This window comes from Nostoc sp., from assembly GCF_036917465.1.
GTDB lineage: Bacteria > Cyanobacteriota > Cyanobacteriia > Cyanobacteriales > Nostocaceae > Nostoc.
The window spans coordinates 1-57,671 of sequence record NZ_JBALDL010000085.1 but is presented as its reverse complement, the minus strand read 5'-3'; the positions used below and the strand labels follow the sequence as shown (position 1 = coordinate 57,671).

Genomic DNA, 57,671 nt, shown 5'->3' with positions numbered 1-57,671 from the left:
GTGAATGCTGACGGCGAAAAATGCGTTGGCAAAACCTACACGAAGTGCGATCGCTGTTGGAATTACTCTACTCATGTAGGAGAATCAGCAGAACATCCCTTAATTTGCGATCGGTGTGTTGCAGCCTTAGCCGGAGAGTAAAAAGTCTTTGAGAGTGGCTTCATAGGCTTTTGATCCCCCCAACCCCCCTTAAAAAGGGGGGCAAAAGTCTCTTAAAGTCCCCCTTTTTAAGGGGGATTTAGGGGGATCTCCAACGATTTTGGGTTTGTAACAGAGATGTGTGTACACTGTAGCCTTAAAAAGGGGGGGACTGGAATCAAAGTCTCCCAATTTATCGGGAGATTTAGAGGGATCTAAAACTTTTGATACCGAAAAGAGGACTTGTTCATTCATCCTCTTAAGTTCCCAACATCTGCAAGTTATGCAGAGTGGCATAAAGTCCTCCTTGTTCGAGTAATTGATCGTGACTTCCCTGTTCGATTAATTCGCCACGCTTCAAAACAAAAATTCGGTCTACATTGCGAATTGTAGATAAGCGGTGAGCGATAATAATGGCGGTACGTCTGAGCAATAGCTGATTTAATGCCTCTTGAACTGAAGCTTCTGTGCCAACATCTAAACTAGCAGTAGCTTCATCTAGTACCAAAATTTGGGGATTGCGAATGGCAGCCCGCGCAAAGGCTAAAAGTTGCTTTTGACCACTAGAAATATTTGTCCCCCGTTCTCGAAGTTGAGTATCATAACCTTGGGGTAGTTCTTCTATAAACTGGGCAATATTGGTTTGCTCTGCTGCTTCTTGAATCTGTTCAATGGTATAGCCATCTCCTAAAGAAATGTTGCTTTTAACATCCCCAGCAAACAAAAAGCCTTCTTGTAAAATTACTGCCATGTAGCGCCGTAGTTCGGCTTGTGGCACTTCTCGAATATCTACGCCATCGATGAGAATACGTCCTTTGGTGGGTTCGTAGAGGCGGCACAAAAGCCGGATGATCGAAGTTTTACCCGCACCGGTGGGGCCGACTAATGCGACTTTTTCACCAGGACGAATGGTGAAATCTAAGTCTTTAATGACATAATCATCATTTTTGTAAGCAAACCAAACGCCATCAAAGCGAATCTCTCCTAGTTCTGGTGGAGAAGTGATATCTGGAGATTCTAAATTTGCAACGATCTCGTCAATGTAACCGAATTTAGCATCAAATATTGAGAAGCGGACGTTGGCGCGATCGCGGATTTCTATCGGTTCATCTAATATATCGCCTACACGCTCAATAGCAGTAAAACCCGCTTGAATTACCGTAAATTTTTCGGCAAAGTCCCTTAAAGGGTCAAATAGTTGCTGGGCATACAAGATAAATGCAGATAAAGTCCCAAAAGATAAACTTTTTCCTAAAAGTAACCAACCACCCATGCACAAAACAGCTGCGATCGCAATCAGCCCAATCCATTCTAAGGCTGCTGAAATAAATGAATCATAAAAAATGGTTTGATCCATTTGCTCAGTGTAACGGCTGTTGGTGGCGCGAAAGAGTTCGGCATTAAATTTTTCTCTGCGGAACAACTGCACAACATTAATACCAAGGACATTTTCTTGTAACTGTGAGTTCAATGTAGAAAGTTCTTCCCGCCCTTTGTAGTTGGCTTTGCGGTACTGTTGCTGAATGTAAACAATTAACCACGTAACTGGTAACAGCATAAATAGCAACAAGCAAGTGAGTTGCCATTGAATGGAGAACATTAAACCCAAAATCACCAGCATAGAAAACATATTGGACACAATGCCAATTGCCCCAGTAGAAAAGACATCGCCTAGCACTTCCACATCGCTGGTGATTCTGGTGATTAATTTACCTACGGGTGTGCGGTCAAAAAACCTTACTGCTAGGGATGTTACATGCTGAAATAAGTCTTGGCGAATTACGGCGGTGATTTGTTGCCCTAGTTTTTGTACTAAATAACCCTGGTAGCCTGTTAAAACCAATCGGATTGCGATCGCCACAAACAATAATCCCTCCAGGATATTTAGCCCTTGGGATAAGGGACGATTCCTGAGAAATTCGTAAGTGCTTGGTTCATGGCGAATTAGAGAAATAAGTTGGCCAATCAACAGAGGTTGGATGGCATTAGCTAGTGCGATCGGTACGAGTAGGGACATTGAGAGTGCCAATAGTTGCCCGTTACGACGGGCATAAGGCACTAAACGCAAAAACAATCGCCAGTCATTTTCACGCCGACGAGGTTGCGTATAAGATTTTTTGAGGAATTGGTAGATGCTCATAGTAAGAGCATTATATTAATGTTTATAAAAAAATACGCATGTTTAAAGTAGTGTTTGGCCTCCTACTCTGATATCATGCCTAAGATAAAAACCCCAAGACTACTATTAAGACCTAATACCAATTTTCTAGGAAGCTGCATATAATTCGATCCCCCCTAGCCCACGCCAGTCGCTCATGGGGGAAACCCCCAAGACCGCGCTGGCTCCCCTTAATAAGGGGGAAACCGGAAAAACATCTATTCAAGTCCCCCTTAAAAAGGGGGATTCAGGGGGATCAAGATATGTGCAACTTCACATTAAATTGGTATAAGAGACTGTTATAGCGGTTCTCGGTTGATTCATCGGTAGGGACACGGCACTGCCGTGTCCCTACACTTTGCGATTAATCTTGTATCGCATCTGAATGGGAACCGCCATATACCATTTCCCTAAAATCATGAGACATATAAATTTTAGGGAAATGGTGTTAATTACTGCCGAAAAATTTCTACTTTTTGTAACACCACTTCTTGATTCGGACGATCTCTAGTCGTAGGCACATTAGCAATCTTGCTAACTATATCTAGACCTTGGACAACTTCACCAAAAACACTGTGTTTGTTGTCAAGGTGAGGTGTTGGTGCTTCTGTAATGAACCATTGCGAACCATTTGTACCGCGTCCGGCATTAGCCATCGACAGGATACCTGCACCAGTGTGTCTCAATTCAGGATGAAACTCATCCTCAAATTGATATCCTGGGCCACCAGTACCCCATCGGCTGGCTGTATCTAGATAACGACTCAGGGGATCGCCACACTGAATCATAAAATCAGGGATGACTCGGTGAAAGCGAACTCCATCGTAAGCTGGAGTCCCCTTAACAGATTCACCAGTTTTAGGGTCTTTCCAGTCGATAGTTCCGGTTGCTAGACCAACAAAATTTTTGACGGTGTTGGGAGTTAGTTCTTCTTCCAAACGAACTACGATTTCACCCAAGGAAGTAATTAAACGAGCGTGCAGCTTGCCATTACCGGGAATATTAATTTCTGGAAAGTTCATTAGATATCCTACTTTAATAAGTGCCAGTATTTGACCTCTACAAGTCTATCAGCATTCAAGTTACCGCCTTTAGGCATGACAAAAAGACTGAAGGAAGGAAACTTGAGCCAACAAACATTTTACTCAGGTAAATTTATGGCTGGATTCCGGCTAAAGAATCCTCTAGGGACTAGCTTAAAGCCAACTCGGTGAACGGGCATTACAGGCCAATCTTCCGATCGCGGAATATGAGTTACGCCCATTGTGTACCACAGCACGATATCTTCACCCATCAAGGATTCATCGTCGGTAATATATTTTGGTAAACCTTGCCCTGGTTGAGTTTGGTTGGGATAATCGCCTCCAGCATAGAGTTCAGCAGGTTTATATTTTGTTACCCAAACGTGATGAGTTGCAAATTCTGCCCGTTGACGGATTTTCGAGCCTTCCACAGGGAAAAATATGGAGTTTCCATCAGGCATCAGCATATATCCAGGTGCAGCCCCTAGCAGATTTTTCTTGTCTGCATTCACAATCATCCATTCCCGACTGCTTTTCATATCCAAATCGCGCACAGCAGCCGTTTCTTTTGTGAGTGGGGTTTCTGTAATTGCGATCGCATTTCCTAATGGATTTTTCTCATCCATCGGCAAAGCTTTCACGTTCATTTCCATCACAGAATTAGCTTGACCATCGACATCGAAATCTAGGCGATAGTTGAAAAAGTGCTGGTGATTTACTCCAAAGATATTTTTAGCGATTAGCCGACCATTGGAATTATCCTCAGATTGCTTTTCTGCTGCCGTTCCCTGCGCCAGCACGATACCCGTTAGTTCATTTTGGACTTCCAAAGTCCCATCCTGGTGAAAGATCCAATTAAGGCTGTAATCATAGTTGTCAACAGCCGCAGTCATCGTCATAACTAATTCTCGACTGCGACGGACATCATTACGGCGAGTATTGTAATCATAGTGTTTCCACAGCATTCCGCGATCGCGTTCATAAATACCAACAACCCCTGGTATCTTATAAGGTTCTCCCTGCTCATTAGCAAATACAGCATCCAGCAACAAACCGTTTTCAGGAATTTCCTTACCTAACTCCATCGTATTTGCTAGCAAACCAAGGTTGTATTCCCCAACATCAAAGGCATTTCTGAATGACCAAGTGGGATTTGGATCGCCGTAAGGAACTACCATTTCCGATAGGCTAGCGCGGTATAAAACTGGTCTGACATTTTTCCCATCATCGTATGTCACTTGATACAATGCCAATCCACTACGGGGATGCATTAAATACCGAAACTTCCAACCTTGCCAGCTAATTTGATTGTCTTTAATTTCAAAACTTTTACCATTAGGTTGGAGAAGTTTTAATACTTTAGGCGCTGAAAGTAATTTGCCCAAAGATTTTATATCATAGTTCCAGTTTTCTTTAGAGAAAGGTACGTTTCCCTGATCAACAAAACTGACAACTTTACCTGTGTTCAAATTTACAGTTACTACCACTCCTTCAATGGGACTACCGTAATAATTCCAGTGTTGTCCCTGGTAGTAAGATAAACTGCGACAAAGACGATTACCTGCCACTTCTTCCTGTTTAGTCAAGATTCCTGGGGCCCATGAACTGATTTTGACTCGATCGAAATCGGTAATTCCCCGCCTTAGCATTGCTTTTTGCCATCGGGGATCGGCTTTAACTACCTGAGTTGCCAGTTCATATTCTGGATTGACGATCGCAGGTTGAACAGAGGGGATTTCTTTCCAGGAATTTAAGGTTTTGCTTTTTAGATCAACAATTCCCTCATAAGTTTTGTTTTGCGATCGCTCATAGATTACCAAAAAAGCTTTTCGCTCAAAAGCTTTACCCGGTGTAAATTTTAGAACTTCTTCTTTATCTGGTTCTTGTAAAGCAATGAGTGGAAAAACTGCCATTTCGCTCAAAGTTTTTTCTTTTTGGATGATCGAAACAGCTGTACTAATTTCTACCTCGGTTAGTGAAGTGAGAGGATGGGAAATCGAAGGCTGTTGAGCCGTCAATATTCCCATTAGTCCTAGTGAGATAGATATGAAAACAATTATGGCAATAGCTAGCCACAAAAAACGCTTTAGCCGCTTAGTCATCTTTTACATTTTTACAAAAGACGTATAGTTATCTATTTCTAAGCAATAGCTCAGAAACCGATAGATTAAGAAACTAACGCCAAATTAATTTGTTAACAGTATCCCCAATTATAAAATCCATCAGTCTAATCAATTGTTAGCTTTACATTCAAACTTGGGAACACTATATACAAGTATTCATAGGAAATTGGAGTCCACTGTCATGCAGCAAGCAAATTCAGGTGTAGCATACATCCTTTGGTGTTTGTGCTTCTTTGGTATCTGTGGTGGGCAAAGATTCTACACTGGACAGATTGGTAGTGGTTTGATATATTTTTTCACTATTGGTTTTTTTGGGATTGGTCAACTAATCGATTTGGCTCTCATTCCTGGTATGGTTGACAAGCGAAATATTTATCTGCGTGGGTTACATGGTAATGGAACCCCCAGTGTCAATCAATTAATTACATTGAACATTGGTGAGATTCCTCAACTTCAACAGTTACAATCGATACAACCACAAATTTCATCTACAGTTAGTCCAATGCAGAAGTTGCTCAAGGCTGCAAAGGAACATAATGGGCAACTTTCCATTGCTCAAGCGGCTATGTATACTGAGCTAGAATCAGAGCAGCTAAAAGAGTTGCTTCAAGAGGCAACGAAGATAGGGTACGCTGAGATCAATAACGATCGAGATACTGGAGCTATCCGTTATCATTTTGATGTGTAATACCAATTCAAATAGTTTTTGCGACACATAGATTATTCGTAAGGACACAAAAATGTTGTGCCTTTACCTATCTGTCGCATTCTTTTTTCAATTTGGAATAAGGTTTAGGAGTAAACGGGAGTAAATATTCATAATACTGTCATATTTAGGACTTACGCATCAAATATGAAATGTATAGGCAATTCATAAATTGCCCATACGGGAAATCAAGTTTATAATCCTTTGTTCATAACAGATTAATTATGATACCTCAGCAATTACGCAGAAACCAAACGGCGTAAAGATTCAGCACGACGTTTAGCGATAGGGTTATTTGGATCGAGCTTTAGTGCTTCTTCGTAGCTTTGTAACGCCTGAGTAGTTAATTTTTTCTTCTCATAAGCGTGTCCAATATTATTCAACCCTGTTACGTAATCTGGTTTAGATTTCAGAGCTTCTTTATACTGACGAATTGCGAGGTCATATTGCTCTTGGGTAAAATAAATATAACCCAGCCCATTGTAAATAGGCGCAATATTTTCTTCTTCTTCTTCTTCGGCAGCTTTCAGAGCTTTTTGAAACAGCGCGATCGCTTGGGAATACAGTTTTTTGTCTGAATAAATACTGGCTAACTCATAATATTCTTGAGTTGTACCCTTTTCTTTCTCTAACTTCTTTCGCAATTTTGCAAAGGAGCCTTCAATCTTGCGAGTTTTGAAAATCTGGCGAAAAACACTCACGGCTGCAATTGTGAGTATACCCACCAAAATTGAGAGATAAACAACGGCTAGACTGTTATCCATTGCTGCAAATACAAATATTAAAAGTTGCTTCTGTAATCTATTATCAGTCATTTGTCATTCACTAATGACCAATGACGAATGACTAATGACCAACTTATGGTAAACCCCAATATTGAGAGCGTTGCTGGAGCCAACCTTGCTCTAAGTAACGAGCGATCGCTACATTCACATTTCGCCTTAACTCATCGTACTGCAAGCCCTTGGGCATCACTACAGCTAAGGGTTCAGTTGATAGCTTAGTTGGCAGTAGCCGATATTGAGGATATTGTTGTACCCAACCGCTCAAAACGGTAGCATCTGCGGCAAAGGCTACGGCTGTATTACTTTCTATTTTCTCTCGTGCTTCTTGATATGAATTTACTCCTACCAACTCGGCATTTGGCACATAGTACCGAACTTTAGCAATAGTGCTGGAGTTGCTGAGGACGGCAATTTTTTGTTTTGCCAAATCATTCAACTGTTGCACAGAGGCATCTTTTGTAACTAATACAGTGCCATCCAAATAGTAGGGAACACTGAAACTAACTATCCGGCTGCGTGACTCGGTTGCTGTCACCCTAGCGATCGCAAAATCAACTTTCTTGTCTAAGACTACAGACAGGCGATCGCGATTCGCTACAGGTTTCAATTTAACAGCATCTGTTTTCCCAACCAAGTCAAGTGCTAATCGCTGTGCCAAGTCAATTTCTAAGCCTTGCAAATTGCCACTGGCATCTTTAAACCCCAAGGGACGCAAGTTATCTTTGACAGCAACAGTGAGATAGCCGCGCTGCTGAATTTCTGGCATTTTGGCGGCAGATGCAGTAAATCCTGTCCCCACTATGGAAAAGCAACATATCCAAAAAATAATGGCGGATAATACCAGATGTAACCGAGTAATTACTTGCCATCTGTTACATCTGTTATGCATCCGTGTCCACCTTTATCCTTTAGCTTGAACTGCTAGTTCAGCAACTTTGCCAAAGCTAGCTGGATCGAGGACTGCTAATTGTGCCAACATCTTGCGATTTAGTTGGATATCAGCTCTTTTCAAGTTACCGATCAACTGGCTATAGCTCAAGCCGTGTTGTCTTGAAGCAGCGTTGATGCGGGTAATCCAGAGGCGACGAAAATCGCGCTTTTTCTTTTTGCGATCGCGGTAGGCACTGCGTAGTGCCTTCATTACTTGTTGGTTGGCAGTTCTAAACAGAGTTGAGTGAGAACCGCGAAAACCTTTAGCTAGTTTGAGAATTTTATTGCGGCGCTTCCGAGCTACATTACCGCGTTTTACCCGTGTCATAACTTATTTCCTGAAGGACTTACAAATATGGGAGCATTAAGCGCACGTTGAGTTCATCGCGTTCATGTACAAGGGCGGTCTTGGACATGCTACGCTTTTTGTCGGAAGATTTGTGTTCTAAAAGGTGGCTTTTGCCAGCTTTCCGACGGACGATTTTGCCGGTGCCGGTGGCACGGAATCGCTTCGCTGCTGCTTTACGAGTCTTGAGTTTAGGCATGGTATAGCTTTAATTCGACACGATCCATTATTATACTAATAAAATTACTGGAATGGAAATTAAATAACGGATTTAATCAAACGCGCTCGCTGCAAAGTTCTAAAACGCGACTTGGCAGCAAATTTGGGGAGTGATCGCGTTTGATTATATCAGTGCCAAAAATCGCTATGCCCAGTCTGAGATGTCAAAAGCATGATTTAAGGAGATGGCGAAAAACCAAAGGCAGTAATAATTTAACTTTTACCAGTGGCGCTAATTTTAGAATTTAAAGCTGATTTCTTTCAAATCGAATCTAGCTGAAGGCGCTAAATATACACCTACTCATTACTTAGCAGCCTCTATTTGTTGCATTTGCGCTTCAGCACGTCGGATATCTTCTTCTATCTAGTTCAGCAAATACTTCTTCACCATCAATTCCTTCACCACGTTCGAGTTCTTCAATACCAACTTGGATTTTAGCTTTCAATTCTGCTAGACGCTGATCTCGAATGCGTTGGCGTAGCCCGCCGCAGGCATCGCGTTCTTCTAGCAATCTCAATGCTTCACCCATCACTTCACTAACTGAGTGATATTTCCCACTACTAACCCTATCCTTAACCAACTGCTCCAGTTCTGGGGTCAAAGATATATTCACAACTTATCACCTCATTCCATTTACCCTATATCCTAACCCAAAGGCGTTAGAGCAACGTTAAAATAATTCGTAATTGATAATAATTACGAATTACAAATTACGAATTAATTCGCGGCTGTTTGGGCTTCTTGATAAACTATTTCTTGAAACTGGATCATATCTTTTTGCGGATCGGCGTGGCTAACTTTCACCACTATCTGTTCGCCCAAGTTCACAGAACGTTTGAAAACCATTGGTAACTGCAAGCCCAAATCTTCGATCAAAATTAGGGCTAAATTGCTGTCTTCCCGCAGCCACATTAAGACTGTTACCTCCCAAGTTTCCTCTGGATGGCGGCGTAAATACTCTAAAGCATAATATCTATTAGTTTGCCGTTCTACCATCGTCACCTCTTGGGTGATGCTGGTGACAGTCATCATCACTTCTTTAAGTTGATCTGCGGAAAATGGCAGAACTTCACCGCGCAAATGGGCTTTCAATTGGAAGTGGGTAAGCAAATCACTGTAACGACGGATGGGAGAGGTTGCTTGAGTGTAGGTATCCAAACCCAAACCAGCATGGCGCAAAGGCGTAATGCTCATTTCACTCTTGGGCATACAACGACGCATGGCGCAGGCGCGAACGAATCCAGCCGGAAGTAGCAGCAATTCCTCATCTGGAGGTAATTCCGGTTGGGGTTGACCGCGAAAAGGCAAAGGTATGTTATGAGTTTTACCATAACGAGCCGCAACTTCACCGGCTACAATCATCATTTCTGCGACTACTTGCCGTGATGGGGAATCGTCCAAAATGTCAATGTGGATCTCTTCACCTTTGACTTTGATCGTTGCTTCGGGCATTGTGATACTAATTGCTCCTTGAGCATAACGCCAAGTTTTGCGTTTTTGCGCCCAAGTTGCGATCGCAGCAATTTCTGGTTCTGCCTGTACCCGTAATTGCAGCATTTCATCTACATCTTCGTAGGTGAGGCGATAAGTCGGCTTAATAGAACTGGTATGAATGCTGTAATCTTCTACTCCCCCAGTTGTATCTAAAACAATTCCGAAACTGAGGGCGCAACAAACCCTTCCCTGGATTAGACTCATTGGCCCAGTTGCCAATACCTCTGGGAACATGGGAATCATCCCCGTAGGTAAGTAGACTGTACTACCCCGCTTTCTGGCTTCTAAATCTAATTCACCTTCCGGCACTAACCATCTAGTCGGATCGGCAATATGCACCCACAGGCGCTCCCGTCCATCGGGCATGACTTCCCAACTTAGACCATCGTCGATCTCTGTGGTAGTTTCATCATCAATGGTGTAGACCTTTAGGTGAGTCAGATCGAGGCGGTTTGTATCTGAGTCAATCGGCGGGAAATCCAAACGCTGTTGCGCCACTTCTAATACCTTATTAGGAAATTGAATCGGAATTGAAGAACGACGCAGGAACAAGTTTTCATAAGGACTCCAACAACCTAAATCTACTAATAGTTGAAAGGCTCCTTGGGGCGTTGTGGGTCGTCCCAACATGGTCATCGTTTCTAATACTGGAGCGCTTGGCGGATAAGCGCGAGCTAAGGAGTCATAATTAACTCCCGTCCGCACTGTATCAGCAAGCAACGCTGCGTATTTTTCTAGACCTTCTAGGCGTTGGCGATCGTGGCGCTGCCACTCTACTGCTTCACCTTTGAGTGCCTGCTCTACACGAGTTAAAAATTCCTGCTGTCCTTTAGCTTTTAATGCCTCTACTTCCATCTGGTGTTTGCGTTCTGCCACCTGAGCAGCAGTCCGAGGCTCATAAGCGTCTCCTTTTTGCTTGAAATAGAGTTTGTCGTCTGATAACAAGCAATGGGCAGCGTAGCAATGAGGCGCGGCTGATTCCGAAAACAGCAGATTCGCCATCAGGTCTGGGGTGACTGTTTCCCCATCTTCAACCAGTAATTCCCAAGCTATCTCTAGGCTAGATGGGTCTAGATAAGGGTTGACTTGCTCCAAAAAACTGGCAATCTCAGATGGTTTGTAGGTCTGTCCGGTAACTGTATAAGTTATTTGTCTAGGCGCGAGGCTGTGGGACTGACCACGGTCATCTACCACAAACCAGCGGGTTTTACCGTCTGGGCGTTCTACGATGGCCAAACGGCGATCGCCTTGAACCCTAAATTCAACTAGCGTCCCCTTCTCCACAACTCTCGCACTTTAATTTTGGTGAACAGTTTAAATAGTTTCAAGTTAGGAGTTAGGAGTTAGGAGTTTTGATTCTTAACTCCTGTACAGACGCGTAGACGCTCGAAGAGCGGCTTCTCGTAAGAGTATAATCACGTCTCTCCTGTACAGACGCGATTAATCGCGTCTCTCCTCCTTTTAGCCTTCCGCATTGATAAATGGCAACAAAGCCACAATCCGCGAACGTTTAATTGCTAATGTCAACTCTCGCTGTTGCTGAGACGTTAGTCCAGTAATCCGACGTGGGAGTATTTTACCCCGCTCGGTGACAAACTTACGTAATAAATCAACATCTTTATAATCGATTGGATCTCCTGGCTTGATGGGAGAAAGGCGACGACGGAAATAACTCATCTCTACTTAATTTCCTTGTGAACAGTATGTTTGTTGCAGTGGGTGCAGAACTTTTTCAGTTCTAGCCGGTTAGTGGTGTTGCGGCGATTCTTAGTGCTGGTATAACGGGAAACACCAGCAGAACGCTTATCTGAATTTGTCCGACACTCGGTACACTCTAGTGTCACAATAATGCGGGCACCTTTACTCTTAGCCATAATCTTACAAACAGTGGAGCCTGAAGAGATTTAACACAAATGACTATCTTCTCACATTCCGCCGCATATTTTCAACTAATCTTTTAATTTTTATATCAAGCGAGTAGCCACGACGCGACGAAACGATGAAAGTTCCACAATAGCGATCGTGTAAAGTCTGCCGCATCTGGGTATCAGAGAGGGCAGTCGCACAATCAATTGCTAGGGGAAGTACTAGCAGTATAGCAGTGGGATTGGCTCTAATATTGCTCAGGGCAATTGACACTAAAAGCGCACCCAAGCCAACGATCGCTTCTCGCTTCACCAATGAAGGCAAATCTGGGATTCTGCCCACTACTTCCCCATCTTCTACTTCCAACACCTTTAAATCGAATGTCCAACGCCCTAAACTTTGCCCTTTATTGTTATATGGCACTAGCACCCGTAAAATCAGCCAAAATATCACAAAAACAAGGATTTGCAAAAATTGAATCCCAATATCGCCGCCTCCTAGTAGGGAACTGACTAACCAGACACCAAGGAAATCAAGTCCTAATGCCATACCTCGCCGCCCAATTTCAGCTTTGGGATAGTGTTTTTGGGGAAGTCGTTCGATAGTCATACAAAATAGGTATTTTTATTTAGGGGTTGGGGAATAATGATTGCTCCTGTTTTTTATATTAAGGTGATGAATTGGGTTTGGCGTTTAAACTCTGTTGCACATAAAAGTTCCCTAATCAGGGCGCTGATGTTGCCCAACCCACAAGAGTCTGTTTTTCAGAAGTATTGTATTGTAGGAGAAACTATTTGGAAGTTGTATCTATGACACATCTGTTTACTAAAAGAGCTATTAGGATGATGGCGACTATTGTTTTAGTGTTAGCGATCGCTATAAGCACTCACAATATAGCTGATGCTGCTGAATTCAACTTTAGCTGGAAGGGAGATACTGATTATTCAGCTAAAGGTTCATTTAACTACGATACAACAACCGCTCCCAGTGTCATTTCGGAAACAGGTTTGGGAACTACGAAGAACTTGCAGTCTCTCTCAATTTCCTTCTTCGATCCATTTAGTACTCTCATAAATAGTTTCACTCCAGTACTTAGTGGTGTATCTAATTACAGCTTTTTGAGATTTAACTTTGATAGCACTAAAGAGCAAATCTTTGGCCTATTTGATGTAGGCAAAGATGATGAACTTGCTGGCGACACATGGCTTAATAATAATCTTGCACTTATAGAAGAAGGTTTTAGTGATGAGGTTCTAGCTAAAGAATTTGGTTTTAACAATAGAAATGCAGCAGGGACAAAGCAAATACTAGATTTAAGTAACAATTCCGTTCAGGTATCCAAAGTCCCCGAAGGAAGCATAATTATCGGTTTACTAGCAGTATGTAGTTTGGGATTTACCGCTTATAAAAATCTAGACAAAGCTAACCAAGAGTATATCAAGCTTAGACAGAGAAAATAAAATACAGTGCTGATGTAAAAAGATGCTTTTATCCATAAAAACCAAATTAAAGCTTACCAAAAGTCAAGAATTAATTATGATTAAACACGCTGGTATTGCGAGGTTTACCTACTTGGCAAAATTTATATAAAGATGGATTCAAGCCTAACAAATACCTCTTAAAGAAGTTCTTCAATAATCACGTTAAGCCAGAGTTAGAGTGGATTAAAGAGAAAGGAATTTGTCAGAAAATAACTCAATATGCTTTTTATAATCTAGGTAGCGCTTTTCAAAGATTCTTCAAAGGATTGGGCAAGTACCCCAACTTTAAGAAGAAAGGTAGAAATGACTCTTTCACGATTGACAATGGTGGCAAACCCATACCTGTGGGCGGCAAATCTGTAAAGCTACCCACTATTGGTTGGGTTAAGACTTACGAAGCATTAACCCACACTAATTGTAAAAGGATTACTATCTCTCGAAGTGCTGATAGTTGGTTTATCGCTTTTAGCTATGAGCAAGATTGTCAACCTTCTAATAAACCTCATCTTATTGTTGGTGTTGACTTAGGGGTGAAACAACTTGCTACTTTGAGTACCGGAGTTACGTTTACTAACCCGAAGCACTATAGACAGAATTTAGCGAAACTACAAAGATTATCTCGTACCCTACCCAGGAAAGTTAAAGGCTCTAATAATAGACGTAAGGCTAAGATTAAACTTGCCCGACATCATATAAAGATAGCGAACCTGAGAAAAGATAGTCTTCACAAAATGACTACTTACTTATGCAAAAACCACGCAAAAGTAGTCATAGAGGATCTTAATGTCTCAGGCATGATGCAACTTCATATTTAAACGTCAACTTGATTATAAGTCTAAGAAGTTTGGATGTGAAATAATCATCGCTGATAGATGGTATCCATCCAGCAAGACTTGTTCTAATTGTGGCAACGTTCAGGATATGCCTTTGTCTGAAAGGACTTACAACTGCAATAGTTGTGGTCATTGTATGGATAGGGATTTGAACGCCGCCACTAATTTATCACGTTTGGCTTAAGCGTGAAAACTTGCTGAGGGATAGCCGCTCCCATGCCCCCGTTGAAGTAAGAAGTAAAGTCTAGTTTTGTCTAGGTTTTATATAGCAGTAGACTCAGTGTTACTTTACAGGGATGAAGTAAAAAGTCGGAGGCGATCGCTATGGTATCAGTCAGCGATGCACAAGCAATTATTTTAAATTTAGTCCAACCGTTGGATTGTCAACGGGATACAGAACTTGTAGATTTATTGGCAGCCGATAGCCGGATTTTAGCAACGCCTGTCACTAGTCCATTGGATTTTCCCCATTGGGATAATTCGGCAATGGATGGTTACGCAGTTCGTTACGAAGATGTGCAGCACTCTAGCGCCGAACAACCCGCCGTTTTAGAAATTGTTGAAGATATTCCGGCTGGGTATCAGCCCAAATCTACGATTCAACCAGGGGAAGCCGCGCGGATTTTCACGGGTGCGGTGATTCCAGCAGGTGCGGATACTGTAGTTATGCAAGAGAGGACACGCCGCGAGGAAAACCGCGTGTATATTTTGGCTGCACCAAAACCACAAGAATTTGTCAGACATCAAGCATCTTTTTACCAAGCTGGAACACAACTATTACCAGCCGGAATTAAGTTAAATGCCTCAGAAATTGCTGTATTAGCGGTAGCACAGTGTCCAAAATTAAGTGTTTACCGCCGTCCGCGTGTGGCAATTTTTTCGACTGGTGATGAATTGGTGAGTATCGATCAACCGTTGCAACCAGGACAAATTGTGGATTCTAATCAGTATGCGCTGGCAGCTTTGGTAAAGGAAAGTGGCGCAGAACCATTACTGTTAGGGATTGTGAAGGACGATCCAGTTAGTTTGGAGAAAGTTATTGCTCATGCTGTTGCGATCGCTGATATAGTTCTCTCTTCTGGTGGTGTCTCAGTGGGAGATTATGACTATGTTGAAAAAATTTTACAGTCCCTAAGCGCAAAAATCCACATTCGCTCTGTGGAAATGAGGCCAGGGAAACCCCTCACTGTCGCCACTTTCCCCAGTACAGACGTGATTAATCGTGTCTCTACCCACTCAGCGCTATACTTTGGTTTACCAGGAAACCCTGCGGCTGTGTTGGTGACATTTTGGCGGTTTGTGCTACCAGCGATTAAGAAAATTTCGGGAATTACTGAAGGTTGGGAGCCAATATTTTTGAAAGTGCGATCGCATGATGAATTGCGATCGGATGGTAAGCGGGAAACTTACCTTTGGGGTAAATTACATTTAATTGATGGAGTTTACGAATTTCACAAAGCTGGTGGTAGTAATAGTTCCGGCAATTTAATTAATTTAGCTCAAACCGATGCCTTAGCTGTTCTCCCAGTGGGTAAAATATTAATTTCGTCACAAGAAGAGGTGCAAGTTTTACAGCTTAGTAATGGGTAATTGGGAGCAGGGAGCAGGGAGCAGGGGGAAGAATAAAAATTACCTCTTTCCCTTATGCAAAAGCAGCACCCGGCCCCTCTACCTCTTTTCAATTCCCAATTCCCAATTCCCAATCTCAAAATATCTGCTCAAAAGCCTCAATCAAGTTGTTAACTTCTTCGAGGGTGTTGTAATGCACCATACTCACCCGGACTATTCCACCTTGCGACGCTAACCCCAGGTATTCAATGAGCCGTTTAGCATAAAAGTCTCCGTAGCGAATCCCAATGTGATGTTGGTCAATTTTTGCCGGAATGGTTGAGCTATTGATTCCATCTACTACAAAAGATATAGTCGGTACACGGCATTGACGGTCAGCTTTTGATTGACCAATGACTCGCACATTAGGCTTGCTGTTGAGGTAATTTAGGAGGCGATCGCTAATTTTTTCTTCATGTATGCTCATTAAATCAAACGCCTGCACCATCTGATTTCTCAAATCAGGTGCAGTTTGATCGCCATAATGGAGTTGTGCTAACTCACTTAAATAATCACATAAACCTAACATTCCATAACTTAATTCAAAATTGACATTACCTAACTGAAATTTATAAGGTATGTCTGTCTGCTCAATAAAATAATGATTAAGTCCAGGTAATCTTAATAAATGTTCTTCTTTGCCATAAAGTAAGGCATGGTGTGGCCCGTAAACTTTGTAACAACTCAAAGTATAAAAATCAACATCCAAATCTTGGACATCAACTAATCTATGTGGTGCATAAGCTACACCATCTACACAAATCATCGCGTTGCGATCGTGTACAAATGCAGCAATTTCTTTGATCGGGTTGATGGTTCCCAGAAGATTAGAAGCATGAGTCAATGTTACTAATTTGGTGCGATGACTCATCAATACTTCTAAATCTGCTAAATCAAGTTCTAAGGTATCTGGACGAATTTGCCACACTTTAACCTTAATTCCTTGTTTTTCCAAAGCAACCCAAGCGCCAATATTGGCTTCATGGTCACAATTAGTAACAATAATCTCATCACCATGTGTAAAAGTTTTACCTAGACAAATTGACAGAACTTTTAACATCATTGTCGTAGATGGGCCCATAACTACTTCTTTAGAAGAATTAGCGTTAATCAAAGTAGACATTCCCCTCGTTGCTAAAGCCAATCGTTCTCCTGCAAGTTCAGAAACGGCATAAGAAGCTCCCAATTGGACATCAGAACTCAGGAGAAATTCGCTAATTCTATCTACTACCTTTTTCAAGGTTTGCGATCCGCCAGCATTATCAAAAAAAGTCCATTCACCAGCGAGGGCGGGAAAATATTGACGAACTTTATCAAGATTCAAAAGCATAGTATAAGTTTTGTAGAGAATGTTCTTTACCCTAACCTACCTTTTGGTAAGTCGCACAGAGAGCATCTTTGGTGTTTACAGCTTGTTGTGACAGGGTTTCTGCTTTACAACAATCTCTCTAGAGGTGTATATTTGGGAACCCGAAGAGTATCTTACTGACATATCTAATTTCCAACAAGAGTTAATGTCTTGATTCTTCACAATTCTCGCCAATTTATTTGATAAGTTTAAGGTAGAGTCAAATAAATTATTGTTTTGATTCTTTATTCCTTGATTGAAAAGAAAGGAACGACCTATGAACACTACGATTAAATACGACATCGAAGTTATCAAGAAAGAAGCACTTCAACTTGTTAAAAAGAGACTTGTTAACCGTCAGCAGGCAATTTATACCCTGTGTAAATATATTCCTCATCGTGAGTGGGTTAATTTTGAACTTGAGCTAGAAAAAAATGAATTTCTCCTCAGAGATAGAATTATCGACCTTCTCAATCACGAATCTTGGGAAGATGATTGAGGCTACATATCATATATAAGCAGTAACAGATGAGCAATATGTTAATAAAATCAAAGTTACAAATTCATTTTTCAGCATTTAAAACCCTCGACTTAAATCGGGGGTTTTCAACAAGAGATTATTAAAGTAATATCAAGTTCGGATCGTAACTTTCATTCAGTAGCTCGAAATCATCCGGTAATTTAACCCCTAATGAGTTGCTTCTTTTGCTTCCTTCAACTTTCTATCTGTGTCAGATAATACCTTTGTAGATGGGCTACAGCCTTGTACTTTATGACAATTAATTACTGAATAAGTAAGCCAGTGAGAATAACTAAAACTATATTAACTAATGTAATAAATATTGAAATTAGTTCGTAGAGACGCTACGCGAACACTACAAAGATTTAATTACTTACGCCGACTTACTTATGTCTCGGAATACAGCCGTTTAAATTATGCTGGCGGTAGATTTTTTATTTGTTCGCAGCTCATTGCTCTTATTCTACTTGTATTTTTCCGTACATATACTATTCGTGCAAGAGGTCTGACTGTCGTATAAATATATATAACCTAATGTAAATATATGAGCAAAAAGCATAATTAGTTCTAATCATCATAATTCCCATCGATAAACCGTATATTATGAGTAAAGCAATAAAATAATCAGCTTCAAAAGGCAGATTTTGAAGTAATCAAGCAATATCGTTTGATATTTAGCTAATTTTGCTGCAGTTATTTGAATAATCTTCTTAAAGCTTGCTAATTCGAGTATTTACCAAGCTGGAAGCTATTAAAAAGTGAAAAGGAGTGAATGTGATCAACGCTATACAGATTAACGAAAACTTGACAACTACAGGACAAGTCATACCAAAACAGCTTGAGCAAGCTATCCAAGAAGGTTTTAAATCCATCCTAAATCTGCGATCGCCTGATGAACTAGGATTTTCCAAGGATGAGCAAAAAGTAGCGGAAGCATTGGGGTTGCATTATACGAATGTTCCACTCAAGGTGGATTTAAAAAATTTCAATGAGGAGGCGATTACTAAAATCCTCACGACACTCGAAGAAATTCCTAAACCAGCAGTTGTGCATTGTGCAGCCGGGATGCGTTCGACTGGAATTGCACTCTTAAGTATCGCTATCCAGGAAGGATTAACAGCAGAGGAAACCTTAGCAAGAGCTAAGAATCTGGGGTTTGGATTCTTTGAACATGCTGGCATTAGTCCCCGACTGAAGCAATTATTTGTGGACTATGTTAACAAATATGCAAAAGTAGTTGTGCCTACTGGCTGAAACAGGTTTACTCAGTGTGAATTTGAAAAACCTCTCCCTGCCTTGAACTGTCGTTCAAGTCTGTCCCTCTCCGACTCGGAGAGGGATGGTTTTGCATAATAAAACCAGAGAGAGGTTTCTTTTAGTCAGGTATAATTTTGGTTCAAGGGTATGAGGGTGCGATCACTTTTTTTGGATTAATGAATATTTGCTATAAAAGTTTCTCGATAATCCCTTTCAAAGATGGTAAATCTTTCAAATCTGTCAGGGCTAAACCTTTTAAAGCTGTCTCTGCCTGCTTGCGGTAAGTTCGGAACTTTGATTTAAGAAGTTCTTCTTCCTCTAGTTTTGCTCCACTTGCAAGTAGAGAGTTGACAGTAGCTAAAATTGCAAGGGTAATGCTTACAGCAATAACTGCTGCTGCAATATCAATGACTCCAGTTGGTGGTAGGAAGGATTTAACCCACAAAAACAATGTTGTTGTAGCTGCTTCACTTGCAAACGCCGGAAGTAAAGCAAAAGCTGCTTTTGATGAAAGAATTTCGCCAGTATACAGATAAGATAAAGAGACGATCGCAGCAGCTTGTGTAGCTGTTATGTAAGCTGCACTGCCAGGAATAAATGCTTGAACAGCAACTGCAACTAATGCTGTTGCTATGATACCTACTGCATAAGATTTTTTCTCACCCATGTGACGAGCGAGTAGTAGATCCTTTCCCTTTAAGCCTAAGAAATTTTCTATATCCTCCCGAAGCCAATATACACCACGAATATCTAGTGGAGTGCCAGGGAGAGTATCAGCATCATAGCCAAATGCACACACTGGATAAATTTTTTCTATCTTAAGCACCTCTTTCCACTGAGTAATAACCTTTTCTAAAGCCAAAGGAGAATGCTTATCCCACTCATCAATTTTATTCAAAACAACAAATACAGATTCACAGTGTGCTAGAAGATCGTCTAAATATCTTTTCTGGGACGCATCTGCGGCTCCGGTTACAACTAAAATACCTACATCAATATGTTTAAGAAATTCTCGTGTAATATCACTATTCTCAGAACGGACATCATCAAGTCCTGGTGAATCGATTAGCCTAACTCTATCATCAAGTCGCAATATTTTTAATTTTGTGGTTACACCAGCTTCAGCACCCACTTCTGCTATGGCTTTTTTGCGACTTTTTTTGAGTAAAGCATTAATTAATGAGCTTTTACCAGAACTAACCTTTCCAATGACAGCTATATTCAGAGTTTTAGAAAAATCTTGGACTTTTTCCTCAAATTGAGTATCTACATTTTCCCAAAACTCTTTCTCATCTGAACTATTCGGCGCTGGATTAACCATTGAATATTTTTCCAATAACTATATAATTACAGCCAATTATGTAATTTATATTGCTTTAGAAATCACGGTGGATATACTTAAATAACAAAACTTACAACTTTGTGGCGTAATTTCCATTTACTAGCCCTAAATATTCAGGGAGACATACAACTAACATAGTATTGCAAAGGTTTCACATCATTAAATTACTCTGATGGCAACGGGGAATATCCATGAGTAAACCAAACTTTCATTCTATCAGCAAGGCAGAATTACGCGCCTATGTCATTGCACATCAAGATGATCAAGAGGCTTTTTACGCACTTGCCGATCGTTTGACGGCAAAACCTCCCTCTGCGACTTATCCCGCCTCTATGACTCCAGAGGAAATTCACAAGGCATATTAGACATTATTCAACAGAAATAGAGTAGGCGCAGCCCCTCGTAGACATCGCCAGACTGTGAAAAAACAGCATAAATTTTTAACACCCTTGCTCCCAGATATAACGAAGGTGATACACTACATCCATGCTAGGGGTGCCTACATAAACCAGGCTGAGATCACACCCTTAACACCTGAGTCTGGGTAATACCAGCGGAGGGAAGCTGTTTATAGAGGAATCACAATATGCGGACAGAATGGGTTGCTAAACGGCGTGGGCAGGTTAATGTATCACAAATGCACTACGCCCGCCAAGGTGTCATCACCGAAGAAATGCACTACGTCGCCCAACGAGAAAATCTCCCTACCGATCTCATTCGTGACGAAGTGGCGCGGGGGCGAATGATTATCCCCGCTAATATTAATCACACTAATCTAGAGCCGATGGCTATTGGCATCGCCTCTAAATGTAAGGTAAATGCTAATATCGGCGCTTCCCCCAACTCTTCTAATCTTCAAGAAGAAATTGATAAGCTGAATCTAGCGGTGAAGTACGGTGCTGATACCCTGATGGATTTATCCACAGGTGGCGGTAATTTGGATGAAATTCGTACCGCAATCATCAAGGCTTCACCTATTCCCATTGGTACGGTACCTGTTTACCAAGCTTTAGAAAGTGTCCACGGCACAATTGAGAATCTGACTGCTGATGATTTTCTCCATATCATCGAAAAACACGCCCAGCAAGGGGTAGATTATCAAACTATCCACGCTGGAATTTTGATTGAGCATTTGCCTTTGGTGAGAAATCGGCTCACCGGTATTGTCTCTCGCGGCGGCGGTATTTTGGCGCGGTGGATGCTGCATCACCACAAACAAAACCCGCTTTATACACACTTCCAAGATATTATTGAGATTTTCAAAAAGTACGATGTCTCCTTCAGTTTAGGAGATTCCCTCCGTCCTGGTTGTACCCATGATGCCTCAGATGAAGCACAATTAGCTGAATTGAAAACACTGGGACAGCTAACTCGCAAAGCCTGGGAAGATGATGTCCAGGTGATGGTGGAAGGGCCGGGACACGTGCCAATGGATCAAATTGAGTTCAATGTCCGTAAGCAGATGGAAGAGTGTTCTGAAGCACCTTTCTATGTTTTGGGGCCATTGGTGACAGACATTGCTCCTGGTTATGACCATATTACTTCAGCCATTGGAGCAGCGATGGCTGGATGGTACGGTACTGCAATGCTGTGCTATGTAACACCCAAAGAACATTTGGGTCTACCAAATGCCGAAGATGTCAGAAATGGATTGATTGCCTATAAAATAGCGGCTCATGCGGCTGATATTGCTAGACATCGCCCTGGTGCAAGGGATAGAGATGATGAACTTTCTAAGGCGCGTTACAACTTCGATTGGAACCGTCAGTTTGAATTATCACTCGATCCAGAAAGAGCTAAGGAATATCACGATGAAACTTTACCAGCAGATATTTATAAAACTGCTGAGTTTTGTTCGATGTGTGGCCCTAAGTTCTGCCCAATGCAAACTAAGGTTGATGCTGATGCGCTGACAGAATTAGAGAAGTTCTTGGCGAAAGAGCCTGTGAGTCAAAGCTAACAGATTGTCTTCTGCCGTTACAATAGTTTTTCATGCAAAACTATACGCGCTCTGGGGCAATTCATGAATTGCCCCTACCTAAAAACCAGGGTTTCGGCTATTGTTTGCGAACTGCCGAGTAAAAAGACTCAACTGCCAAGTAAAAAGGCTCAACTGCCGAGTAAAAAGGCTCAACTGTCGAGTAAAAAGGCTCAACTGCCAAGTAAAAAGGCTCAACTGCCAAGTAAAAAGGCTCAACTGCCAAGTAAAAAGGCTCAACTGTCGAGTAAAAAGGCTCAACTGCCGAGTAAAAAGGCTCAACTGCCGAGTTCAGAGGTGGTAATGAATACAAAACTCACCTTGATAGCGCTAGGGGTTGGATGGGTATTTTTCAAGGTAGGTTGAATTATGCGATCGCAAATACATGAAACAAAAAATGCTCTGCCGATTGTGATTCTCAAAAGTTGTTTTGCAGGATTATTTACAGGACTCCATCTCAGAGATTTACAGAGTTCCGTCCGATATAATTAGTAATTAGCTGTATATTCAATCCAAATATTGTGAGTGTGAGATTTCTTTTTCCCAGTGATTACTTCAATCCGAAGAAAGCCGATTCAGCATACTTGGAGCAAGTTGCTTGTATGCAAAATGCTGGGTTTGCAACTTCTGTTATTTCTTTGGAGTCGCTAGGATCTGGTTCATCAAAGATTATTCCAGTCCCAACTCTTGATTCAAAAGTGGTTTATCGGGGTTGGATGCTCTCGCCTTCCGATTATGAGTTCTTGGTTAGTGTTGTAGAGAATACAGGGGCAAGTGTTTTAACTTCTAAGGCTGAGTATCTAGCTACGCACTATCTGACAAACTGGTATCCCCTGATTACTGATTTAACTCCAGAGACTAAATTTTATTCTGTCGATGATGATTTAGAGAATGAGTTGAATCGACTTGGCTGGAATGGATTTTTTATCAAAGATTATGTTAAGTCTCTCAAAACCTCAGTTGGTTCGATAATTGATAAACCTTCAGAAATCAAAACAGTGGTTGCCCAAATGCAGAAATTTCGGGGCAGTATTGAGGGAGGTATTTGTGTCCGGCGGATTGAAGATTTTGTGCCTGAAACCGAAAAGCGTTACTTTGTCGTATATGGTAAACCTTTTGCCGCTTTACCAGAGGAAGAAATTCCAGAGATTGTTTCTGAGTGTGCCAAGCGGATTAGAAGTCAGTTTTTCTCTGTGGATGTAATAGAGCGTAAAGATGGTAGTAAGCGGATTGTAGAAATTGGTGATGGACAGGTATCAGATATTGTTGGATGGACGGCTGAACATTTTACTCAACTGTGGGTACTGTGATGATTAAACCTTTGCGCTCCTATCCTGCGGAAGGCGAAGCGCATCTGCGTTTAAATTTAAACTCTCAATTCGCCACGAAATTTACGCAAAAAAAAGGTTGGGTTTTGCGATCGCTCACCCAGTCTACAATTATCCTTAAGCCAATACGCTTGGTTCATAATCCAATTTCAATGGTCAAGCTGCGAATCTTTCCTGTATCTGCGTTAGCTTTATCTGCAACTTCAAGTGTCCAGGTTCCTTGGGGACTTTTACCTTTAAAGGCAGCAAGTTTTGGGGTGTTTACCTCGTCATAAGTTGTTTTGATATTATCTGTAGCTCCGCCTTGGCGATCGTGCAGAATGATGGGAAGTACGCCTATTTGCACTGGCGGAAGGAGGGTAACGACAAGATCGCCAATGTAAGTATGCTCAATGTCTACATTAACTTTGATGGACTTCATCAGACTGGTATTAGCGATCGCCAACGACAATGTTGATGTTTGTAAGTCGTTAATGGGGATATCTTGCACTGCCTTGAATATAGTAATGGGCGATGTTTGCGCCGGCTTGGCCAATTCTACAGCTTTGAGAGCATTCATTCGACCATAACCGTAGAAAGGGCTGCGACCATTGGCATCATATTTACCTCCAGCTTGATCGATGCGATCGCAAGAGCGTTTTATAATATCTCGTACTTCGTCCCAACGCAGATTGGGATTTCTGGCAATAATCAAGGCTGCTACCCCAGCCGCACCTGGACACGAGCTAGACGTTCCCCCGAATTCGTTCGTGTAATTACCTCCAGCATCACCCAGACTCACATTAACCGAATTATAACCAACGACACCAGAACGATCGGTTGTCCAAATTCCTGGGGTTTGAGAACTATCACCATTGTTACTAGGGAAGGCACACCACACCGCCTGACCAAAGTCGCTGTAAGCGCTTCTCGTGCCAAAGTCGTTACAAGCTGCCACTGCAATTACCTTTTGGTAGCTGGCGTAGCCGTCGTTATCCACGCTTTCGTTACCATTGCCAGCCGCGAATAAAATTACACAGCCCTTGCCGTTGCGTCCTTTATTGATTGCAAAGTCCATAGCAAGCCGTGTGGAATCAGGCAGAGGTACTTTTTGCTTGTGTACAGGATCGTCTGGCTCAAACCAAGTACCATCTGCTGGGCCCCAACTACAAGAAATGACATCAGCGCCATTTTGAGCCGCCCAAATAAAAGCATCTGCTTCATCCTGTGACCCCAATGACGAAGCTAAACGAATCGGCATTAGTTTTGCACCCGGTGCTACACCAGATGCACCAAATTTCCCGTTTCCGCAAGCTACTCCGGCACAAGATGTCCCGTGATTATTGTCGTTTCCGGGTCTGGGATTGTCACTTTTACGTGTGACATCACGCGGGGCAACAATCTTTCCAGAGGAACGGAATTCTTCATGTTCGAGATCCACACCGTCGTCAATAATTGCAATGATTGCCCCTGTGCCATCGCTTAATTTCCAAGCCGCCTCAACGTTGGCATGAGCGTTAATTACTTTACCATTGATTGTTGTTTGCTTTAAGTGCCATTGCTGCGGGAAAACCTGACGTTGGCGTGATTCACGGACTAATTCAGGATGGCACAGTTCAACTGATTCTTCATTCAGAAGTCTCTCGGCGATGTCAAATATGGCTATACCAGTATTTGCAGGTGCATTGACAAAATAAGCATTACGTGCATACTCAAGTTGACGTTTAATTGTTAAACCGTAACGTTTTAATAACTCTTCGCAAACCCTTGATTCTTCTTCGTTATCGAATTTAACGAAGAGGTTTTCGGTATAAATTATCGGTTGACTGGACACTGGATCGATGAGGACACGTCCGGCAAATTGGACTTCAGATTCTTGATTGAGAATTTCACGGGCGCGATCGCGCAGAGCGACACCTTGATTCGGAGTTTTCGCACGCAAAATTTCTACACCCGCTTGCCGAAACCGCGTTGTTAACTCGAATTGATTGAGGATGCTACGAGCCGTGGGTGACACAGGCGCGACTTCAAACGGTCTTGCACCGACAATACTACTGCGGCTTTCGGTACGCACTACGACGTGTTCGTCACTGATAGCAAGTTCATACTGTGTACCGTTTTGTCCACCATAGCGAACCTGAACCATATTTTAATCTCCTAAATGTTTTGAAAATGGGGAATTGGGAATTGCGACTTACTTTTAAAGCTGGCTACATGGTACATGCAGATTGCACTTAGGTTTACTTTATAGATGCTTTTTATTTCATGTGTTATATGTGTATTACGATCTTAAAAAGATACAGCTTAAATAGGATTTAATCTCTCTAAAGTTCATACAAACCTTCGATTCGTCTTTCCAGAAAAGAGAGGATTCAAAGTTAGGTTGCTTTAAGAATCTTCACTATCATTAGGGGCATATAGCTTGCATTCCGAGCAAAATTTGTATTCCATACCACTGAAAAACGCTATAACATCATTAGAACTTAAGAAAGATGTTTTATTTTCCGGCTGAGTATTTTCTCCAGGTGTACTCTTTACCCCTGATTTCTGAAGTGAGATTTCAAAACGACTATTTTTCTGAGTATCCTGAACAAATTCGTGTTGGTAGCGATTTCACTGCTGTATCCTATACTCGTAAGTCTGGGTACTATGCAATACATTATAATCAGCCCAAGACGGTGGCACCAGGAGCAATTTTACAACTTAACGATGGTGTGACGGGCTACGCCTACGCAGTTTTTTCAGGCGAACCCAATCAATCAGAGCAGAATAAACTGAGTCCGATTTACACAGTGCAACCCAATGGTTCTTTAGCAGTACCAACTGGACTGGTTTTTATCCGCTTTGCTGAAGGCGTTGATGTGGAATCTCAGCGCGAGGTAATTAATCGAGCGGGTTACGAAGTAGTACAAATCCTTGACTATGCACCTCATGGCGCTTGGTTGCGTGTCCGATCTGGTAATATTGCTGATGCGATCGCTAAGATTCCTCAGCTAGAAGCAATACCTAAAGTTGAGAATATCGAACCTCAGATGCTTATGGAAAGAGGTTTGAGACTAGAACGTTGATAATTCGTAATTATATAAAAAAGATGTTTAAGAACAGCAATAACTCTGAAGATAGTATTCTTTACAGACATGGCGACGTTTTGATTGGGCATATTGCTAGCTTACCTGTCGGTGCTAAGAAGGGTGTAGGTGCTACTCTGGCTCATGGTGAAGTTACAGGACATAGCCATCGCATTCAGCAATCTGATGCTGTTCAGTTGTGGGTACATGGTAGTGAGCTTTTTCTTGAGGTTAAAGAACCAAGTGCTACTTTAATTCATGAAGAACATCGAGCGATTGAATTACCCCAAGGGCTTTACCGCGTCTGGAAACAACGCGAATATCGACCTGATGCTTATGTGGAGGTGATAGATTAATGCTCAAAATTATGTCGAATGGACGTGTGCCGAATAAACAAGTTTTGCAGCGCCCAAACCAAAGTCACGAGCCTGTATCAGCTGAAAATGCTCGAAAGCTTATCCTTGAGCATCGTGCTTGGGATGGGATGCGCGTTTTAGGGCATCTCGATTTAAGCGGTGTATTGGATCTTTACAATCTCCCTGAAAATCTCACCTGTGAAAGTCTTGATATCAGCGACTGTGTAAACCTCACAACTCTTCCCAAAGGACTCCGCGTTACGTCTTGGATTGAGTTGGCCGGAAGTGGAATTACTAGTATATCTGCGGGACATGGTTTTGTTTGGCGCTGGCGAGGTGTGCAGGTGACAGATAAGATTGCCTTTGAATCCCAGTCTTTAACTGGACAAGATATTCTTAATGTGGAGAATGTTGAATTGCGGCGCGTGCTGATTGAACGTCTGGGATACGAGACATTTTTACAGCAAGTGGGAGGATTGATCCGCGATCGCGATCGTGACGCTGGTGGAGAACGTCAACTAGTCTACATCCCTTTTGAAGATGATGAGCCGTTTATGGTTTTGAAAGTCACCTGTCCATCCACAGGACATATTCATATCTTGCGCGTTCCCCCTGACATACAGACTTGCCATCAAGCAGCCGCTTGGATTGCAGGCTTTAATAACCCAGATGATTATAACCCTGCGATCGAGGCTTAATAGAGATGTGGGACTTCCGCGATACCGTAGATCCCGTTAATGTTCATTTAACATTAAGAGGCGAGAAATATCAACTAAACCTCCATGTAGACTGACAACATTTGAAACCTCAGAATACATACTTCCGACTTTACCTGATTGATGGGTAAATAAATTATGACAACCCACAATTATTAGTAATTCTTGAGCGCGAGAAAATGCAACATTTACCCGTTCTGGTTTTTTAGCAAATCCCACATCTCCTTTACTATTATTGCGAACCATGCTAACAATAACAACAGGTCGTTCCATACCTTGAAATCTGTCTACTGTACCTGTACGAATCTCTAATGAAGGGAAAAGTTCAGATTGCAAACGTTCATCAATTTTTCTTAATTGAGCGCCATAAAATGTAATTACAGCAATTTCCTTTTTTGGTTCACCATTAGCAACTTTCTCAGCCCAAGTAGTCTCAAACTGCTGACACAGACTTTCAATTGCATCAATTTCAAGAGTATTAAAGTAAGAAGTTCCGTTTCTTTGCTCTAAAAACTGATTTTCAATAGGCGTTTTTACCCAAATAAGATGCTGAGATTCTTGGATAATTTCGCTTCCTAAATGATGTGCGCGTTTGGTATCCGGTTCCAAAATTCCAGATTCTAGTTTACCATCATAAAACTGATTGATTGCTCCCATAATAAATGGATGCATTCGATATTGTGTAGTTAGCATTTGTTTAATGCTTTCATCAGCCGATTCAAACTGACTTTTAAATAGCGATTCTTCTAAAAATTGTAATTCGTCTCGTGTATTGCCCATTGTCTGAGCAACTTCTTCAACAGTGCTAGTATCAAGCATGGGTGGTAATTGCCGATGATCGCCTACCATGACTAATTTTTTGCCTTTCAAAGCTGGAATTAGTAACTCTGGTGGAGTACACTTACTAACTTCATCAATTATGACGACATCAAAAGATTTAAATTCTTCAGAAAATCCTCTATTTGCAGCTTGAACACAGGTTATACCAACGACGTTAGCATTATCTAAATAAATGCGTCTTAAATCGTCGCTATCGCCTTCTGTTGGTTGTCTTAATTTTCCAATCCAATCTTGTACAAAATTCTGATATTTGTTGAGATAAATTTCGTCTTTTTCGAGTTCCTTCTGCCAAAATTCAAACTGAATATTTATTCCACGCAATAACTCTATATTAGACAAGTCAGCAGCAAAATTTTCTGGCTTAAACTTATCCGGCATTATTTGCCATTCTGTCAACCACCAATTCCTTTCTTTTATTAAATTATCTGATGGCTGAGGTTGTAATTTCTCTTCTATTTCGCGTAAGCTAATTTGTGATTTTTGAAGCTGCTGTAGAGCAGTTTTAGTTTCCTCTTGTAACTTTGATAGATGCTCGTGTAGAGAATTTCTAATTATCTCTAGCACAGCAATAGGCTGTAATGATGAAATTAACGTTTCAAGCTGACTAATAGAAGTTACCCAATAATTAACTTGATTTGAAAATTCTTGTGGCTGCTCCCAAATCTTTGATTGTGTTGCAAGATATTGCTCAGTTATAATACGTAATTGAGCAGGTATATTTTGTTGATTAAGTTCTTGTAAGTTATTAATAACTTTTCCAAGTTGCAAATTAGCCTCTTGCTGTGCTTTTTCTACCTCAGCTTGAGTAATAGATATTTGCTGTTGGCTAACTTCATTTTTTTGAAGTTCATTTAATTGTCGTTGTAGATACTGTAGCTGTTGTTCAGTTTCGGTTTTGACTTTTAAAACGCATTGACGCGCATTTGCAAGGATTGTATCTAGCAATTCTTGGGTAATGCGGGTGAGAGTAGAGTCGATGTTATTCCATTCCCATGATGCGCCATAGGTTTTTTGCATTCTAATTAAGAAAACCTGGGTATTCTCAACCAGTAATTTTCGCTGTTTGGGGTTGAGTAGCTGATAATTGCTAAACTGTTGATAGGTTTCTTGCCATTGGGTGCGGTCACTCTTTGATAGTACCATTGGAATCTGACTAAAATTTTCTTGCAAGAAATAGCTAAAATTATGCTGTTTACCCCGTCTATCGGTAAAACCTCCGTCTATTTCATAAGCGATCGCTTTTGTCAATAGCTCCCATTCCGGTAGATTAATTTTGTAAGTTTTTGGTACTATTTGTAATTTTAATGTATTAGCAAACATCAACAAACCTAGCGGTAAGTCAACTAAGTTTTCTGTTAGTGGTAAACCTGATTGCTGACAATCTTTTAAAGTTTGATACAGATGAGAAGGGGCTGTAGATTTCCATTCTTTTACGGCTAAGATAATATAATCAATTTCCCGTTGGCGGTTTTCCCATATCTGGATTGTTTGCTGTATGTTTTGCAGTTTGGCAAGATATTTCTGATAATCTGGTTGTACTTGATTTAATAATGCAAATTTCTGTTTGACATCCTCCACTGATGCTGCAATTTCTAAGATGGCATTACTCGCTTCTTGAGCATGAGTCAAAGCAGTTTTAAATCCAGAAATTTCTGTTGTTACAGTTTCACGCAACCAAACCGCTAAACCAAAAGCACCAAGTGCTGGACGCACTAACCCAAGTTCGTCAGTATATTTTATAGTTTGACGAACATTTGCTAAAAATTCTTCTACTAAACTATTCCCTTCTGTGTATGGCTTCAGAAGTGGTAAGAAATCTGTAACTTCTGGAGTTTCCCAGTTAATATTTTGTACAGTATTTAGTATATTTTCTAACCCTGTAACTAGAGATTCAACATTGTTCTGTTTTTCTAGAATTTCGTTATAAGATTGTTCTTGGTTTTTAAAATTAGTTTCTATCTTTAACTTATTTTTATTGAATTTTACTTGTTGCTGATTGAATTCTTCTTCGGCTTGAAAGTAGGGTGCAAATCTTTGTGATGATAATAGTAATCGACTAAAGATTTGAACATTTTCGAGCCGTTGTCTAATATTATTTTCGCAGTCAGTTGCTGTATTTTCTAGCCATCTGCCAATCACTTGGTCTTCTAAAAAGGGCTGTCCTTCTTCGCCAACTTTTTCGGCTCTACCTTTTCGTACAGCGCGAATTACTGGGTTATGAACTAATCGACTCAGAGCATTATCTACTGCTAAATTGGCTTGAGATGCGATTAAGGTACGTCCACCGCGAAGGGCAATTTGATAGCAAATCTCGGCAATTACGGTAGTTTTACCAGTACCTGGTGGCCCTTGGATGAGAACAAGATCCTTCGCGGCAAGTACCTTTTCTACTGCTGCTTTTTGGCCAGGATTAGCAGAAGATAATAATAAATCTTGTGGTTGAAGTTCAACAGTTGTTTTTATTTGTCTAGCCTGAGAAGCATCGAATAAAAAGTTACCCAAATAAGGGTTTTGAGTGTAACCATTATTCAAATCATCTAAAGCTTTTTTCTTACGTTGAATCTGCTGAATATCACCAACTGCCTCAAAACATAAAAAACCTGTATCTGGCAACTTATAACGCTCTGTTGCCATGAATTCAGCTAAATCGCGTTCTAGTCTGAGGCTGATAATACCACGGTTGATATCAACTTCTTCAACAGTTCCTAATTGACGACCGCTAATCCAATTTTTGCCAACAGGAGCGGTTTCAAAAAGTTTTAAATCTTCGTTTTTTGTCCGTCTTGCTCGTTCCCAAAAATTGTCTACATCGAGGGAATTTTGATAAAAGCCGTCAAGGGTGGCTGAGGTTACATCAATTTCAAAACTAATTCGCCTTTTGAAGTTATAATTATGGCTTACGTAACGCACACAAAATTGACGAGCTTTAGCAATTTTTTCCTCAATTTGCAAAAATGCTTTCCAAGCTTTAAGCTGATCTTCTGTAGGCACATTTTCGCCACAAACTGGCGCGGCGGCGATACGTTTTAATGTCGCCTGGGGAATATCGAGATGATGCTGATGATTAGCGAGTAGACGCAAGCGACAAGGTATAGCATAGCTGTCGGCGTGTCCTCGTGAGGGTTGTAACAACTGAGCCGAAAGTATTTTTAAGCTGTCGCGGCCATCTTTTTGGACAGCTGCTCTAAATCCTAATGTTTTTCTGAGCTTGTCAAGTCTTGCGGGTAATGGAAAATCATCGGAGTCTGTGGCTATTGTCAAATCCCAGATTTCCTCTCTCGCCTCTTTTCCCGCGCCTTTGCGACGCACGTAAAATAGAGAAGGCTTTTTACCGACACATTCATACATTAACTCATTGGCGCGATCGCGGCGCTCTCTAAAATCGGGATATGATTTCAGGGCGCTTTCACCTTCAAGATGGCGGATGAAACTATCAATTGCTGAAGCTATAAATGTATAGCCCCAATCTTCAGAGTTTGTTTTAGTTTTCGAGGATTTTGCTGTTAGTTTACTTACTGCTACACGAATTCGTTCTACATCGGATTCTGGAATTGCACTGGTATGGCTTTTGACTGCGATTTTAAGTTTTTCACAAATTACTAATAGCTTTTTGCTATCTAAATTTAATTCTTTTGCTAGTTCGTAGACTCTGAGTTTGCCGTTGTTCATCCAGTTAACAATTAAGAGTTTAGATTTAAACGCAGAGGGGCGCAAAGGTAAGCGCAGAGGAGCGCAAAGTATTATTTTAGTACAATTTGCTATGAGTTAAATTTGGTAAGACTCTGCGTTTAAATACGTTACGAGTTTAAGTAGTATTTATGAAATTACTATAGTTTATAGTGTTGGTAAACTTCACTCGCAGCGCGATGCAGCAAGGAATGTCGCCAAACTAAAGATTTCAAATCATCAGCATAACCGCCGCCAATGACGCAAGCGACGGGATAACCGCTACTCATACAAGTACTTAAAACCTGCATTTCGCGGCGGAAAATGCCAGCATCGGTTAAGGCTAATTTGCCCAAGCGATCGCCTATGTGAGGGTCAACACCTGCATCATAAAATACTAAGTCTGGCTTGACTTTAGACAATAAATCGGCTAGATAATTTGCCAAGGTTTGTAAATAAGCGTCATCTTCCATTCCTATCGGCAAAGGGACATCCAAATCGCTGTTTTGTTTTGTACCGGGAAAATTGACTTCGCAGTGCATGGAGAAAGTAAAAACGCTGTCGTCGTCTTGAAAGATAAAAGCTGTACCGTCTCCTTGATGGACATCCAAATCGACAATTAGGATTTTTTGGACGAGTCCGAATTTTTGTAAGACGCGACAAGCGATCGCTAAATCGTTGAAAATACAAAAACCAGAACCATAACTAGGAAAGGCATGATGAGTTCCACCAGCTGTATTACAAGCTAAACCATGACTTAGCGCTAGTTTTGCAGTGAGTATCGTACCACCTACCGCTACACAAGTACGATTCGCTAATGCTGGACTCCAAGGCAAACCAATGCGTCGCTGTGCTTTGGCATCTAGGGTTCCCTCACAGTAAGCTTGAACGTAGCTTGGAGTGTGGACTAACTCTATCAATTCTAGCGGGGGACGTTCGGGGGCGTGAAATTGTTCTTGATTAGCTACACCATCAGCTAACAGTAATTCATAGAGTTGTCGGAACTTAGACATCGGGAAACGATGTCCTTCAGGCAATGGGGCAACGTAATCTGGGTGGTAAATAATTGGCAAGTTCATGTTTTAATTGTGAAGCCAAATACACCTAGAGATCAATACGCATACCTCTGCGTTTAAAAACGCTACGATTCTTACGCAAAGCTGTACTAAGGAAGATGTTTTGTCGGGAGGGGAGGGAGACGGCGTTTATACCGTCCTTGCAAATTCTTGGTGAGCAGCACACAGGCGAATATAGCGGTTGAAAGTAGCACTACACTAGCTCCAGAGGCAATATCGAGGTAGTAGCTGAGGTAGATGCCTACAAAGGAAATCGCAGATCCTAAAATCCCGGAGACGATCATTATATAACCAAAGCGATCGCTCACTAATCGCGCAACTGATGCCGGAATCACCACTGCTGAAATAATCAGAGTCACCCCCAAGACGTTCAGTGTCGCCACCAGTAAAGTCGCCAACATCAAAGCAAATAAAGTATCCATTGCAAAAATGGGTACGCCATGAACCTGAGCAACTTCCCGATCAAAACACCAAAATAACAACGGGCGATAGAACAAGAAAACCAGACTGAGTAAGACAATCGTCACACCCGTCACCACCCACAAATCATTAGGGGAAACCCCCAACACATTACCAAACAAAGCGGCTTCAAAGTTTTGGCTAAACTTGCGATAGCTACTAATTACAGCTACTCCTAAAGCAAAGCTAGCAGTTGTCACAATTCCAATAGCTGCATCCGAGTAGATTTTACGTCCTGTCAAATATTGAATCAGCAGAGCAGCTGCAAAACCCCAAATCCCAGAGCCAATGTAGAAATTCAAGCCCAGTACATAACTCAGCACGGCTCCCCCTAAAATTGCATGAGATAAACCGTGGGCAATGTAACTCATTCTGCGAGTTGTAATATAAACTCCCATAATGCCGCATAATAGCCCCGCCATCATGCCTACTAAAATGGCACGGCTAAAAAATTCGTAGCGAAAGGGAGCTAGTAAAAAATCCATATACAGTATTTATATTAAGCAGACTTAGACGAGTTGGAGCGGCGCAATACTTCCGGCAAGTTATCTTGCATTTGATGACGTAGGGAAGTACCACCGCTAGCGATCAAAATTCGGTCTTCTTCGTGGAAAACTACCATTTCTCCACCAAAAGTCTGTTCAAGATTTGCGGGAGTGAAGACATCGATCGGTTGACCTTGACAAACTAAACCGCGATTGAAACATACTACCCAAGGTAGATGTGTTGCTACCGAGTTGAGGTCATGGGTAGAGAGGATAATTGTTAAGCCTTGCTGATTCAAATCAGCCAATAGGTGCAATAGTTCGTGTTGAACGTGTAAGTCGGAACTACTGGTAGGTTCATCTAGAAGAACTATTTCTGGTTCTCCTACTAAAGCACGAGCAATGAAAACCCTTTGCTGTTGCCCACCAGAGAGATTACCGATGGGTTGATGGGCAACATGGGCAACTCCAACCCGCTCTAGGAGTTCGCCGGCAATTTGGCGATCGCGCCACGAAGACCAAGGTAACATCTTCTGCTTTTGGTAACGTCCCATCATCACTACTTCCAAAGCCGTAACTGGAAAAGTCCAATCCACCGTTTCCACCTGCGGCACATAACCCACCGCCTTTGGTGCTACTCCTGGTTTTAAGCGCTTTCCTCGAAACCAAATTTCTCCACCCCAAGGCTGAACTAGCCCTAAAATCGCTCTGATTAAAGTGCTTTTACCACTGCCAGAAGGCCCCACCAACCCAGTCAATTGACCAGGGTAAAGCGTCAAATTAACCTCGCTAAACACTGGCTGGGTTTCATAACCACAGGTTAAATTTTTAACTTCAAGTATTGGTTGCATATACAGCAGATTTCAAGTTGGGTGTTGTATATAGGCTAAGTCTATTGCGCCAGATATCAAGGGTGTTTTAAGCTAAAAAACATCTAATTTGCATAATCCAATTAAATATAACTCTTGTGGAATAGGCATCCTGCCATTGGTGTCAAGTTAAGCTTTAAGCTTTATCCCACAGCCGTTTTACCCCCCTTAATCCCCCCTTATAAAGGGGGGAAACAGGAAATCCGGTTCCCTCCCCTTTATATCGGGGAGGGTTAGGGTGGGGTAACGCGGATCATGATGGGAAGCGAACTCAATACCCAGTTTTTACAAGGGTTTCACATTAAGTTGACACCAATGGCATCCTGCCCGCCCAGCTTATGCAAGTTTATTTGTGGAACAGCTTATTTCTGAATTCTGCTGTATTTATTTTGTTGATCCTACTTGATTGCTGTTGGCCCAACAACATTTCCAGTCTGCAAGTTCTTCACTAAATTAGGATTTCCTCCCAAGTTAGAGGCGATAATCCGCATATTGTTAGCCATCATACCAATATAAGTATGCTCAGGATTAGTATTGTCCATCGCATTAGCTGAACCTTTGCCTGGTAACTCATCATCAGCAGTGTTGGCTGTTTTTACCTTCGCTTCGCGGGCAATTTGTTCTTCTACCTTGCTGGGGTAAACCTCAGAACCAAAAATTGCTGGAACGCCGACTTTGCGAATTTGGTCAATTAGCTTGGCAACATCTTGAGCGGATGGTTCTTTGAAATCTGAAGGTTGAATCGCACCAATTACTTGAAAACCATATTGTCTAGCCCAATACGCCCAAGAATCATGGTAGGTCAAAAGTTTACGGTTTTGGGCGGGAATACTGGCGACGATTTCGCGTGTTGCTTTGTCTAGAGCATCCAGACGTTGTAAATAATTTTTGAGATTGGTAGCGTAGTAGTCTTTGCCAGCAGGATCTAAGGTGGTTAACTGTTGGGCAGCTAGTTTGGCGTAATTCTCAGCATACTTGGGGTTTACCCACAGATGAGGATTGGGATCGCCCTTTTCTTTGGGAAAACTGAAGTCAAAAAGCCATTGGTCTTGAGTAATAGTGTTACTACCTAATTCAAAGATTTTAGTTTCTTTGGGCTTTGAGGCATTAGCTAGTTTTTCTGTCGGGGATTCTAAATGTAATCCGTTGGCAATAATCAAATTAGCTTTGGATAGTATATCGGCATCGCTAGGACGAGGCTCAAAGGTATGAGAGTCAGTTCCTTCTGGAATAATACCCTTAACTTCTAAGCGATCGCCTGCAATGTTACTCACAATATTAGTTAAAGGTGCGACTGTTGTCACAACTAAAGGCTTATTTTGTGCCTTTTGTTCTCCTGCTTGAACCGGAGTGCTGGTTACTTCAGGGTTGGAAGACACCGTTTTATTTGGAGACGGACTGCAAGCTACTACCATGAAGCTAAGTACAAATAGCAATCCTGCGAGGGTCTTCATTATACTCAAGCCTTCTATATTCAAGGGTCAAGCTTGAATTAAACCTTTTCTCGATATCAAAATGCAATGCCCCATCAGGGCATTTTCGGTCAATTGGTAGATTTTTTACCTATAATCCTCCTTTATTAAAAGGATTTGTAATATCACGTCCGCTTAATGAACTGAATTTTCCCCTTCCCATTACGGGAAGGGGGTTCGGTTTTTCGTGGGCTTTTTCACATAAGGGACTTCCAACAAATAAATTACCCAATCTTGTAGGGTGGGCATCTTAGCATCATTATCCGCGTTACCCCACCCTAACCCTCCCCTTGTAAAGGGGAGGGAACCGGATTTCTTGTTTCCCCCCTTTATAAGGGGGGTAAAACGGCTGTGGGACAAAGCTTTAAGCTTAAGTTTACACCAATGGCAAGATGCCCACCCCATAAGAAGTAGTTGAGTATTTTTTTATTTGGAAGTCTCTAACTTAAATTAAGGGTGGGTTAATCTTTGCAGGTCGATGCATTGGCATTGCAGGTCGATGTATTGGCATTGCAGGTCGATGCATTGGCATTGCAGGTCGATGCATTGGCATTACAGGTCGATGCATTGGCATTGCAGGTCGATGCATTGGCATTGCAGGTCGATGCATTGGCATTACAGGTCGATGCATTGGCATTGCAGGTCGATGTATTGGCATTGTTAGGTCAAGATGTAAGGCAGCTTTAGATACTTGTGTCTAAAGCTGTACGCTTGCAGGGAGGAGATTAAGAAATGGGATTCAAAATTAGATTGCTAATGCTCGTTTTTCTAATGGTAGTTCAAAGCGATCGCCTGGTTTTGGCTCAAGCACCTGCGTTGAAAGATTATTCTTCTCTAGCAACGAACGAAATTCTTCAGCAGTTCCTTTAGTCTGAATGAATTTCATCAGCAATCCTTCAAACGCGACATCACCACCAGCCGCAGTAGGTAATATTATTTGAGGCTGTAACGACTTTACAACTTCCAAGGCACTATTTTGTCCTTTAATGATCGACCCAAGCAAAGGTAGTGTCATATCAATAAACGGTGTAATAACTACATCGATTGGTGCAGCTTGCTGAAGCTGTGGAGAATGATAACCGTGAGGTTCGTAGTATACAGTTAGACCACTCTCCAATTCTTTGAGAAGATAACTATTTTCTACCAAAGTCGGGCCAATGGGCGAACCGGGAAAAGCTTTGATTTCAACTTGATTATTTAAAGTGAAAGTTTCACCATGAGCTAATACTGTAACTTGGGTATAACCTAACTGCTGTACTACCTTGGCAGCATTGGGAGAGGCTACAACTTTGATGTTGTGGTCGAGTATCTGAAGCGTTGGTGGGTGAGCGTGGTCTTCTAAACCTTGAGACAGCAGAATCAAATCAATATTATCTGGTATTGGGTGATTTTGCGATCGCGAACCTTTAAATAACCAATCCAAATTACTGAAAATCAACGAACCAACCAGCCAAGGGTCAATTAGGATTCGTTTTCCGCCAATTTCTAACAGCCAAGAGTTACTGTCTAACCAAGTTAAAAACATAAATTTTTTGAAGATAACGCCTATTTTCATTATCAATCGTGTCAGCTTTATTGCAGGCATTAAGATTACGACTCAATATTGCGTAGGTTTTGAATATTCGTAGGTTGGGTTGAGGCAATGCGTTACCCAACAAACCCCGAAAAATGTTGGGTTTCGTTCCTCAACCCAACACATTTTTATTTTTTAGGCAAAACTTACGCAGTATTGGGTTACGACTGCGTTTTCACTACAGAGTAATCAGACTGGTAATTATAGCTGCAATAATCTAGGTATTGCATCCTGTCAGGCTTACTCTGCTTGTTATAGTATTTTGTTCAGACCCTTTGCTGTCAGAGAATATTACTATATTGAAGAAAGACTTTATTAATCTTCATAATGACTATAACTACACAGCAGCTTGCAACCCAAGACGCTTTTGAAAAATTCTTTTGGACTTGGCAGGGCTACAAAATCCAGTACACTGTCATGGGTACAGGACGGCCTTTGGTACTAGTTCACGGCTTCGGTGCTTCCATTGGACACTGGCGCAAAAATATCCCAGTTTTAGCTAATGCTGGCTACCAAGTATTTGCCATAGACCTTTTAGGTTTTGGTGGTTCTGATAAAGCGCCCATTGATTACAGGGTGGAAGTTTGGGTAGAACTGCTGAAAGATTTCTGCACAGCGCATATACACGAACCTGCTGTATTTATTGGCAATTCCATTGGCGCACTTGTGAGCTTAGTAGTACTGGTAGAACATCCAGAAATTGCTGCTGGTGGTATTTTGATTAACTCTGCGGGTGGCTTGAGTCATCGTCCCCACGAATTGAACCCGCCGCTACGGATGGTGATGGGAGCTTTTAATCGGTTTGTGCGATCGCCAATTACAGGTAAATTTGTCTATAACCGCATCCGTCAAAAAGCCCAAATTCGCCGCACTCTCTACCAAGTTTACCGGAACCGTGAAGCCGTCACCGATGAATTAGTCGATTTACTTTATACTCCCTCTTGTGACCCAGGAGCGCAACAAGTCTTCGCCTCCATTCTCACAGCCCCTCCTGGCCCAAGCCCAGAGGAACTTTTGCCCAAAGTAGAACGTCCTCTATTAGTAATTTGGGGTGCTGATGATCCCTGGACACCAATTACCGGGGCAAAGATTTACGAAAAGGCACGTGAAAATGGCAAAGAAATCGAAATTATTCCTATTCCTAATGCCGGTCATTGTCCCCACGATGAGGTTCCAGATGTTGTTAATGCCAAGATTATTGATTGGCTAACACAAAGTTAACAATTTAAATGAGTAATGAGTAATGAGTAAATACCCATTACTTATTACTTATTACTTCAAAATTAAAGACAGTTGGAGTCGGGGAGTTAAACCCCAACTCAACTTTGTAAGAATACTACGTATAGACGTAGGGGTCTTAAACCCTTGATTTGGCGATCAAACTCATCTGGTGTGTGTAATGGAGCTTGATGTGCATAATGGAAATAAAAGCCTAATTCCCTTAAATCACCATCCAAATTTTTCCGAACAAGGCTATCAAGTTCTCAAAGAACTAGGACGCAACCGAGAAGGAGGACGTATTACTTATCTAGCAAATGTCCTCAACTCTAAGCAACAGGTGGTGATTAAAGAGTTTTGTTTTGCTCATGCAGATGCTGATTTGTCAGGTGTGAAAGCTTATGAGCGCGAAATCAAAATTTTGCAGCAACTAAATCATTATCGCATCCCTCGTTATTTAGATTCGTTTGAAATACCAGGGGCTTTTTATCTGGTACAGGAATATATAAATGCCCCATCTTTAGGCTTAACAAGCAGCTTTAATCCAGAAGAAATTAAGCAAATTGCTCTGTCACTTTTAGAAATTTTAATTTATCTACAAAAGCAAATTTCACCAATTATTCATCGGGATATTAAACCAGAGAATATTTTGGTTGATGAGCAACTAAATGCTTATTTGGTTGATTTTGGGTTGGCTAGAATACAAGATGCGAAAATAGCTCTGAGCAGTTTTGTAGCAGGAACTCCAGGTTTTATGCCACCAGAGGAACATTTTGGTCATTCGCTGACTGAGGCATCAGATTTATATAGTTTAGGAGCAACATTGATTTGCTTACTTACTAATACTCGTTCTGTTGAGATTGGAAAATTAATTGATGATAATTATCGCTTTAATTTCCAGCAATTAGTTCCTCAAATAAGTCCGCATTTTCACTCGTGGTTAATGAAAATGGTAGAACCTAATCGAAAACGCCGCTATGCCAATGCAGCTGTTGCTTTAAAAGCGCTGAAGTCAATTGAGGTTGTTGGTAGCGCCACTAGAATAAATGATTTAATCAGAAAAATCAAGCCTAGAAAACAAGCTGTTGTACTGGGTTTAGTTACTATCATTACACTGGCTGCAATGGGAGCAACCTGGATGATTTATCAGCCTGATGGTGCAATCAATAAAATTAGCACTACGGTTCGGATAAAATCCCCTCGCCTGTGGCAACAACCTTAATTTGATGCCGAATCAACAAATGTGAACCCCGAATCAACAAATGCGAACCCCAAATCAACAAATGCGAACCCCAAATCAACAAATGTGAACCCCGAATCAACAAATGCGAACCCCAAATCAACAAATGCGAACCCCAAATCAACAAATGCGAACCCCAAATCAACAAATGCGAACCCCGAATCAACAAATGCGAACCCCGAATCAACAAATGCGAACTTAAAAAGAGGGAACCGGAATCAAAGTCCCCCTTTTTAAGGGGGATTTAGGGGGATCTAAACGTTTTTTTACCGAGAAGAGGACTTTTCAAACATCCTCTCAAGGAATTAAAAATTTAGAATAATAATTTTTAGTTAAAAAAAGGTCAAGTAGAGAAACAACAGCCCACATTTTCAATCTCGAAATTCTGAGTTAAATATTTTAACTCCGTTGCCAAATTTTAATCGTCTTATCTAAACTCCCGCTAACCAACATCTCGCCGGAAGCTGTGAAGGCTAATGCTGTAACTATGTTTCCATGACCTGTAAATGTACCCAATAATTCCCCAGTTTGTAAATGCCATAATTTGATGGTTTTATCAGCACTACCACTAGCGATAATTTCTCCATTGGGACTTAATGCGATCGCATATACTCTATCTCTATGTCCTTTGAGAGTATGAAGTAATTCTCCAGTCTCCAATTGCCAAATTTTAATTGTATGATCCCAGCTACCACTGACGAGCATTTTACCATCTGCACTCATTGCTAAGGAACGAACAATGTGAGAATGACCCATAAGGGTATGCAGAGGTTCTGCGTCCTTTAAACTTTTGATCCCCGTCTGGGGGAAAGTGCGCCAGACTTTGATTTTACGGTAGCTACCTGTAACCAGAGTTTCCCCGTCTCGACTCAAAACTAGGGAATGAGCAGCTGTATCATCTAAAGAGAGTGCGATCGCAACTTGACGATGCATCAAATCCCAAAACAGAATTTTTCTGTCATCTCCACCCGTCGCTAACATTCTGCCATCTGGAGTAAAAGCAGCACAACGCACTACGCCATTATGTTTGTGCAAAATATCTATCAAGTCTAAAGCACCTACATGCCAAAGCTTAATTGTGGAATCTGCACCGCAACTTACTAAAGTCTGTCCATCTGCACTAAAAGCTAGAGAATTCACTTCATCTACTAGCCCAGACATCACCCAAGGATACTCTGATAATGTATCTATTAATTCGCCTTTGCTTAAATCCCAGAGTTTCGTTTCGCCCCGGCTACCACTTGCCAGTATGGGTAAAACTTTACCATTCTTACACAAGGAACTGAAAGCTAGGCAATTAATGCCTCTGTTGTGTCCTTGCAAAGTTTGCCAGCATTCCCAGTCACCGACTATATCCTTGAGGCAATGCTCTGATGGTAGAGTTTGTATTGTATCTGCGATCGCTATCTCGTTAATGACTGGTGACGGATCTTTTTTACCAATCAGTGATTCTAAATACCAACTTAGCCCCCCGGCATACAACAAGCTACTCGGAGTAACATCCAGTTTTGGTTCAGTAATTTCAAGTAAATTTGTCGGTAAAAAGCCTGTTATTATGCTTTGTTTCTCGTAACCTAAATTACCTGTAGATGGATAAAACAAACACAGAAAAACTAATACTTGGTGATTTCTCAAATCTTCTTGAGTAACAGACCATCTAATTTTGTCTTTTTTAATACCATTAAAACTTTCTCCATCAGCAACGTAAACTTGAACACTTAGCTGAGGATTGTCTTTGAGTACATAAGAGAATTTGCTTTCGCCACACAAATTTCCCTCATCATCTAAAATCATATTTTGTAAGGTATCTTGTGACACCTTTTCGACCAATTTGCCCAAGCGTTCAGCCATTACCCGCTCAACAATATACTCCCGCAAAAGATAATCTTGGGCAAGTTGTTGAAAGTATTTCGGAAAAGGTATCGTCCAGTCGGGAGGTTCAGGATATTCAGGTGGCGTAGGCGGTGGGTTTTTAGCGAGAACTTCTGCTTGTTGGCGAGAAAGTTCTTGGAGTCTGGCCAATGGTTCGCCCCAAAAAGCCATCATTTCAGTGTGACAACCCTTGACTTGACTTTCTAGTAAAGATAAGTCATAAGTTTTAGGTTTCTTCACACGTTGAAGGAAGTCAGTTTGTTGAGCTTTAAGTAAGCTAATCCAATCCATCTGCATTCCTACGGCAAACTATTGCATACCTACGGTAAGCTATACCAATGCAATTACTCAAGTTTATAACCTTAGTTAATTAAAAATTCAGTAATGTTAGTAGTCTAATAAAACACAGCTATTGGGATATATTTCCGGGAAAGATAGAGATGGATAGTACTTAGACATTTCATGAACTGATGCAGTTGAAGTATATAGAATTAAATGATGTCAGTCAATTCTAACGGAGATGGAGAAAAAGATACTGTTTCCAAGGAAACACTTCTAGCTGCAAAGGAAAGTTTAATGTAAGAGAGATTTTAAAGGTTGCGACAACGTTAAGTCAACCAATACCTCTATTAGACTGACTTAGTAAGGATGATTTTCAGGTATATCATCTGAAATTGCTATAAATGGTGAAGATTAGCTAATTTTAACCTTTGCGTTTTGGTTGTCTGGGTATAGTACTTACATCAGAGGAGTCACCAAAAGTATCTCTTGCCTCAATCTGTTTAATTTTCATTTGCAAATTCAAGTCATCACTACTAACAATCGTTTCTAGATTCGCTAATCTCCGTTCTAACAGTTCTATTTGCTGCTGTTGCAAATAGTTAGTTTTTGATTTTTGCTCATCAGAACGCCAAACAGCGACTGTACCAACTGCTGCACCACCAATAGCAACTAAAGGAAGAATAGCACCGCTTCTAGTAACGGCTGATAGGGGGACGCAAACTCCGAGAATGGCGACTGTAATCACCCAGATTCTTGTGGTGGCGGATAATCTGACATCTTGGTATTGTTCTAGATTTTGTTGAGATTTTTTAGCCATAAGTAAATCCCTTGCAAAGTTATTTGCTACATTGGCACAATTGCTTACGAAAATACTTCCTACAATTGGATTAAGTATAATTACTCTACTTCAAGATGAAAGTTCGTGCCTTTTTCCGAGTCGCTAAATAAATACTGCCAATCCTTTGATAAAATCCTTTGAGCGCAAGTAGTTAGGTTTATTATGACAAGTGCATCTTACATTTTTCTGGCTGGAGCAAGTCGCGGTGTTGGTCGAGAAATTGCTCAATACCTCACAGCGCAACAGCTAAAGGTTAAAGCACTCCTGAGAACACCAGCAGTTGCTACTGAACTAGAAAAAATCGGTATTCAAGTAGTTCAGGGAGATGCCTTGAATATTGAGGATGTAGAACGCGCAATGCTGACAGATGAACCTATCCATACTGTTATTAGTACCATTGGCGGTTTACCATCAGATAGAGAAAGACCGGATTACCCTGGTAATAAAAATCTGATTGATGCAGCAGTTAAAGCTGGAGTGCAAAAGTTTATTCTTGTATCTTCCATTGGTGCTGGCAATAGTGTTGTTGCTGCATCACCCCAAGTTTTAGCCGTACTCGGAAAAGTTTTAGCTGAAAAAGACAAAGCTGAACAACACTTAATTGCCAGTGGACTTACTTATACAATCATCCGCCCTGGTGGACTTAAGTCAGAACCAGCAACGGGTAATGGCGTTTTAACTGAAGATCCAAGGATTATTGGTAGTATCAATCGCGCAGATGTGGCGCAGTTAGTTGGTCGCTGTTTAAATAGCGATAGCACCAATAACAAAATTTTGTCAGCAGTAGACCGAAATATGCTATTTACACAAACAGAATTTGCAGAATTTGGTTTGGATTAGTTTAGGCACGCCAGCGAAGTACTTGATCCTTAACAGGATTTACAAATTCTCGTCCTTCAGCAACAGACCGGGCATACTCCCGCTTTAACTGGTAATACCACTGCGCCTGCATATCTGAATCCTTAATCAGTCGCAGCACAGGATTATATTTGAGGCCAATTTGCTGCTTTTCTACAACCGTTCGGTCTTGACCAATGAAAGTCCGCGCCAATAGATGCAGTAGTGGCTTGAAAAATCCTACCCAAGGAAGCGTCCAGTAAAGAACAAAAGTTACCTCGGTTTCTGTGTCTGAAATGGGTGTAACTGCGGTTAAATTAACGACTCGATGCTTGCCAATTGTGGTTTCTTCTATTCTGACTCCAGGTAAACGGAAAGAAATCTCCGTTTCCGGTCTACCACCGCCAATCAACCAGTATAATCGACCCCCATTATCTGGTAATTGATGTCGTCGCATGGTGAAGCCATAAGGTGAAGCATCGAATTGCTTTACTTCTTCGTGCAGTTGTTCGTTTCGCCACCACCAAGCACGATGAACATAAGGTGAATGAGCAGGATCCATCAGACCTACCACTGCATGATCTATAAAACAAGGGAATTTTACCACCTCTACGAACTGGTGAGAGCGATCGCCAAACCCTGGAATCACCGGAATCTCTATCTCTGAAGCAGGTTTAGAATTATCGGGATCAGCCATATATATCCAGATATTACCTTGAGCTTCCCGAACTTCGTAAGACTGTACGTCAAAGCGACTCAAATCCATCTGCTGCTCCTCAACAAGTGATGGAATTGCAGTGCAGCGTCCAGCTGGGTTAAAGCGCCAACCGTGATAGCAGCATTCCACTTCTTGCCCATCGAATCTACCACAACTCAAAGGCACGGCACGATGAGGACAAATATCTTTCATAGCGGAGACTTTGCCATCTTGTCCTCGGACTAGCAGCACAGGTTCACCCAAAAAAATGCGGTTGATCATCATACCTGGCTTAATCTGATTACTAGGCAGAGCATAGTACCAGGTATTACGTAATACAAAGTTATCGTTATTTTTCATCACTAATTGCCTCTGCCTTTGACACAACAAAAGTTCTGGTTTGTGGAAAGGAAGGTTATACTTAGAAACATTCTTTCAGGTTTTTAATTGCTGTTCAGATTTGGGTTGTCATGGAAGGATTACAGACGTGAAGTTGCATTATTCGCCAGAAATTTGAACAAATACCGTTCTTTTACGCGGCCCATCCAATTCAAAAAACAATACAGATTGCCAGGTTCCCAAAGCTAATTTACCATCCACAACGGGAATTATCTCACTAGTAGTCAGCATCATTGCCATTAAGTGAGAGTGAGCATTAATCGGCTCATCTTCCGGGACATCTCTTAAATGCAAGTCATTATGCAAATAGCTGCCCGATTCAGGTGCTAATTTTTGCAAGAATGCTTTTATATCTTCTAACAATCTGACTTCATTTTCATTAATAGATAAGGCTGTTGTTGTATGTCGAGAAAATACTAAAACTTGTCCATTTTTAATTGATGTTGAAGCAAGAAAATCTTGAATCTTTGGTGTTATGTCATAAATATTAATTTTGGGATCGGTTTCAATTTCAATTAACTTATTAATAATCGGCATCTTTTAAAATTTATATTTATGATTACACAGCAGTGACAATTTTAGATTGAAGGAAAAATCTAAAATCTAAAATCGAATGACTTCTAACTCCCAACTATAGTTTCCAAGCCTTGCACTAATCTTTCTATACCTTCTTTTGCTGTCTCTTTTTGCAACGCCCCATAAGCAACGCGCAGGTAGCATCCATTATCCATACCAAAGGTTGTACCTGGAATAACTGCTACTTTATGTTGCTGAATTAGTTTTTTAACTAACTCAAAAGCATCCATCTGAGTATTAATTTTGAGGAAAAAATAGAACGCACCATTAGCGGGTGAAATGCTACATAGATATTTTAGGCGGTTAAGGGAATCGAGTACTAGTTGCCGAACTTGAGCGATGCCTACGGCGGGCTGCGCCAGCGCACCTATATTACTCTCTAAATACTCCGCTTTTGCTTGCAATGCTCCTAAAGCTGCATATTGGGAAATTACTGGCGGACAAATCAAGATTGTATCCTGGACTTTTTTGATGGCAATAAATAAGTGTTTGGGAATTACCATGTAGCCAATGCGCCAACTAGCAAAACCGTATGCCTTAGAAAGGCTAAATAGAGAAATAGTGTGTTGGGAACTCCCAAATGCAGCAGGAGAAACGTGTTTTACGCCATTGTAAGTAAAGTATTCATAAGCTTCATCGCTGATGTGATAAATGCCACGAGTTTCACAGATTTGATTTACTTGGTGCAATGCTGCTTCTGAATAGACGACTCCAGTGGGATTATTTGGCGAAATTGTGACTACAGCCCGTGTTTTAGGAGTAATTGCTTGAGCGATCGCGTCTTTGCGTAATTGGTAATTTTCATCTGTCGCCACTAATACTACACGACAACCAGCAATTGCGATCGCCATTTCATGGTTGAAATAGTAGGGCGTATTCAGAATAATTTCGTCGCCTGGGTTAGTAATAGCAAGAATGGCATTCATAAATCCCATATTGCTCCCTGCTGTCACAACGATACAGTTTTGCTCATTGATTTCAATGCCGTTGAAGGCTTGCAATTTTCCTGCAAGTGCTGTCAGTAATAGGGGAATTCCCTCAACTGATTTGTATAAATTATTAGTGGGTTCAGCTAAAAATTTGGATAAAAATTCTAAGGCTTCCGGTGGTGGGTTGTAATGAACAACACCCTGTCCTAGAGAGATTGTTCCAGGAGAGTTTTTAATCAGTTCCCCAACCACAGGAATAATCGGCGACTGTACACCCTGCATACGAGAGGTTAGGGATTCCATATTTCCTTGGTTATGTACTGGGAATTGGGAATTGGGAATTGGGGATTGGGGATTGGGTATTGGGAATTGGGAATTGGAGAAACCCACGGCTTAAAAGCTGTGGGTTTGTAACAAGGATACCGAATTTAAGAGCGCTGCGGTCTCGAAAAACATCTTTTTTCAAATGGGATTTTGACCCATATAGCAACAGCCAAGGTGGTTAGGACATCAACAAATGATGAAACTTAGACACAAAAAGACTTTTCACCCAGTCTCCAGTCCCTTGCCATAACTAAAGTTTCTATCACTATTCCCTGTTCCCTATTCCTTATTCCCTATTCCCAATAATAATTAACCGGATTTGCGATTACTCAAAAATTTAGTCAATCGAAATCTGTTGAGGCCTACTTGTTTTGCCATTATGTGCATCTGTTGTGCTGCTGGTATAACTATTTGAGTGGGTCTGTTGATCCAGCCAGCTTTTAACAGGATCGTCTGCGAGGTTGAGCCGAAGCACACCAGAGAATAATCCACCTACAAATGAGGCTGGATGCTGGATAAATTCTCTGAATAGAGGTGACAATTCATTAATGAACATAAAAAGACTCCTGGCGGTGCCATAAAAAATTATTACTTCTTAATTGATCGTAACCTGTTGATTAGTATATGGTCGGCGGTAATGAAGTTGCGAACTTTTTGAGCTTCACGAAGAGGTAGGGGAGCAGGGAGATTATACACCGACTAAACGAAAGTCACTTAATGGAAGTGTGCGATCGCAATCCCTGACTTTGTTTCGCAGCAGAAAAAAGGGAGCATTCTCCCTGCTTCTTGTTCAACTCAAACAAAAAAATTCCCAACTTCTTAAAGAAGTCGGGAATCTGAGCTTGCTGCATCTAACTACAGAGAATCTATAAACTGCTGTACTTTTTCCCGGAGTGGCTGGTGTTTGATTTGCTCTGCTAACTCTTGAGCATTTTGGTAGCACGATCGCGCCATTTTTCTGCGTTTCGTTGTGGCGTAAAGGGTTCCGATGTTCAGTAAAGTTGAAATTTCTCCCAGACTATCGCCCAATTGTTGATAAATCACAAGGGCTTGCTTGTAGAACTTCACGGCTTGGCGATGCTGTGCCAGGGTGCTGTAGGCAAAACCAATGTTGTGAAGGGTTGTAGCAATGCCTGCTCGATCGCTAATTGCCCGACGTGTCAAAAGAACTTGATGGTAGAGCAATAACGCTTGTTTAGGTTTTCCTAAATCGCTATAGATTGAGGCAATATTATTCAAAGTGGTTGCTTCAGCAAACACATTCTTGACGGCTCGTTGAATTGGAAGTGCTGCTTGAAAAAATTCTAGCGCTTGCTCAAACTTGCCTAAGACGTTGTAAGCAAACCCAAAGCCATTGAGCGTTATTGCCTCACCAGCAAAGTCACCTAACAATCGCCGCATCCGCAAAATTTGGTGTTGTAGCAACAATGCCCGTTTTGGTTCTCCTAAGCGGGTATAAATTAGTGCTACATCATTAAGAGTAGAAACTTCACTTTGAGTATCTTGCGATCGCCTAAAGATTGGCAGTGCTTTGTCAAAATATTCCAACGCTTGCGAAAAGCGTCCAAGACGACTGTAGGTAGAACCCAGATTGCTGAGTGCAGTCCCCTCTGCTGGTGCGTTGCCAATTTCAATAGCAACCGAAAGCGCCTGATGAAAGCGCTCTAATGCTCTTTGAGGTTGCCAGCAACTGAGGTGAGCCAAACCAATATCGTTTAATGTATGACCTTCTCTGGCCCGATCTCGAATTGCTCTAGCCAGGTGTAAATTCTTGGTTGCAAGATCGAGTGATTCTTGAAACTTACCGCGCTGGTAGTAGCGGTTCGCTTCATCACGACGTTGTTCCCACTCTTTGACTTGATTTAAAGGTTGCGTCATCTGACCTCAGTTGCTTTCTGCGATAAGTAGGCAGGACATCTCTTTGGAGTGAAGCTCTCTTAGGTTTCCCAAATTTGAACCTTAATCTTCTATCTTTAGATATAAGACTTAAATAGATAAGTATGATAGTTCCACATTTATAGGAATATTTTTGAAGCAATTAATACAAATACTCCAATAGGGGCTTACATCTGTGTGTCCCTAGCAAATCGCTATATTCCAAGTAATTGAAAGGCTGAGATTGCCGACTTCTCTTTTAAGTCAGCAAATTTGTTGCCAAATGTTGGCAGGCAGTTCTAGAGTACAGGCAATCTTCCTAAAGGAATAGGTTCTCAGCAAGTCTCTAAAGGAAGCTAATCGTAGCTTTGCTTTTTTAACTAATTCAGCAGAAGTCCCACACTCACTTTTAGGAGTGTGGGATGAATGCGCGGGAGTGGGGAGATATAGTAATTGATGTTTTTTAGCGTAGCCAGAACAATTAATTGCTATGTCGAGCCATGACCCATATTCATTATATTTCTTGAAGCAAATACCACGATTGATGGTATTATAAATAAGTACAAACAAAGCCGAGAATGCTGGTTGTACACTGAACCTAGACAATCTAGAATATGGGGTTCCATTCAAGAATAGACATTTTTGTGTCGTCTCCGTGAATGGGTAAAATTCTAGCGGTACTAAGGTAGAACATACTTTTTGTACTTGTTCAAATCTGCGGCAGGGCATGACGTGGATTCAATAACATTGCTCAGTCAATGTCTTCATAGAAGAGTCGCTGAGAAGCCTACACTGTATGCTTGCATCAGTGTAGGTATGTCACGGGAAGTTAATACTTTGCCCCAAATTGAAAACAAACTTGCAGAAAAATTAAGATTTATTTAAATAAAACAACAGCCATGTTGTTAAAATCAGCAGCTAGATCCCAATCAGTAAGCAGGTTTCAGGGATACCTACGCATATCAACTCCAGATAAACCCTTACAACTCTTCACTTCATTAGGGATACAAGTTTTGAGACAATCAGAAACGATTTAATAATAATCAAGCACTTATAGTCCATTCTTATCGGACTCCGTGTTATTTCTGTTGAAAAGGGAGAACACAAACATGAAATTGGCTTACTGGATGTATGCAGGCCCAGCCCACATCGGCACTCTGCGAATCGCTAGTTCTTTTAAAAATGTCCATGCGATCATGCACGCCCCCATTGGCGATGACTACTTTAACGTCATGCGCTCAATGCTATCGCGGGAGAGGAATTTCACTCCAGTGACAACCAGTGTTGTCGATCGCAACGTTTTGGCGCGTGGTTCCCAAGAGAAGGTGGTTGATAACATCGTCCGCAAGGATGCCGAGGAACACCCCGATCTGATTGTGTTAACTCCCACCTGCACTTCCAGCATTTTGCAAGAGGATTTGCACAACTTTGTGGAACGGGCGCAACTAGAAGCCAAAGGAGACGTAATGCTAGCGGATGTGAACCATTACCGCTACAACGAACTCCAAGCCGCCGATCGCACTTTGGATCAAATTGTCCAATACTACATTGAAAAAGCCCGGAAGCGGGGCGAATTAGCAGAGGGAAAAACTGAGAAACCCTCCGTTAACATTATCGGTACTACTACCCTTGGTTTTCATAATAATCACGACTGCACCGAACTGAAACGGCTGATGGCTGACTTGGGAATTGAGGTAAATACCTTAATTCCTGAAGGTGCTTCGGTGAATGACTTGAAGAAAATGCCGAAAGCTTGGTTTAACCTCATACCTTACCGCGAACTCGGTTTAACCACCGCTCGTTACCTGGAAGAACAATTTGGCACACCTTATATAGACATTACTCCGATGGGTGTAGTGGAAACAGCCCGTTGTATTCGCAAGATTCAACAGGTAATTAACGCTCAAGGTGCAGAAGTTGACTACGAAAACTTCATTAATGAGCAAACCTTGCACGTATCTCAGGCTGCTTGGTTCTCTCGTTCCATTGACTGTCAAAACTTGACTGGCAAAAAAGCTGTGGTTTTTGGTGATAACACCCACGCCGCCGCCATTACCAAGATTCTGACGCGAGAAATGGGGATTCACGTTGTTTGGGCTGGAACCTACTGCAAATATGATGCAGACTGGTTCCGCGAACAGGTTAGCGAGTATTGCGATGAAGTGCTAATTTCCGAAGATCATGGTGAAATTGGGGATGCGATCGCTCGTGTCGAACCCTCTGCCATTTTCGGAACCCAAATGGAACGCCACGTTGGTAAGCGTTTGGATATTCCTTGCGGCGTAATTGCTGCACCCATCCACGTCCAAAACTTCCCCATTGGTTACAAACCATTTATGGGTTACGAAGGCACGAATCAGATTACAGATTTGATCTACAATTCCTTCACTTTAGGAATGGAAGATCACCTATTAGAAATCTTTGGTGGTCATGATACCAAAGAAGTTATTACTAGGGGAATTTCTGCTGATTCTGATTTGAACTGGACAAAAGATGGTCAAGTAGAATTGAATAAGATTCCTGGATTTGTGCGCGGTAAAGTGAAGCGAAATACTGAAAAATTTGCCCGCGATCGCGGTTTCAAAGAAATCAACGCTGAGGTGTTGTACGCCGCGAAGGAATCTGTCGGAGCTTAGTTTAGCGGTTAATCGACAAGATTGAGGGGTGAGGAGTTATGTATACTCTTTACCCCCATTTTTTTGCTTTAGTGATAAAAATTAAATTATGAGATATCATAGATTTAATATTAATTTTTATATATTTCTCTCAATAACTATTTAAAATAACTAAATTAAATATGAACGATGACAAAGCGGCATTGTTTGCGGCACTGTGTCAAGCTGGTATTAAGCACAGTCCAGAAAAGGTTGTGCGGATTGCCAAGCAAGCTGATGGCAAAATCGTATTTTTAGAAGAGGGAAATGCTGAAGCAGGACTCCAACACATATTGCAAGAACATTCTTTAGAGTTTGCTGATCGGGGAATCGAGCCAAGCCAGATACCAGATGCAATTATAACCGCAGTAACCCAAGGTAAAATAATTGGTTATCAAGGAAGAAAAAAAACTCGCACTATTTATGAAGTTAATTTTAATGGCAAAATCCAATACATCTGTGTGACTGTAAGCGATAATGGATATATAGTTGGTGCTAATCCCAGAACTTCCTCATAATTCGGTGAAGTAACTATGGTAGAAAAAATCAAACTTATGGCTGATTATGGATGCTACCCGCTATGGTGGGCTAGTTCCGATAAAGCTGGAGATATTGATCCAGAGATAATGCCATTAAGTCAAGAAACTATTAGCCGTTTGGAAAAATGGGCAGAAGTTTATGATGCAAAGTTAAACGCGAAAGATCCTAATTCTTCAGGTTTTCCCAGTTTAGAGGCTAAAACGGCTTTTGAAGCAGAAGGAATTAGCTTGTGGAAGCGACTGCAAAAAGAACTTGCACCCAACTATGAAGTTTTCTATTTCAGTGAAATATTACGTAAAGTTGTAACTGATACTAATGAATTAGACTCTTTGCGTACTATCTATGCTTAAGTGATAGTCAACATGAATTAGAAGTTTTACGTGTTATTCAGCAATGATTTTATTTAACAGAATATAAATTAAATTTAATTGCGATCGCGGTTTCAAGGAAATCAACGCTGAGGTATTGTACGCGGCGAAGGAAGCTGTCGGGGCTTAGATTAGCGGTTAATCGAGAAGATTGAGGGGTGAGGAGTTACATATACTCTTTACCCTAATCTTTTTTATTTTAATTATGAAATATGAGAAAGATTAAATTGAACTAATGAAAATTTACCAAAGTAATAAGTATGAATTACTCAGAACTATTAGAGATTTTTAAGTCATCTCTAATTCTAACTAATCAGGTTTTTAATTTCTTGCATAAAACTTATGAAAAATTAGATGATAAAAATAAATTAAGACATCATATTTTATATAGAATGAAGTCCACTAGCACAACTATTTTTCACATCTTAAATCAAAATATTGACAATCTAAATTCTGGTTATTTTTCATCAGCAGCAATTTTAACAAGAAGCATAAAGGATTAGACGAATTTCTTCAATTTATGAGATGTGATATTATCAACTAATATTGATTTAAACTGAAGCACATAAACCGCTCTAAATAAAGCAATATATGACGAACTTAACCCAGTGATTCTAATTTTAGTTACTTTTATTACATTGCTAAAAGAACGCTCACGCCTCAAACCAGTCAAGTTATTATGTTCTATAAAGCCTACAGCATTAGGAAATCTCCCACCATGTCCAACCAGACAAACTTGACTGATGCTCGTAACAACCTAGCCGAACTCTGCGCTCAAGTAGTTGAAGATAGAGAAGTGGTAATTATTACCCGACAAGAAGGCGAAAGCGTCGCCTTAATTTCTGTTGATGAACTAGATAGTTTACTAGAAACATCACATTTACTTCGTTCACCTAAAAATGCAGTCCGTCTGTTAACTGCTTTAGAAAGAGCAAAAGTCTAGAACTTTAAAATTGAAATAGTACATAGCGACAAGCCACTGTGCGTTTACGAATCGTGACAAAGCTTATCTTGCAAGATGTTAACCTATGGCGATCGCTGCGGCAACCCCTAGAGAGCCAGTCCACTAATATATGTTGACAAAAGCTCAAGTATATGTATCAGGGCGGAACGTCTATTTTGGGCTAAATATTGAGGTCTGCTTTTTAGCGATCGCATTAAAACGAAGCTCCTAAATGTTCAATTTAAACAACATATATATTCTGCATTTTATGTCAACTTCTTCTACTGGACTGGCGCTCTAGAGCGATCGCACTCCGTAACGCAGAAATTTACTGATAAATCAAAATTAAAATCGAACAAATATCACAATACAAAATTATTACTTTGGGGATCTAATAGGCAGAATAACCCACTAGAGAGCGAACCGATGTGTCTCCCATAACGAAGTAAAAAAAGCATCACAAAAGCCTCGCAATATCTCTTATAGAAAAAAAGCAGATGCATGTTAATGTTTTAATCTCATTGTCTTCTCTTCAGGTCTTTCCCTATGCATCTGCACTATTTACACCCCCAACACCTTGAAGAATTAGTCAATAGTAGTGGTATAGACTTACACCTAGTGCAACTCAATTTTAGGTCACTCCAAGGCGTAACCGCTTATGAGTACCTATTGATTTCTGAGCTACTTCCCCGCACCAATACCGGAATGGTGAAAGCTGGATGGTTGCAGCGTTATGCTCATATTACTGAAGGTGGTTGGTGGTGTTCGGGGCTAGACCCTCAAAATAATTGGCAGATGATGGAATGGGGATGCTTTAAGCCAAACCAGCCCCGACAGAATCACAATGCTAAATCCATCAAATACGAGCATCCCCCCAGCACGCCAACGCGGGTGTTTTGTTTGCGGGTAACGCTGCAAGTGTGGCAGCAAGTCGCTGGACGTTACAATCTGGTCATGCCTGACAATATCACCATTACTGCTGATGGTGAAGCTAGAGGCTTTTGGCAATGGGTGATGCAACATAACATTCCCCTAATTCTCTGCGAGGGTGTAAAGAAAGCAGCAACGCTGTTGACACAAGGATATGCAGCTATTGCTATTCCCGGAATTACTAGTGGTTATCGGGTTGTTAAAGATGAATTTGGTAAAGTTACCCGTCGTCAGTTAATTCCCGACTTAGCAGCTTTTGCAATTACAAAGCGTAGCTTTTATATTTGTTTTGATTTTGAAACTCAACCAAAAACAATTGCTGCTGTAAATAATGCTATTTCTCAACTTGGTTGTTTATTTCAGCAAGAAAATTGCTCTGTAAAAGTCATCGAACTTCCAGGAATTGAAAAAGGGGTTGATGAGTTTATCGTTGCCAAAGGTGCAACTAGCTTCGAGAAAGTTTATCGCCAAAGTGTTGATTTAGAAATTTATCTAGCTCAAACTAAACCTCACACCGAGTTAACCATTCCTGCTGCTCTCACTTTGAATCGTCCTTATATAGGTGAAATTCCTTTCCCAACTTCTGGGTTAGTAGGAGTAAAGTCTGCAAAAGGAACAGGTAAAACTACATCGCTACAAGCTGTTGTTCAGCAAGCGAAAATTAGAAACCAACCCGTTTTATTAATTACTCACAGAATTCTACTAGGAAGATTTTTGTGTGAAAAAATTGGTATCCAATGGGGAACACATAAAGAAGATGGAGATAAAAGGATTGATAAAACACTTACCCCCGCTCCTCCCATCCTCCGCTCACTCTCTCCTCAGCAATCCCTTGGATTGTGCGTTGATTCGATTTGGAAGCTTAACCCTGAAAATTGGCACGGGGCAATAGTAATTTTAGATGAAGTAGAGCAGTCTTTGTGGCATCTATTAAACAGTAATACTTGTAAACACAAGCGTGTAAAAATATTAAAATTATTCCAGCAACTAATTTCCACAGTTTTAACAACTGGGGGGTTAGTAATTGCCCAAGATGCTGATTTATCAGATGTATCACTTGAATATTTGCAGGGATTAGCAGGAATTAAATTAACACCTTGGGTAGTTCTCAATCAATGGAAACCTCAGCATGGTTGGGACGTAACTTTTTATGATTCGCCGAACCCAACACCGCTAATTCACCAACTGGAATTGGATTTGCTTGCTGGACGTAAATGTTATGTTACTACCGATAGTCGCGCTGGGCGTTACAGTTGTGAAACAATCGAACGTTATCTCAAAGAACGCTTACAAAAATTACGATGCCAATTTCCCAAGACTTTAGTGGTTAGTAGCCACACTACAAACACACCTGGCCACGCAGCCGTTGATTTTATCGCAGCAATCAATCAAAAAATCTCTGCTTATGACGGCGTTTTTGTTACCCCTAGCCTGGGTACGGGAATTAGTATTGATGTCCAACATTTCGACCGAGTTTATGGCATTTTTCAAGGGGTAATTCCTGACTCGGAGGCAAGACAAGCATTAGCAAGAGTGCGAGATGATGTGCCGCGTGTTGTCTGGTGTGCGAAACGAGGTATTGGTTTAATTGGTAGTGGTAGTACAAATTATCGCTTGCTATCTGATTGGTATCAAGAAAATCAAAAAGAAAACTTAGCTTTGCTTAGTCCATTACATAAAATAGATGTAGATTTACCTTTAGTTTATGATCCGATTCATTTGCGAACTTGGGCTAAGTTATCTGCACGGGTAAATGCTTCTATCCGTCTCTATCGTCAATCGATGCAAGATGGTTTGATTGCCGATGGGCATCAAATTCAGATGCGGAGTAAGGCTGTTAACAATAATATTATTCGAGATTTACGCCTTGCGTTTTTGGCAACTGATGCCGATGATTTAGCTACACGCAAAAGATTAATTTTAGAAATTGTCAAAGTTCAAAAAGATTGGGCGCAAAGCCGTCAAAAAGCTAAAGAAATTAAACGCAAAATTAAAGATATTAAGCAGCAAAATCAACTATCTGTGGCAACTGCTGTAGCTAATGCTAAAGATATCGATTATGTAGAATATGAGCAGCTATTAGTAAAGCATTCTCTGACTGATGGAGAACGCAACCAAATTAATAAATATATTCTCAGACAAAGGTATGGTGTAGAAATTACTCCTTGGCTGAAATTGCAGGATGACCAAGGATATTATCGTCAATTGTTAATTCATTATTATCTAACTCACGAAAGCGAGTATTTTCACGTCAGAGATCAGCAAGAATGGCATCAGCAATTGTCTTGGGGTGAAGGGAAAGTTTTTCTGCCAGATTTAAAAACTTACACGCTCAAAGTTGAGGCGATGAGAGCTTTGGGAATGCTTCAGTTTCTCGAATCAGAAAGAGAATTTACTGAGAGTCATCCAGATTTGATGTTGCTGACAAATATTGTTTTTCAGTATAGTAAGCATATTAAAAGAGCGCTTGGTATTAACTTAGTCGGGGAGAAAGAGCAGGTTTCAGCAATAAAAATACTCAGCCGATTGTTAAATTTGTTAGGCTTGAAACTAAAGCGGGTAAATGAGGTTTATCAAATCGATCTAGAAACGCTTTATGATGGCAGGGAAAGAATATTTACAGTTTGGCATCAACGGGATGAGTTAATGTTGGCTCATGTTAAGAGTGTTGGCTATGAGTTGCCTGATTATTCTTCAGATTGGAAGCTTGAAATTATCCAAACCAAGGCTTATGCCACAGCAGCCAATATCCTTGACACCTAAGTGTGTCTAAAGACAGCCAAGCATTAGTCATATCAATTAGCCCAATTTCTAATTTGCCTTCACCCGCGCCTGCTTCACCATCGCAATTAGAGTTTGATGGGCATCTTCCGCATCCGCTAAAACATGATCAAACTGAATGCGAACTGGCACAACTTCCCCATTCACTTGCGCTGTTAAATCCATACCTTGTGCATCAATTGACAGCATTTGTGCTGTATTCGCATCTGTTATACCACCAAAAGCCTGAGCGTCAACTGCCCCACCCACGAGGGGATGGGGCTTGTAACTAGGAAATATGATTTCCCGAAACATATGGCATATTGACTGATGCCTGTTCCTCCGTC

At 41.2% G+C, this 57,671-nt stretch carries 53 protein-coding genes, 1 pseudogene and 1 riboswitch (1 of these 55 running past the window's edge); of the genes and pseudogenes, 25 read left to right on the top strand and 29 right to left on the bottom strand.

The features are described 5' to 3' along the window. Nucleotides 1-141: pseudogene (locus V7K38_RS20015) on the top strand (zinc finger domain-containing protein) (its annotated part extends 78 nt beyond the left edge of the window); the annotation flags it as partial. Nucleotides 142-397: 256 nt separating this feature from the next. On the opposite strand, the gene V7K38_RS20010 reads toward V7K38_RS20015, so the two are convergent. From V7K38_RS20010 to V7K38_RS20000, 3 genes are all read right to left on the bottom strand, one after another. Continuing rightward, nucleotides 398-2,278 carry an ABC transporter ATP-binding protein gene (locus tag V7K38_RS20010; RefSeq protein ID WP_334860140.1) on the bottom strand — a complete coding sequence of 627 codons (1,881 nt, stop codon included), beginning with the start codon at nt 2,276-2,278 and terminating at the stop codon, nt 398-400. A 470-nt stretch (nt 2,279-2,748) separates the two neighbouring features. After that, complete coding sequence (locus V7K38_RS20005; RefSeq protein ID WP_334860139.1) at nt 2,749-3,318, bottom strand: peptidylprolyl isomerase; 570 nt, start codon at nt 3,316-3,318, stop codon at nt 2,749-2,751. Nucleotides 3,319-3,437: 119 nt separating this feature from the next. After that, nucleotides 3,438-5,420, bottom strand: a complete 1,983-nt coding sequence (locus tag V7K38_RS20000) for a primary-amine oxidase (protein ID WP_334860138.1) — start codon at nt 5,418-5,420, stop codon at nt 3,438-3,440. 202 nt (nt 5,421-5,622) lie between these two features. Here V7K38_RS20000 and V7K38_RS19995 point away from each other — a divergent pair, with 202 nt between their 5' ends. Continuing rightward, nucleotides 5,623-6,129 carry an NINE protein gene (locus V7K38_RS19995; protein ID WP_334860137.1) on the top strand — a complete coding sequence of 169 codons (507 nt, stop codon included), beginning with the start codon at nt 5,623-5,625 and terminating at the stop codon, nt 6,127-6,129. Between the two features lie 257 nt (nt 6,130-6,386). Here the strand turns inward: V7K38_RS19995 and V7K38_RS19990 are convergent, their stop codons facing one another. The 9 genes from V7K38_RS19990 to V7K38_RS19950 form a co-directional block, all read right to left on the bottom strand. Next, entirely contained in the window at nt 6,387-6,911 is a 525-nt protein-coding gene (locus V7K38_RS19990; RefSeq protein ID WP_334860369.1) for a tetratricopeptide repeat protein, read from the bottom strand. 94 nt (nt 6,912-7,005) lie between these two features. Next, entirely contained in the window at nt 7,006-7,821 is an 816-nt protein-coding gene (locus tag V7K38_RS19985; protein ID WP_334860136.1) for a transporter substrate-binding domain-containing protein, read from the bottom strand. 12 nt (nt 7,822-7,833) lie between these two features. Further along, nucleotides 7,834-8,190: a 50S ribosomal protein L20 gene (rplT, locus tag V7K38_RS19980; protein WP_334833431.1), complete on the bottom strand. Its 357-nt coding sequence runs from the start codon at nt 8,188-8,190 to the stop codon at nt 7,834-7,836. A 19-nt stretch (nt 8,191-8,209) separates the two neighbouring features. Beyond that, complete coding sequence (gene rpmI, locus V7K38_RS19975) at nt 8,210-8,407, bottom strand: 50S ribosomal protein L35 (protein ID WP_094333173.1); 198 nt, start codon at nt 8,405-8,407, stop codon at nt 8,210-8,212. Between the two features lie 358 nt (nt 8,408-8,765). Further along, a complete protein-coding gene (locus V7K38_RS19970; protein ID WP_334860135.1) occupies nt 8,766-9,041 on the bottom strand; it encodes a type II toxin-antitoxin system ParD family antitoxin in 276 nt (91 codons plus the stop codon). Nucleotides 9,042-9,145: 104 nt separating this feature from the next. Further along, nucleotides 9,146-11,206 (bottom strand): ribonuclease catalytic domain-containing protein, encoded by a 2,061-nt coding sequence (locus V7K38_RS19965; RefSeq protein WP_334860134.1) that lies wholly within the window; start codon nt 11,204-11,206, stop codon nt 9,146-9,148. 177 nt (nt 11,207-11,383) lie between these two features. After that, nucleotides 11,384-11,599, bottom strand: a complete 216-nt coding sequence (rpsR, locus tag V7K38_RS19960) for a 30S ribosomal protein S18 (protein WP_094333177.1) — start codon at nt 11,597-11,599, stop codon at nt 11,384-11,386. A gap of 2 nt (nt 11,600-11,601) precedes the next feature. After that, nucleotides 11,602-11,796 (bottom strand): 50S ribosomal protein L33, encoded by a 195-nt coding sequence (gene rpmG, locus V7K38_RS19955; protein WP_094333178.1) that lies wholly within the window; start codon nt 11,794-11,796, stop codon nt 11,602-11,604. 43 nt (nt 11,797-11,839) lie between these two features. Then, entirely contained in the window at nt 11,840-12,397 is a 558-nt protein-coding gene (locus V7K38_RS19950; RefSeq protein WP_334860133.1) for an RDD family protein, read from the bottom strand. A 200-nt stretch (nt 12,398-12,597) separates the two neighbouring features. Here V7K38_RS19950 and V7K38_RS19945 point away from each other — a divergent pair, with 200 nt between their 5' ends. The 5 genes from V7K38_RS19945 to V7K38_RS19925 all read left to right on the top strand — a co-directional run bounded on the left by V7K38_RS19945 (nt 12,598) and on the right by V7K38_RS19925 (nt 15,692). Next, entirely contained in the window at nt 12,598-13,248 is a 651-nt protein-coding gene (locus V7K38_RS19945; RefSeq protein WP_334860132.1) for a hypothetical protein, read from the top strand. Nucleotides 13,249-13,270: 22 nt separating this feature from the next. Continuing rightward, the gene (locus V7K38_RS19940; protein WP_334860131.1) at nt 13,271-13,378 is read left to right on the top strand and encodes a helix-turn-helix domain-containing protein; all 108 of its coding nucleotides are present in this window, start codon (nt 13,271-13,273) and stop codon (nt 13,376-13,378) included. Beyond that, nucleotides 13,344-14,084: an RNA-guided endonuclease InsQ/TnpB family protein gene (locus V7K38_RS19935; RefSeq protein WP_334860130.1), complete on the top strand. Its 741-nt coding sequence runs from the start codon at nt 13,344-13,346 to the stop codon at nt 14,082-14,084. Before V7K38_RS19940 ends, V7K38_RS19935 begins: the two co-directional genes overlap by 35 nt. Continuing rightward, the gene (locus V7K38_RS19930; protein WP_334860368.1) at nt 14,077-14,286 is read left to right on the top strand and encodes a zinc ribbon domain-containing protein; all 210 of its coding nucleotides are present in this window, start codon (nt 14,077-14,079) and stop codon (nt 14,284-14,286) included. The genes V7K38_RS19935 and V7K38_RS19930 overlap by 8 nt, the downstream gene beginning before the upstream one ends. A gap of 140 nt (nt 14,287-14,426) precedes the next feature. Continuing rightward, nucleotides 14,427-15,692 (top strand): molybdopterin molybdotransferase MoeA, encoded by a 1,266-nt coding sequence (locus V7K38_RS19925; RefSeq protein WP_334860129.1) that lies wholly within the window; start codon nt 14,427-14,429, stop codon nt 15,690-15,692. Between the two features lie 115 nt (nt 15,693-15,807). Here V7K38_RS19925 and V7K38_RS19920 read toward each other — a convergent pair whose 3' ends face one another. Further along, complete coding sequence (locus V7K38_RS19920; RefSeq protein ID WP_334860128.1) at nt 15,808-17,040, bottom strand: cysteine desulfurase-like protein; 1,233 nt, start codon at nt 17,038-17,040, stop codon at nt 15,808-15,810. 295 nt (nt 17,041-17,335) lie between these two features. On the opposite strand from V7K38_RS19920, the gene V7K38_RS19915 reads away from it, so the two are divergent. Together V7K38_RS19915 and V7K38_RS19910 are read left to right on the top strand one after the other, a co-directional pair. Beyond that, on the top strand, nt 17,336-17,557 hold the full coding sequence (locus V7K38_RS19915; protein ID WP_334860126.1) for a DUF4327 family protein: 222 nt from the start codon (nt 17,336-17,338) through the stop codon (nt 17,555-17,557). A gap of 795 nt (nt 17,558-18,352) precedes the next feature. Next, nucleotides 18,353-18,832, top strand: a complete 480-nt coding sequence (locus tag V7K38_RS19910) for a beta-lactamase hydrolase domain-containing protein (RefSeq protein WP_334860125.1) — start codon at nt 18,353-18,355, stop codon at nt 18,830-18,832. 190 nt (nt 18,833-19,022) lie between these two features. Here V7K38_RS19910 and V7K38_RS19905 read toward each other — a convergent pair whose 3' ends face one another. Continuing rightward, complete coding sequence (locus V7K38_RS19905) at nt 19,023-20,156, bottom strand: GTPase (RefSeq protein ID WP_334860124.1); 1,134 nt, start codon at nt 20,154-20,156, stop codon at nt 19,023-19,025. Nucleotides 20,157-20,368: 212 nt separating this feature from the next. Between V7K38_RS19905 and V7K38_RS19900 the strand changes: the two genes are divergently transcribed. From V7K38_RS19900 to V7K38_RS19885, 4 genes are all read left to right on the top strand, one after another. Further along, entirely contained in the window at nt 20,369-20,542 is a 174-nt protein-coding gene (locus tag V7K38_RS19900; protein WP_334860123.1) for a DUF6887 family protein, read from the top strand. Nucleotides 20,543-20,658: 116 nt separating this feature from the next. Further along, nucleotides 20,659-20,756, top strand: a riboswitch (TPP riboswitch). A 7-nt stretch (nt 20,757-20,763) separates the two neighbouring features. Next, complete coding sequence (gene thiC / locus V7K38_RS19895) at nt 20,764-22,137, top strand: phosphomethylpyrimidine synthase (RefSeq protein WP_334860122.1); 1,374 nt, start codon at nt 20,764-20,766, stop codon at nt 22,135-22,137. 63 nt (nt 22,138-22,200) lie between these two features. Further along, on the top strand, nt 22,201-22,521 hold the full coding sequence (locus V7K38_RS19890) for a hypothetical protein (RefSeq protein WP_334860121.1): 321 nt from the start codon (nt 22,201-22,203) through the stop codon (nt 22,519-22,521). 161 nt (nt 22,522-22,682) lie between these two features. After that, on the top strand, nt 22,683-23,465 hold the full coding sequence (locus V7K38_RS19885; protein WP_334860120.1) for an ATP-grasp domain-containing protein: 783 nt from the start codon (nt 22,683-22,685) through the stop codon (nt 23,463-23,465). Between the two features lie 154 nt (nt 23,466-23,619). Here V7K38_RS19885 and V7K38_RS19880 read toward each other — a convergent pair whose 3' ends face one another. After that, complete coding sequence (locus V7K38_RS19880) at nt 23,620-25,608, bottom strand: S8 family serine peptidase (protein WP_334860119.1); 1,989 nt, start codon at nt 25,606-25,608, stop codon at nt 23,620-23,622. 346 nt (nt 25,609-25,954) lie between these two features. On the opposite strand from V7K38_RS19880, the gene V7K38_RS19875 reads away from it, so the two are divergent. From V7K38_RS19875 to V7K38_RS19865, 3 genes are read left to right on the top strand one after another with little or no spacing between them, the layout of a single operon-like run. Further along, nucleotides 25,955-26,530, top strand: a complete 576-nt coding sequence (locus V7K38_RS19875; protein WP_334860118.1) for a hypothetical protein — start codon at nt 25,955-25,957, stop codon at nt 26,528-26,530. A gap of 23 nt (nt 26,531-26,553) precedes the next feature. Beyond that, the gene (locus V7K38_RS19870) at nt 26,554-26,886 is read left to right on the top strand and encodes a hypothetical protein (protein ID WP_334860117.1); all 333 of its coding nucleotides are present in this window, start codon (nt 26,554-26,556) and stop codon (nt 26,884-26,886) included. Nucleotides 26,887-26,897: 11 nt separating this feature from the next. Further along, nucleotides 26,898-27,584 carry a DUF6745 domain-containing protein gene (locus tag V7K38_RS19865; RefSeq protein WP_334860116.1) on the top strand — a complete coding sequence of 229 codons (687 nt, stop codon included), beginning with the start codon at nt 26,898-26,900 and terminating at the stop codon, nt 27,582-27,584. Nucleotides 27,585-27,620: 36 nt separating this feature from the next. On the opposite strand, the gene V7K38_RS19860 is transcribed toward V7K38_RS19865, so the two are convergent. The 5 genes from V7K38_RS19860 to V7K38_RS19840 form a co-directional block, all read right to left on the bottom strand. Next, a complete protein-coding gene (locus V7K38_RS19860; RefSeq protein ID WP_334860115.1) occupies nt 27,621-32,111 on the bottom strand; it encodes a translation initiation factor IF-2 N-terminal domain-containing protein in 4,491 nt (1,496 codons plus the stop codon). Between the two features lie 158 nt (nt 32,112-32,269). Further along, a complete protein-coding gene (locus V7K38_RS19855) occupies nt 32,270-33,187 on the bottom strand; it encodes a histone deacetylase family protein (RefSeq protein ID WP_334860114.1) in 918 nt (305 codons plus the stop codon). A gap of 86 nt (nt 33,188-33,273) precedes the next feature. Continuing rightward, nucleotides 33,274-34,128, bottom strand: a complete 855-nt coding sequence (locus V7K38_RS19850) for a metal ABC transporter permease (RefSeq protein WP_334860113.1) — start codon at nt 34,126-34,128, stop codon at nt 33,274-33,276. A gap of 14 nt (nt 34,129-34,142) precedes the next feature. Beyond that, on the bottom strand, nt 34,143-34,979 hold the full coding sequence (locus V7K38_RS19845) for a metal ABC transporter ATP-binding protein (RefSeq protein ID WP_334860112.1): 837 nt from the start codon (nt 34,977-34,979) through the stop codon (nt 34,143-34,145). A gap of 416 nt (nt 34,980-35,395) precedes the next feature. Continuing rightward, nucleotides 35,396-36,451 carry a metal ABC transporter substrate-binding protein gene (locus V7K38_RS19840; RefSeq protein WP_334860110.1) on the bottom strand — a complete coding sequence of 352 codons (1,056 nt, stop codon included), beginning with the start codon at nt 36,449-36,451 and terminating at the stop codon, nt 35,396-35,398. A gap of 486 nt (nt 36,452-36,937) precedes the next feature. Here V7K38_RS19840 and V7K38_RS19835 point away from each other — a divergent pair, with 486 nt between their 5' ends. Continuing rightward, nucleotides 36,938-37,156, top strand: a complete 219-nt coding sequence (locus tag V7K38_RS19835; protein WP_334860109.1) for a hypothetical protein — start codon at nt 36,938-36,940, stop codon at nt 37,154-37,156. Nucleotides 37,157-37,214: 58 nt separating this feature from the next. Here the strand turns inward: V7K38_RS19835 and V7K38_RS19830 are convergent, their stop codons facing one another. Beyond that, nucleotides 37,215-37,994: an MBL fold metallo-hydrolase gene (locus tag V7K38_RS19830; RefSeq protein WP_334860108.1), complete on the bottom strand. Its 780-nt coding sequence runs from the start codon at nt 37,992-37,994 to the stop codon at nt 37,215-37,217. A gap of 375 nt (nt 37,995-38,369) precedes the next feature. On the opposite strand from V7K38_RS19830, the gene V7K38_RS19825 reads away from it, so the two are divergent. Next, nucleotides 38,370-39,263, top strand: coding sequence for an alpha/beta fold hydrolase (locus tag V7K38_RS19825; RefSeq protein ID WP_334860107.1), 894 nt, complete (start codon nt 38,370-38,372; stop codon nt 39,261-39,263). A 178-nt stretch (nt 39,264-39,441) separates the two neighbouring features. Then, the gene (locus V7K38_RS19820) at nt 39,442-40,482 is read left to right on the top strand and encodes a serine/threonine protein kinase (RefSeq protein ID WP_334860106.1); all 1,041 of its coding nucleotides are present in this window, start codon (nt 39,442-39,444) and stop codon (nt 40,480-40,482) included. A gap of 417 nt (nt 40,483-40,899) precedes the next feature. Here V7K38_RS19820 and V7K38_RS19815 read toward each other — a convergent pair whose 3' ends face one another. Further along, on the bottom strand, nt 40,900-42,669 hold the full coding sequence (locus tag V7K38_RS19815; RefSeq protein ID WP_334860105.1) for a WD40 repeat domain-containing protein: 1,770 nt from the start codon (nt 42,667-42,669) through the stop codon (nt 40,900-40,902). Between the two features lie 406 nt (nt 42,670-43,075). Continuing rightward, nucleotides 43,076-43,471: a hypothetical protein gene (locus V7K38_RS19810; RefSeq protein WP_334860104.1), complete on the bottom strand. Its 396-nt coding sequence runs from the start codon at nt 43,469-43,471 to the stop codon at nt 43,076-43,078. 183 nt (nt 43,472-43,654) lie between these two features. Between V7K38_RS19810 and V7K38_RS19805 the strand changes: the two genes are divergently transcribed. Beyond that, nucleotides 43,655-44,332, top strand: a complete 678-nt coding sequence (locus V7K38_RS19805; protein ID WP_334860103.1) for an SDR family oxidoreductase — start codon at nt 43,655-43,657, stop codon at nt 44,330-44,332. A gap of 1 nt (nt 44,333) precedes the next feature. On the opposite strand, the gene V7K38_RS19800 is transcribed toward V7K38_RS19805, so the two are convergent. The 5 genes from V7K38_RS19800 to V7K38_RS19780 form a co-directional block, all read right to left on the bottom strand. Next, entirely contained in the window at nt 44,334-45,386 is a 1,053-nt protein-coding gene (locus V7K38_RS19800) for an aromatic ring-hydroxylating dioxygenase subunit alpha (RefSeq protein WP_334860102.1), read from the bottom strand. A gap of 138 nt (nt 45,387-45,524) precedes the next feature. After that, the gene (locus V7K38_RS19795) at nt 45,525-45,962 is read right to left on the bottom strand and encodes a secondary thiamine-phosphate synthase enzyme YjbQ (protein WP_334860101.1); all 438 of its coding nucleotides are present in this window, start codon (nt 45,960-45,962) and stop codon (nt 45,525-45,527) included. 83 nt (nt 45,963-46,045) lie between these two features. Next, nucleotides 46,046-47,233 (bottom strand): pyridoxal phosphate-dependent aminotransferase, encoded by a 1,188-nt coding sequence (locus V7K38_RS19790; protein ID WP_334860100.1) that lies wholly within the window; start codon nt 47,231-47,233, stop codon nt 46,046-46,048. 358 nt (nt 47,234-47,591) lie between these two features. Continuing rightward, entirely contained in the window at nt 47,592-47,810 is a 219-nt protein-coding gene (locus V7K38_RS19785) for a hypothetical protein (RefSeq protein ID WP_334860099.1), read from the bottom strand. A 299-nt stretch (nt 47,811-48,109) separates the two neighbouring features. After that, on the bottom strand, nt 48,110-49,132 hold the full coding sequence (locus V7K38_RS19780) for a tetratricopeptide repeat protein (RefSeq protein WP_334860098.1): 1,023 nt from the start codon (nt 49,130-49,132) through the stop codon (nt 48,110-48,112). 1,106 nt (nt 49,133-50,238) lie between these two features. Between V7K38_RS19780 and bchB the strand changes: the two genes are divergently transcribed. The 5 genes from bchB to V7K38_RS19755 all read left to right on the top strand — a co-directional run bounded on the left by bchB (nt 50,239) and on the right by V7K38_RS19755 (nt 57,327). Beyond that, nucleotides 50,239-51,765, top strand: a complete 1,527-nt coding sequence (gene bchB, locus V7K38_RS19775; protein ID WP_334860097.1) for a ferredoxin:protochlorophyllide reductase (ATP-dependent) subunit B — start codon at nt 50,239-50,241, stop codon at nt 51,763-51,765. A gap of 161 nt (nt 51,766-51,926) precedes the next feature. Next, nucleotides 51,927-52,301: a hypothetical protein gene (locus tag V7K38_RS19770; RefSeq protein WP_334860096.1), complete on the top strand. Its 375-nt coding sequence runs from the start codon at nt 51,927-51,929 to the stop codon at nt 52,299-52,301. 15 nt (nt 52,302-52,316) lie between these two features. Beyond that, nucleotides 52,317-52,673 (top strand): hypothetical protein, encoded by a 357-nt coding sequence (locus V7K38_RS19765; RefSeq protein WP_334860095.1) that lies wholly within the window; start codon nt 52,317-52,319, stop codon nt 52,671-52,673. Between the two features lie 736 nt (nt 52,674-53,409). Further along, nucleotides 53,410-53,634 carry a type II toxin-antitoxin system Phd/YefM family antitoxin gene (locus V7K38_RS19760; protein ID WP_334860094.1) on the top strand — a complete coding sequence of 75 codons (225 nt, stop codon included), beginning with the start codon at nt 53,410-53,412 and terminating at the stop codon, nt 53,632-53,634. A gap of 546 nt (nt 53,635-54,180) precedes the next feature. After that, nucleotides 54,181-57,327, top strand: a complete 3,147-nt coding sequence (locus V7K38_RS19755; RefSeq protein WP_334860093.1) for a plasmid replication protein, CyRepA1 family — start codon at nt 54,181-54,183, stop codon at nt 57,325-57,327. Between the two features lie 48 nt (nt 57,328-57,375). Here V7K38_RS19755 and V7K38_RS19750 read toward each other — a convergent pair whose 3' ends face one another. Further along, nucleotides 57,376-57,639 (bottom strand): DUF2470 domain-containing protein, encoded by a 264-nt coding sequence (locus V7K38_RS19750; protein ID WP_334860367.1) that lies wholly within the window; start codon nt 57,637-57,639, stop codon nt 57,376-57,378. Nucleotides 57,640-57,671 lie beyond the last annotated feature (32 nt).

What these genes read in the sequence shown, in the direction of transcription:
- V7K38_RS20010 (WP_334860140.1), bottom strand. Translation starts at nt 2,278, where the DNA reads ATGAGCATCTACCAATTCCTCAAAAAATCTTATACGCAACCTCGTCGG.
- V7K38_RS20005 (WP_334860139.1), bottom strand. Translation starts at nt 3,318, where the DNA reads ATGAACTTTCCAGAAATTAATATTCCCGGTAATGGCAAGCTGCACGCT.
- V7K38_RS20000 (WP_334860138.1), bottom strand. Translation starts at nt 5,420, where the DNA reads ATGACTAAGCGGCTAAAGCGTTTTTTGTGGCTAGCTATTGCCATAATT.
- V7K38_RS19995 (WP_334860137.1), top strand. Translation starts at nt 5,623, where the DNA reads ATGCAGCAAGCAAATTCAGGTGTAGCATACATCCTTTGGTGTTTGTGC.
- V7K38_RS19990 (WP_334860369.1), bottom strand. Translation starts at nt 6,911, where the DNA reads ATGGATAACAGTCTAGCCGTTGTTTATCTCTCAATTTTGGTGGGTATA.
- V7K38_RS19985 (WP_334860136.1), bottom strand. Translation starts at nt 7,821, where the DNA reads ATGCATAACAGATGTAACAGATGGCAAGTAATTACTCGGTTACATCTG.
- rplT (WP_334833431.1), bottom strand. Translation starts at nt 8,190, where the DNA reads ATGACACGGGTAAAACGCGGTAATGTAGCTCGGAAGCGCCGCAATAAA.
- rpmI (WP_094333173.1), bottom strand. Translation starts at nt 8,407, where the DNA reads ATGCCTAAACTCAAGACTCGTAAAGCAGCAGCGAAGCGATTCCGTGCC.
- rpsR (WP_094333177.1), bottom strand. Translation starts at nt 11,599, where the DNA reads ATGAGTTATTTCCGTCGTCGCCTTTCTCCCATCAAGCCAGGAGATCCA.
- rpmG (WP_094333178.1), bottom strand. Translation starts at nt 11,796, where the DNA reads ATGGCTAAGAGTAAAGGTGCCCGCATTATTGTGACACTAGAGTGTACC.
- V7K38_RS19950 (WP_334860133.1), bottom strand. Translation starts at nt 12,397, where the DNA reads ATGACTATCGAACGACTTCCCCAAAAACACTATCCCAAAGCTGAAATT.
- V7K38_RS19945 (WP_334860132.1), top strand. Translation starts at nt 12,598, where the DNA reads ATGACACATCTGTTTACTAAAAGAGCTATTAGGATGATGGCGACTATT.
- V7K38_RS19940 (WP_334860131.1), top strand. Translation starts at nt 13,271, where the DNA reads ATGCTTTTATCCATAAAAACCAAATTAAAGCTTACCAAAAGTCAAGAA.
- V7K38_RS19925 (WP_334860129.1), top strand. Translation starts at nt 14,427, where the DNA reads ATGGTATCAGTCAGCGATGCACAAGCAATTATTTTAAATTTAGTCCAA.
- V7K38_RS19920 (WP_334860128.1), bottom strand. Translation starts at nt 17,040, where the DNA reads ATGCTTTTGAATCTTGATAAAGTTCGTCAATATTTTCCCGCCCTCGCT.
- V7K38_RS19915 (WP_334860126.1), top strand. Translation starts at nt 17,336, where the DNA reads ATGAACACTACGATTAAATACGACATCGAAGTTATCAAGAAAGAAGCA.
- V7K38_RS19905 (WP_334860124.1), bottom strand. Translation starts at nt 20,156, where the DNA reads ATGGTTAATCCAGCGCCGAATAGTTCAGATGAGAAAGAGTTTTGGGAA.
- V7K38_RS19900 (WP_334860123.1), top strand. Translation starts at nt 20,369, where the DNA reads ATGAGTAAACCAAACTTTCATTCTATCAGCAAGGCAGAATTACGCGCC.
- thiC (WP_334860122.1), top strand. Translation starts at nt 20,764, where the DNA reads ATGCGGACAGAATGGGTTGCTAAACGGCGTGGGCAGGTTAATGTATCA.
- V7K38_RS19890 (WP_334860121.1), top strand. Translation starts at nt 22,201, where the DNA reads ATGAATTGCCCCTACCTAAAAACCAGGGTTTCGGCTATTGTTTGCGAA.
- V7K38_RS19880 (WP_334860119.1), bottom strand. Translation starts at nt 25,608, where the DNA reads ATGGTTCAGGTTCGCTATGGTGGACAAAACGGTACACAGTATGAACTT.
- V7K38_RS19875 (WP_334860118.1), top strand. Translation starts at nt 25,955, where the DNA reads ATGTTTTATTTTCCGGCTGAGTATTTTCTCCAGGTGTACTCTTTACCC.
- V7K38_RS19870 (WP_334860117.1), top strand. Translation starts at nt 26,554, where the DNA reads ATGTTTAAGAACAGCAATAACTCTGAAGATAGTATTCTTTACAGACAT.
- V7K38_RS19865 (WP_334860116.1), top strand. Translation starts at nt 26,898, where the DNA reads ATGTCGAATGGACGTGTGCCGAATAAACAAGTTTTGCAGCGCCCAAAC.
- V7K38_RS19860 (WP_334860115.1), bottom strand. Translation starts at nt 32,111, where the DNA reads ATGAACAACGGCAAACTCAGAGTCTACGAACTAGCAAAAGAATTAAAT.
- V7K38_RS19855 (WP_334860114.1), bottom strand. Translation starts at nt 33,187, where the DNA reads ATGAACTTGCCAATTATTTACCACCCAGATTACGTTGCCCCATTGCCT.
- V7K38_RS19850 (WP_334860113.1), bottom strand. Translation starts at nt 34,128, where the DNA reads ATGGATTTTTTACTAGCTCCCTTTCGCTACGAATTTTTTAGCCGTGCC.
- V7K38_RS19845 (WP_334860112.1), bottom strand. Translation starts at nt 34,979, where the DNA reads ATGCAACCAATACTTGAAGTTAAAAATTTAACCTGTGGTTATGAAACC.
- V7K38_RS19840 (WP_334860110.1), bottom strand. Translation starts at nt 36,451, where the DNA reads ATGAAGACCCTCGCAGGATTGCTATTTGTACTTAGCTTCATGGTAGTA.
- V7K38_RS19830 (WP_334860108.1), bottom strand. Translation starts at nt 37,994, where the DNA reads ATGTTTTTAACTTGGTTAGACAGTAACTCTTGGCTGTTAGAAATTGGC.
- V7K38_RS19825 (WP_334860107.1), top strand. Translation starts at nt 38,370, where the DNA reads ATGACTATAACTACACAGCAGCTTGCAACCCAAGACGCTTTTGAAAAA.
- V7K38_RS19820 (WP_334860106.1), top strand. Translation starts at nt 39,442, where the DNA reads ATGGAGCTTGATGTGCATAATGGAAATAAAAGCCTAATTCCCTTAAAT.
- V7K38_RS19815 (WP_334860105.1), bottom strand. Translation starts at nt 42,669, where the DNA reads ATGCAGATGGATTGGATTAGCTTACTTAAAGCTCAACAAACTGACTTC.
- V7K38_RS19810 (WP_334860104.1), bottom strand. Translation starts at nt 43,471, where the DNA reads ATGGCTAAAAAATCTCAACAAAATCTAGAACAATACCAAGATGTCAGA.
- V7K38_RS19805 (WP_334860103.1), top strand. Translation starts at nt 43,655, where the DNA reads ATGACAAGTGCATCTTACATTTTTCTGGCTGGAGCAAGTCGCGGTGTT.
- V7K38_RS19800 (WP_334860102.1), bottom strand. Translation starts at nt 45,386, where the DNA reads ATGAAAAATAACGATAACTTTGTATTACGTAATACCTGGTACTATGCT.
- V7K38_RS19795 (WP_334860101.1), bottom strand. Translation starts at nt 45,962, where the DNA reads ATGCCGATTATTAATAAGTTAATTGAAATTGAAACCGATCCCAAAATT.
- V7K38_RS19790 (WP_334860100.1), bottom strand. Translation starts at nt 47,233, where the DNA reads ATGGAATCCCTAACCTCTCGTATGCAGGGTGTACAGTCGCCGATTATT.
- V7K38_RS19785 (WP_334860099.1), bottom strand. Translation starts at nt 47,810, where the DNA reads ATGTTCATTAATGAATTGTCACCTCTATTCAGAGAATTTATCCAGCAT.
- V7K38_RS19780 (WP_334860098.1), bottom strand. Translation starts at nt 49,132, where the DNA reads ATGACGCAACCTTTAAATCAAGTCAAAGAGTGGGAACAACGTCGTGAT.
- bchB (WP_334860097.1), top strand. Translation starts at nt 50,239, where the DNA reads ATGAAATTGGCTTACTGGATGTATGCAGGCCCAGCCCACATCGGCACT.
- V7K38_RS19770 (WP_334860096.1), top strand. Translation starts at nt 51,927, where the DNA reads ATGAACGATGACAAAGCGGCATTGTTTGCGGCACTGTGTCAAGCTGGT.
- V7K38_RS19765 (WP_334860095.1), top strand. Translation starts at nt 52,317, where the DNA reads ATGGTAGAAAAAATCAAACTTATGGCTGATTATGGATGCTACCCGCTA.
- V7K38_RS19760 (WP_334860094.1), top strand. Translation starts at nt 53,410, where the DNA reads ATGTCCAACCAGACAAACTTGACTGATGCTCGTAACAACCTAGCCGAA.
- V7K38_RS19755 (WP_334860093.1), top strand. Translation starts at nt 54,181, where the DNA reads ATGCATCTGCACTATTTACACCCCCAACACCTTGAAGAATTAGTCAAT.
- V7K38_RS19750 (WP_334860367.1), bottom strand. Translation starts at nt 57,639, where the DNA reads ATGTTTCGGGAAATCATATTTCCTAGTTACAAGCCCCATCCCCTCGTG.